Below are 55,419 nucleotides of genomic sequence, written 5' to 3'. Positions count from 1 at the left end.
GTGTCGTAGACCTTGCGCACGGGGACCACGCCGGCCCAGTGCGGGAGGGACAGGTCCTCCGGCTCGTCGTTGACGCCGCCGGTGCGCAGCTTGGCGGAGACCTCGTTCAGGTCGAGGCGGATCACGGCGGTGGCGGCCAGTTCCTTCTTGTTGGCCGGCCGGGAGTCGGCGGCGCGGCCCGGCACGACGTGGTCGACCAGCGCGTCGAGGGCGAGCCGCTTCTCCTCCGGGTCGGTGACGTGGTGGGCGACGCCGTGCACCACGACGGAGCGGTAGTTGATCGAGTGGTGGAAGGCGGAGCGGGCCAGCACCAGCCCGTCGACGTGGGTGACGGTCAGGCACACCGCGAGCCCCGGGTCGGCCTGGCCGGCCATCCGCAGCGGGCGCGAGCCGGTCGAGCCGTGCACGTAGAGCCGGTCGCCGACCCGGCCGTAGAGGGTGGGCAGGACCACGGGCGCGCCGTCGCGGACGAAGCCGAGGTGGCAGACGTAGCCCTCGTCAAGTATCGCGTGCACCAGTTCCGCGTCGTAGCGGGCGCGTTCGGCGGAGCGGGTGGGGACGGTGCGGTCGGTCGGGGTGTAGGCGGTGGCCGGTGTGGCGGGGGTCCCCTGCATGGCGCTCTCCCTGAGGTGGCGTCGTCGTACTGGCGATTTGTATTGCACTAGTGCATAATCTTGTTTGTGCTAGGAGAATATCGGATCAGAGGGCGGCGTGCAGCAGAGATCGCCGCCGATGTCGAGCGCGCGGTGGCCGCCGGGGCGCTGACGCCGGGCGAACTCCTGCCTCCCATGCGGGAGTTGGCGGTACGGCTCGGCGTGAACCCGAACACGGTCGCGGCCGCCTACCGCACCCTGCGCGAGCGCGGAGTCATCGAGACCGCCGGTCGGCGCGGCAGCCGGGTGCGGCCCCGGCCGGCCACGACCGGGCGCGAGTACATCGGCGTGGACATCCCCGAGGGGGTGCGGGACCTGACCAACGGCAACCCGGATCCGGCGCTGCTGCCTCCGCTCGGCCCCGCCTTCGCCGCGGCCGCCACCCAGGGCGACCGGGAGCCGGTGCTCTACGGCGCCGCGCCCGTCGAGCCGGAGCTGGAGTCGCCGGCGCGGGACGCGCTGCGCGCCGACGGGGTCCCGGACGGGCCGCTGGCCGTCTGCTCCGGCTCGCTGGACGCCGTCGAGCGGGTGCTCGCGGCCCATCTCAAGCCCGGGGACACCGTCGCCGTCGAGGACCCCGGGTGGGGCAGCCTCCTGGACCTCGTCCCGGCGCTGGGACTGCGCACCGCGCCGGTCCGCGTCGACGACGAGGGGCCGCTGCCCGACGACGTGTGCGGTGCCCTGGCGTCCGGCGCCCGCGCGGTGATCGTCACCGACCGCGCGCAGAACCCCACGGGCGCCGCGGTGAGCGCCGCACGCGCGCGTGCCCTGCGGGTGGTGCTGCGCGAACATCCCCAGACGCTGCTCATCGAGGACGACCACGGGCACGCGATCGTCGACCTGCCCCTGCATCCGCTCGCCGGGATCACCCGGCACTGGGCCTTCGTCCGCTCGGCCGCCAAGGCCTACGGCCCCGACCTGCGACTCGCCGTGCTCACCGGCGACGACATCACCCTCGGCCGGGTGCGCGGGCGGCAGCGGCTGGGGCCCGGCTGGGTCAGCCGGATCACGCAGCGGGCGGTGGCCCGGCTGTGGGCCGAGGGCGCGGTGGACGTGCCGGCCGTGGCGCGCGCGTACGGCCGCCGCCGGGACGCGCTGATCGGCGCGCTCGCCGAGCGGGGCGTGCGCGCACACGGGCGCAGCGGGCTGAACGTGTGGATCCCCGTCCCCGACGAGACCGGCGCCGTCGCCCGGCTCCTTCAGGACGGCTGGGCGGTCGCACCCGGCGCGCGGTTCCGGATGGGCGCGGCGCCGGGCATCCGCGTCACGGTCTCCACCCTGCCCGAAGGGGAGGCCGCCGCACTGGCGACGGCGATCGCCACGGCTCTGGGGGCGGGCGGAGTGGGGCGGCCGGTGTAGGGCGGACGGGAACTGTCAGGGGCGCTGTGATTGCGCTTCAGCGCTTCGAGCGTGCCTGCGTCAGCGCCGCTCCCGCCAGCACGATCGCCGCACCCACCGGGGTGGACCAGTGCAGGGACTCGTCCAGCAGGGCGACGCCCGCCGCCGTGGCGATGACCGGGATGAAGTACGTGACCATCTGGGCGGTCGTCGGGCCGACCTCGGCGACCAGGCCGTACTGGATCAGGACCGCCAAGCCCGTGCCGAGGGCTCCCAGGGCCGCGACCGCGAGCAGGGGGAGCGCGACGACGTGGGTCGGCAGGGTGGTGAACAGCGGGGTGATGACGGCCAGTTGCACCGTGGCCAGCAGCAACTGGGCGCCGGTCAGCGAGAGGTTGGAGTGACTGCTGCCGGCCAGCGTGCGTCGGACGTAGATCCAGCCGACCGGGTAGCTGAAGGACGCCAGCAGGGCCAGCGCCGTGCCCTTGGCGTCCAGGCCGCTGAAGCCCTGCCAGGCGCCGAGGACGGTCAGCACGCCGAGGAAGCCGATGCCGAGACCCGCCACCCGCAGCCGCGTCGGGCGGTCCTCGGACAGCGCGATCAGCGACAGCGCCATGCCCCACAGCGGTGACGTGGCGTTGCAGATGCCGGCCAGTGTGGACGGGATCGTCAGCTCCGCGTAGGCGAAGAGGGAGAAGGGCAGCGCGTTGAGCAGGAACGCGGCGACCGTCAGATGCGCCCAGGTGCGCGGCCCGCGCGGGAGGCGCTCCCGCTTCACCGCCATCGCAACGGCCAGCACCGCCGTACCGAACACCAGCCGGCCCAGGGTGACCTGGAAGGGGGCGTAGCCCTGCGTGCCGACCTTGATGAGCAGAAAGCTGAAGCCCCAGATCAGCGACAGCGCGGCGAAGCGCAGCCGCCAGCCGAGGCGGGGGGAGCGGGGGTCGGGGGTGCCGGTGCGCGACCGGGGGCGGGTGACGGAGGCGGTGCTCATGCAGGTAACCATGCGGCACGGCGATCTCGTAGCACAATCGAGAATTGTCACCCGGTACCTCGTAGCATTGCTAAGCCGTTGTCCGTCGTCGAAGGAGCCCCCTCTTGCTGAACCTCGAGCGCCTGCGCACCCTCGACGCCGTCGCCCGGCACGGCTCCGTCAGCGGCGCCGCCGAGGGCCTGCACATCACCACCTCGGCCGTGTCCCAGCAGCTGGCCAAGCTGGAGCGCGAGGTCGGCCAGCAACTGCTCGCCAAGCACGGGCGCGGCGTCCGGCTCACCGACGCCGGGCGACTGCTCGCGGAGCACGCCGCGCGCATCCTCTCCCAGGTGCAGCTCGCCCAGTCCGACCTGGAGGCGCAGCGCGGCCAGGTCGCCGGCGAGCTGCGGCTGTCGGCGTTCCCGACGGCCGCGCGCGGTCTGTTCCCCGCCGCCCTCGCCGCGCTGCGCACCGAGCATCCCGCGCTGCGGATCCGCTCCTGCGAGCTGGAACCCGAGGCCGGCATCCGGGCCGTGGTGCGCGGCGACCTCGACCTCGCCGTCGTCCTCGACTGGTACAACAAGCCGATGCCGCTGCCCGACGGGCTGGTCAAGGCGTCCATCCTGGACGACCCCGCCGACGTGGCCATGCCCGCCGGGCATCCGCTGGCCGACCGCGCCGAGGTCGACCTCGCCGAGTTCGCCGAGGACGAGTGGATCACCTGGGCCGAGGGCGAGTTCTGCCACGAGTGGCTGATGTACACGCTGCGCTCGCGCGGCGTCGAGCCGATCGTCGGCCACCGCGCCGGCGAGACGCACACCCAGCTCGGCCTGGTCGCCGCCGGCCTCGGCGTGTGCATCGCGCCGCTGCTCGGACGGCACCCCGTGCCCGAGGGCGTCGTGACGGTGCCGCTCAAGCAACGCGTCCGCCGCCATGTGTACGTCGTCTGGCGCGCGGACGCCGACCGCCGCCCCTCGATCCGCGCGGCGGTCGCGGCCCTGCGGGCGGCGGCCGAGCACATGGAGGGCGGGGCGACGGGCGGCTGAGAGACGGGGCGGCTACTGCGGGCCGAGCTTGCGGAAATCCCAGGAGACGACCTTCTCCGGGAGGAGCCTGAGCCAGGCGTGGCGGCCGTCGTGCGGCAGCGTGTCCAGGTCGAAGTACTTGCGTGCGAACCGCGTCTCCACGGCGTCCAGTTCGGCGCACAGCTCCCCGCTGCGCGGCACCTCGCCCACCGTCTCCACGGCGCCGGACAGCTCGACGCCGCGCAGCTCGCCGTACTCCTCACCGGTGTCGACCGCGACCGCCACGCGCGGATCGCGGCGCAGGTCGGCCCAGCGTCTGCTGCGCACCACCGAGTACAGCCACAGTGCCGTGCCGTCCCACAGGAACCACAGGGCGCTCACATGCGGGGCGCCGTCGGCAGACACCGTGCCGACCCGGCAGGTGCGCTGCCCGGCGAGGAACGCGTCCAGCTCTCCGGGCGTCATCATGATCTTCCGGCCCCGGCGCTGTGCGGCGGTCATCCGGCCCCCTCCGCTGTCCGACGTGACGTCGGGAATCATGGGTCGTCCCCCCGCGCCGCGCAATGGCTCCCTCCACCGAGGCCGAGCGTCACGCGAGGGTGATGTCGGTGCCGCTGACGGCGATCCGCACCTCCGGCAGCGGCCGGGTCGCCGGGGACTTCTTCACACTGCCGTCGGCGATGGAGAACTCGCTGTGGTGGCAGGGGCAGCTGATGACGCCGTCCCGCACACCGCTCACCGCGCAGCCCTGGTGGGTGCACTTCGACGAGAACGCCTTGAACGAGCCCGCCGTCGGCTGGGTCACCACCACCTGGTGCTCGGGAAGGATCTTCCCGCCGCCCTCGGGAATGTCCGAGGTCTTCGCCAGCACGGTCCCCGACGCGGCGGCCTTGGTGCCGCCGTCGCCCGAGCCGCACGCGCTCAGCGCGACCGAGGCCCCGGTCACGCCCACCGCGGCGACGACGGTACGGCGGGTGGGGCCCGAGGGGGCCTGGAGCGATTCGCTGGTCATGCCGACATCCCTTCGCCGAAAGCCTGAAGATCTGCCACCCAGTACGGCGCCGGGGGACCGGCGGTTCACCGCGGGGCCCCAAGTAACCTGGGGCGATGCTCAAGGAAGTCACCGCGACCCGCTACATCACGCCCCTGCGGGAGGGCGGCTCGCTGCCGGGACTCGTCGAGGCCGACGACTTCGGGACGTACGTCCTGAAGTTCACCGGGGCCGGGCAGGGGCGCAAGACGCTCGTCGCCGAGGTCGTGTGCGGGGAACTGGCCCGCCGGCTGGGCTTCCGCGTGCCGCGCCTGGTCGCCCTCCACCTCGATCCGGTGCTGGGCCTCGGCGAACCGGACGCCGAGGTGCAGGGGCTGCTGCGCTCCAGCGGCGGCACCAACCTCGGCATGGACTTCCTCTCCGGCGCGCTCGGCTTCGACCCCCTCGCCTTCGCGGTCACGCCCGAGGAGGCGGGGCGGATCGTCTGGTTCGACGCGCTGATCAACAACGTCGACCGGTCCTGGCGCAACCCCAACCTGCTCGTGCGGCGGGGCGAACTGTGGCTCATCGACCACGGCGCCACCATGATCTGGCACCACAACTGGCCCGGCGCCGAGACCTCCGTCGCGCGCCCCTACGACGCCGGCGACCACGCCCTGCGCAGCTTCGCCCCCGATCTCGCGGGCGCCGCCGCCGAGCTGGCACCGCTCATCACCGAGGACCTGCTCGCCGAGGTCACCGCCGAGGTGCCCGACGCCTGGCTGACCGGCGAGCCCGGCTTCGACCACCCCGACGACCTGCGCCGGGCCTACGTCCGCCCGCTGCTGGCCCGGGCCGCCGTCATCCACGAGCGCATCACAGGGATCGAGGGGGAGAAGTGAGCGAGCAGCACATCCAGGTGGCCGGCGGGCTCGCCGAGCGCCACATCACCCGGGCCGGACAGGGCGGCGGGCGGGACGTCTACGAGTACGCCCTGCTGCGGGTCGTGCCGCGGATCGAGCGCGGGGAGTGCATCAACGCCGGCGTCCTGGTCTACTGCCGCGCCCGGGGCTACGTCGGTGCCCGTACCCACCTCGACGAGGCGCGGCTGCTCGCCCTGGACCCCGAGGCGGACGTGACCGGCGTGCGGGCGGCGCTGCGGGCCGTGGAGGAGGTCTGCGGGGGCGGAACCGGCGCGGGCCAGGCCGCCGGTGACGACGCCGGGCGCCGCTTCCGCTGGCTGATCGCGCCGCGCTCCACGGTGGTCCAGCCGGGCCCGGTGCACACCGGCCTCACCATGGACCCGGCGGCGGAGCCGGAACGACTGCTGGACCTGCTGGTGCGCTGACCCGGCGGGGTGTCCCCGGGCCGGCGGGCCGGGCTCTGCCCGCCCGGTACGAGGCAGTCGCGCGCTACCGCCGGTGACCTGAGCGCCGCCCTGGCCGTACCGGCTTGGACGACCGCGCGTCCGCCCACGCCACCGGGTCCTGCGCGCCGCCTCAGCCGCGGCGCCGCTTCACCACGTACCCGGTGGCCAGGACAGCGCCGGTGACGAAGGTCAGGCCGATCGCGATGTCCCACTCCGTGGGCCCGGCGGTGGAGCCACCGCCCACGCCGCCCTGCACGCCCCGCGTCGGGACGAGGGGAGCAGGTGTGACCGGCGCGGGTGTGACCGGCCGCGAGGTGGAGGATGTGAAGCCATCGGACCGCCGCGGCAGCGCCTCGCAGGCGATGCCGTCGTCCGGGCCCTGGTCCTCGTCGAGCCGGTTCGGATCGCTGCGGTCGGCGTCGAAGACGGCCTGGGCGTCCTCCTGGAAGCTGAAGTCGCGGCAGTCCAGGTCCTGCGCATGAGCGGGGTCGGCCAGCGGCACGAGCGCGGCTATCGCGATCAGGGTACCGACGGCTCCGGTGCTGCGGCGCATGAAGCGCCTCCTTTCCGGGCACGGTTGGCTCGCGCTTCGACGCTAGGGGCGCGGCGCGCCGACGGCGCGCGGCCGTCGGCCGATCGGGTGTTCCGGCGCGCGGGCACAGGCAGCGGATCAGGTAATGGATCACACACCGCCGGTGTGCCGTTGACACCGGGTGCCAACACTTCTAGCGTCAGGCCCTGAGAAGGTACTAAGCGGTCGCTCACCTGACGGGCGTACCGTAGGAGCAACACTGAGCCTGCAGGCGTTCAGGTTTTCTCGAGGGCGAGGAGAAACAGCAATGTCCACCACTGACCAGCGGGTCGCCGTAGTCACCGGTGCCGCGCGCGGCATCGGCGCCGCCACCGCCGTACGACTGGCTGCCGAAGGCCGTGCCGTCGCGGTGATCGACCTCGACGAGGCCGCCTGCAAGGACACCGTCGAGAAGATCACCGCGGCGGGCGGCAAGGCCATCGCCGTCGGCGCGGACGTCTCGGACGAGGCGCAGGTCGAGGCGGCGATCGCGCGCGTCGTCGAGGAGCTCGGCGCGCCGACGATCCTGGTCAACAACGCGGGCGTGCTGCGCGACAACCTGCTGTTCAAGATGAGCGTCGCCGACTGGGACACCGTCATGAACGTGCACCTGCGCGGCTCCTTCCTGATGTCCCGCGCGGTGCAGAAGCACATGGTCGACGCCGGCTTCGGCCGGATCGTGAACCTGTCGTCGTCCTCCGCGCTCGGCAACCGCGGCCAGGTCAACTACTCCGCCGCCAAGGCCGGCCTGCAGGGCTTCACCAAGACCCTCGCCAAGGAGCTCGGCAAGTTCGGCATCACCGCCAACGCCGTCGCCCCCGGCTTCATCGCCACCGAGATGACCAAGGCCACCGCCGACCGCGTCGGCATGGGCTTCGAGGACTTCAAGGCCGCCGCCGCCACCCAGATCCCGGTGGCGCGCGTCGGCGAGCCCGAGGACATCGCCAACGCCGTCGCCTTCTTCACGGGCGACGCGGCCGGCTTCGTCTCCGGCCAGGTTCTGTACGTCGCCGGCGGACCGCTCAACTAAGGGGCAGTGCACATGACTTCCGTGGAACTCCCCGAGCCCTCGGGCAAGGTCGCCCTTGTCACCGGCGCCAGCCGCGGCATCGGCTACGGCATCGCCGAGGCGCTCGTCGCCCGCGGTGACCGGGTCTGCATCACCGGCCGCAACGAGGAGGCCCTGAAGGAGGCCGTCGAGCGACTCGGCGCCGACCGGGCCATCGGCGTCGCCGGCAAGGCCCACGACGAGGCCCACCAGGCCGAGGCCGTCGAGCGCACGATGGAGGCCTTCGGCCGCGTCGACCACCTGATCAACAACGCCGGCACCAACCCGGTCTTCGGCCCGATCGCCGACCTCGACCTGAACGTGGCCCGCAAGGTCTTCGAGACCAACGTGGTCTCGGCGCTCGGCTTCGCCCAGCGCACCTGGCACGCCTGGCAGAAGGACAACGGCGGCGCGATCGTCAACATCGCCTCCGTCGCGGGCCTCGCCCCCTCACCGTTCATCGGCGCGTACGGCATCAGCAAGGCCGCGATGGTCAACCTGACCATCCAGCTTGCGCACGAGTTCGCGCCGAAGGTACGGGTCAACGCGATCGCCCCGGCCGTGGTGAAGACCAAGTTCGCCGAGGCCCTGTACGAGGGCCGCGAGGAGGAGGCCGCGGCCGCCTACCCGCTCAAGCGGCTGGGCGTGCCCTCCGACATCGGCGGGGCGGCCGAGTTCCTCACCTCGGCGCAGTCCGACTGGATCACCGGCCAGACCCTCGTGGTCGACGGCGGTCTGTTCCTGAACGCCGGCGTCGCCTGACGCCCGGCACGCCCGTATGACGATTCGGGCGCCGTTACCGCCGCACTCTTGACGGAAACGGCGCCCGTGTACGCAAAGGGGCGTGTTCCGGGGCCTTTGACAACGCTGTCATCAACAGTGTGTTCACATGACGAACGAACCAGGCTCAACACCCGTCGCACTGCGGTATGGTCTGCCGACCCTTGGCATGGCAGATCGAGGAGCGTGCGCGTGTTCAACCGGAACCGATGCCTGCGGCAAGTGGCGGCGATCGCTTCCATAACGTCCCTGATGTCCGGCTGCGGCCTGCTGTCCGGGGACGATTCCAAGGACGCGGGACCCATCGTCGTAGGCACCACGAGCGCCCCCAGCACCCTCGACCCGGCCGCGTCCTGGGACGGCTCGTGGGAGCTGTTCCGGAACATCTACCAGACGCTGCTCGCTTACCCGAACGGCGCGACCACGCCCCAGCCGGACGCCGCCGAGCAGTGCTCGTTCACCGACAGCTCCAACCGCACCTACCGGTGCCGGCTGCGGTCAGGGATGAAGTTCGCCGACGGCGACACCCTGGACGCCAAGGCGGTCGCCTACTCCATCGAGCGCATCCGCCGGATCAACGTGCCCGGCGGACCCGCAGGACTCCTCGGCAGTCTGCAGAGCGTCGAGGCCACCGGCGCGGACGAGGTGGTCTTCCACCTCAACAAGTCCGACGCCACCTTCCCGTTCGTGCTGGCCACCCCGGCGATGTCGATCGTCGACCCGGACGACTACCCGGCCGACAAGCTGCGCGAGGACGGCAAGGTCTTCGGTTCCGGCCCCTACACCCTCGCCTCCTACGAGGAGGACAAGGAGGCCCGGCTCGAGCGCAACGAGAACTACCAGGGGTACGCCCAGCGCAAGAACAACGCGGTGACGATCCGTTACTTCCAGGACTCCGCCGTCATGGTCAAGGCGCTGCGCGACAAGCAGATCGACGTCACCTACCGCGGTCTCGCCGCCGACGACATCGTCGCCCTGCAGCGCAAGGAGAGCGCGCCGGGCCTGCAGCTGGTCGAGAGCACCGGCGCGGACATCAACTACCTGGTGTTCAACCCCAAGGACAAGTGGGCCGGCAAGGCCGCCGTGCGCCGGGCCGTCGCCCAGGTCGTCGACCGCGGGGCCATCGCGCACAAGATCTACAAGGACACCGTCGACCCGCTCTACTCCATGGTCCCCAAGGGCCTCACCGGTCACACCACCGGTTTCTTCGACGACTTCGGCGAGCCCGACACCGCCAAGGCCCGCAAGATCCTGTCCGAGGCGAACATCTCCACGCCCATCCCGCTCACCCTCTGGTACACCACCGACCGCTACGGCTCCGAGACCGCCCTGGAGTTCCAGGAGCTCAAGCGGCAGCTCGACGAGTCCGGCCTGTTCACCATCACGCTGAAGAGCCGGCCCTGGAAGACCTACGTCGAGGGCTACCAGAAGGGCGAGTACCCGGTCTTCGGGCGCGGCTGGTTCCCGGACTTCCCGGACCCGGAGAACTTCATCGCCCCGTTCGTCGGCGACCAGAACGCCCTCGGTACGCCTTACCCGCAGCCCGAGATCACCGGCATCCTGCTGCCCCGCTCCCGCCGCGAGAGCGACCGGGCCAACGTGGTGAAGGACTTCGAGGAGGCCCAGCGGATCATGGTCGAGGACGCCCGGCTGCTGCCGCTGTGGCAGGGCAAGCAGTACCTGGCCGCCAGCGAGGACATCGCCGGCCCGGAACGGGCGCTGGACCCGTCGACGATCATGATGATGTGGGAGCTGTCCCGCAAGACCAGCTGGTAGGGACCGTCCGGGCGGTGTTGTCAGTGGGTGCCGGTAGGTTCTGAAGTCAGGAAGCGACCGCACGAACCTTGAGGACGTTGACGTGACCGACACCGCCATGCTGCCCGAGTCCTGGCGCGGGGTTCTGGGTGAGGAACTGCAGCAGCCCTACTTCAAGGAGCTGATGGAGTTCGTCGAGGAGGAGCGGGCGAACGGTCCCGTGTACCCGCCGCGCGAGCAGGTCTTCGCCGCGCTGGAGGCCACGCCGTACGACCAGGTGAAGGTCCTGATCCTGGGTCAGGACCCCTACCACGGCGAGGGCCAGGGACACGGCCTGTGCTTCTCGGTGCGGCCGGGGGTGAAGATCCCGCCCTCCCTGCGCAACATCTACAAGGAGATGAACGCCGAACTGGGCACGCCCGTCCCGGACAACGGCTATCTGATGCCCTGGGCCCGGCAGGGTGTGCTGTTGCTCAACGCGGTGCTGACGGTGCGCGGCGGCGAGGCCAACTCCCACAAGGGGCGCGGCTGGGAGAAGTTCACCGACGCGGTGATCCGCGCGGTGGCCGACCGCCCCGACCCGGCGGTGTTCGTCCTGTGGGGCAACTACGCGCAGAAGAAGCTCCCGCTGATCGACGAGAGCCGGCACGCGGTGGTCAAGGGCGCGCACCCCTCCCCGCTGTCGGCGAAGAAGTTCTTCGGCTCCCGCCCGTTCACCCAGATCAACGAAGCGGTGGCCCGCCAGGGCCACACGCCGATCGACTGGACCGTGCCGAACCTGGGCTGAGCCACCCGCCGGGCCGGTTCCCCGAGGGCCGGCCGGCCCGGCGCCCCGCCGGCAGGCAGGGTCTGGGTGACGCGCTGGCAGGCAGGGCCCGGGTGCCGCGCGAGTGCGATCGTTCCGGTACCGCCCGGGAGTGATCGTCCGGTGCCGCCGGAGCGTGCTCGTCCCGGTGCCGCCTGAGCGGGATTGTCAGTGTCTGCCGTTAGCGTCGGGGCATAGCAGCAGGACGGGCCGACGGAGGGCGACGCGGTGGCGGAGCGACAGGAGCAGACGGCGTCGGACGCCGTACTGACGCGGATCGGGCAGGTGGTGATGCTGCTCCACGGCGGAGACCGCGAGGAGGCACGGCACCGTTTCCTCGGCCTGTGGGCGGAGCTCGGGGAGGACGGCGACCCGCTGCACCGCTGCACCCTCGCCCACTACCTGGCCGACACCCAGGACGACCCCTTCGACGAACTCGCCTGGGACCTCAGGGCGCTGACGGCCGCCGAGGAACTGACCAGCGACCGGCTCGACCGGCTCGAGGGGGCGCCCGCGGCCCGGGCGCTGTATCCCTCGCTCCATCTGAACCTCGCGGCCGACTACGTCCGCCTCGGCCGGCCCGACGACGCCCGCAGCCACCTCGCCCGTGCCCGTCTCGCCTCCGACGCCCTCGCCGACGACGGCTACGGCGACGGAGTGCGGGCAGCGATCCGGCGGATGGAGCTGCGGCTGGGGGAGTGAGACGGGCGCCGGCGGTCTCCTGCGGGCGGGGCCCGGGCTCAGCGGCCGTACGTCTGCTTGCAGATCCGTGCCTCCGGGCTGTCCGGGCGCCAGCCCCCGTACTGCGCGCCCAGGGCGCACACCTCGGCGTTCCGGCGTGCGACATCGGCGGGAACGTCGGGGACCTTCGCGCGACGGTCCTGCGGCCGCCGGTGTTCGGGCGGGGAGGCGTGGAGCGGCGTCTGCTGGTGGCGGTCTTGGGGCCCCGGCGCCGGGGGTTCAGCGTGCGCCGGGCGGCGGGGCTGCGGTGGCTTCACCGGCTCCGAGTGGCGGGACGGCCCGACCCTCTCCAGCGCCTCGCGGGCCGGCGCCCGCACGATCCGCTGCTCCGTGGCGCCGTCCTGCCGTGGGACGGACGGCGACGGGGAGCGAGTCGAGGAGACCGGCGGCCCCGACGCGGGTGGACGCTGGACCGTCACACAGCCGGAGAGGGCCGAGATGGCCACGGTGACCAGGAGCGTTGCGGTGGTCGTCGTTCGATGCACCCGCGTCACTCTGCTGGCTTCGCGCCGCGGAAGGGCGGCGGACAAGCGCAGGATGCCCCGCACGGGTGATCTCCCGCCCCGTACGGGGGTTCCGCCCGCGTCCCGGCTGACGTCAGTGGCCCGTGGCGCCGTCGATCCGCTCCCGGATCAGGTCGGCGTGGCCGTTGTGGCGGGCGTACTCCTCGATCATGTGCGTGTAGATCCAGCGCAGGCTGACGGACCCCCCGCCGCCGTGTTTGGTGGTGCCCTTCGACAGGTCGTCCAGGGCGAAACCCGCTGCGTGGCGCCGGGCGGCCTCGATCTCCGACTGCCAGGTGGCGTACGCCTCCTGCCAGGTGTCGGCCTCGGTCAGATGGAACTCGCCGTCCGGGTCCTCGTCGCTGAACCAGATCGGTCCGGCGCCGTCGTCGGCGAGCACCTTGCGGAACCAGATCCGCTCGACCTCCGCCATGTGCCGCACCAGCCCCATGAGGGAGAGCTCGGACGGCTCCACGGCCGCGGTCCTGAGCTGGGCGTCCGTCAGGTCCTCGCACTTCACTGCGAGCGTGCGGCGGTGGTACTCCAGCCAGCCCTCCAGCATGGTGCGTTCGTCGGCGTCGGCTGCGGGGATGTGGCGCTGCGTTGTCATGCCCGCATCCTCGTGCAGGCGGGCGGGGGCGGGCCAGCGGATTTTCAGCTGCCGAGCATGCCCGCCAGCAGCTCCCGCAGGCTTTGCCGTACCGCCGCGAGGGGTGGGGTCTCGTAGGCGCCGGCCACGCAGGAGAACATCAGCCCGTCCGCCCAGGCCACCAGCGACAGCGCATGACGGTCCGGGTCCGGCGAGCCCAGGGCGGTGACCAAGGCGGTCAGCTGGTCGCGGAAGCGGGCGCCGGTGGTGTCGTAGGACGTGCGCAGCTCGGGGCGGCGGGTGGCCTCCAGGGCCAGTTCGTAGCGGGCGAGCGTCAGGTCGCGGTTGCGGGTCAGGGCGCGGTGCAGGGCCAGGGCCAGGGCGTCCACGACCGGGTCGGTGCCCCCGCTCGGCTCGGGCATCTCGTGCAGCGCCAGCACCCGGGCCTCGCGCTCGGCCAGGCGTCGCACCGCCAGCTCCAGCAGTGCCTGCCGGGTCCGCGCCACGTTGGACGTCGACCCCTGCGGCAGGCCGGCCGTCTCGTCGACCGCCCGGTGGGTCAGCCCGCGCATCCCCCGCTCGGCGAGCAGGGCCAGGGCGGTGTCGGCGACAAGGTCGGCGCGGGAGGCGCCGGAGGTGACGGACATGGAGGTCACGCTACCCGGGCCACTACGGCTGTAGTATCGTCGACGCATACTACAGATGTAGTTGCGTCAGGAGGAGCCATGAGCCACGCACCACGCGCAGTCGTCATCGGCGGCGGCATCGGCGGGCTGACCGCGGCCGTCGGCCTGCACCAGCGGGGCGTCCGCGTCACCGTCCTGGAGCGGGCTCGCACCCTGGAACCGGTCGGTGCGGCCATCTCGCTGGCACCCAACTCCCTGCGCGCGCTGGACGTCATCGGCCTCGGCGACGAGATCCGTGACCTCGCCGCCTGGCAGGGGGACGGCGGGCTGCGCACCCCGAGCGGCCGCTGGCTGTCACGCTCCGACGCGGACGCCACCGCCGCGCGCTTCGGCGGCCCTCTGGTGCTGCTGCACCGCGCCACCCTCGTCGACCGCCTTGCCGCGCTGCTCCCGCCCGGCACCGTGCGCACCGCCGCCGAGGCCGCCGTCACCGACCCCGGCGACGCGCACCGCCCGGCCGTCGTGCGCACCGCCGCCGGCGACCTGGAGGCCGACCTGGTGGTGGCCGCCGACGGCATCCGCTCCGCCGTACGCCGCACGCTCTTCCCCGACCACCCCGGAACCGTCTACTCCGGGTTCACCACCTGGCGGGTCGTCATCCCGCTGCCCGGCGTCGCCTTCGCCTCGCACGAGACCTGGGGCCGGGGCAGTATCTGGGGCACCCACCCGCTCAAGGACGGCCGCGTCTACGCCTACGCCGCCGCCACGACCCCGGCCGGCGGACGCGCCCCCGACGACGAGCGGGCCGAACTCCTGCGCCGCTTCGGCGACTGGCACGACCCGATCCCCGCCGTCCTCGCCGCCGTCCGCCCCGAGGACGTGCTGCGCCACGACGTCCACCACATCGCCGAACCCCTCCCGGCCTACCACCACGGCCGCGTCGCCCTCCTCGGCGACGCCGCGCACGCCATGCCGCCCACCCTCGGCCAGGGCGGCAACCAGGCCGTCGAGGACGCCGTCGTGCTCGCCCACCACTGTGACGACCTTGCCGCCTACACCGCCGCCCGGCTGCCGCGTACGACGGCGATCGCCCGGCAGGCGGTGAAGGTCGCGCGCCTCAACCTCACCACCGGCAGGGCCCTGATCGCCGTACGGAACACGGTGATCGCCTCCCTTTCGAAGGCGGGACCCGCGCTGCTCCTGCGGAGTTTCGACGGGATCGCCGACTGGCGGCCACCGCAGGACCCGTATGCTGCCGTGAAGTCAGCACCGGACGCGAGGTGAGGGAGCCCTAAGTGAAGGTCGGCGTCATCGGACTCGGCGACATCGCGCAGAAGGCGTACCTGCCGGTGCTCGCCTTCCAGCCCGGTGTGGAGCTGCACCTGCAGACCCGCACCCCGGCGACGCTGGACCGGGTCGCCGGCAGCCTGCACCTGCCCGCGGCGCAGCGCCACCGCGACCTGGACGCGCTGCTCGCCCAGGACCTGGACGCCGCGTTCGTGCACGCACCCACCTCCGCGCACCCCGAGATCGTCACCCGGCTGCTCCAGGCGGGCGTCCCGACGTACGTCGACAAGCCGCTCGCCTATGAACTCGCCGACTCCACACGGCTGGTGGAGCTGGCCGAGCAGCGCGGCGTGTCGCTCACCGTCGGCTTCAACCGGCGTTTCGCACCCGGGTACGCGCAGTGCCTGGAGCACCCGCGCGAGCTGATCCTGATGCAGAAGAACCGGATCGGGCTGCCGGAGGAGCCGCGCAGCATGGTCCTGGACGACTTCATCCACGTCGTGGACACCCTGCGCTTCCTGGTGCCCGGGCAGGTCGACGACGTCACCGTGCGGGCCCGCGTCGAGGACGGGCTGCTGCACCACGTCGTGCTCCAGCTCGCCGGCGACGGCTTCACCGCGCTCGGTGTGATGAACCGGCTCAGCGGTTCCAACGAGGAGATCCTGGAGGTGTCCGGGCAGGACACCAAGCGCCAGGTCGTCAACCTCGCCGAGACGATCGACCACAAGGGCCAGCCCACCGTGCGCCGGCGCGGCGACTGGGTGCCGGTGGCCCGGCAGCGCGGCATCGAACAGGCCGTGCTCGCCTTCCTCGACGCCGTGCGCGCGGGCCGGCCGCTCACCGCCCGTGACGCACTGGAGACTCACGAACTGTGCGAGCGGGTGGTACGTGCGGTGCGGGAGCGCTCCGGCGCAGCCTGACCGCGCGCACGCCCTCCGCCAGACCCAGCGCCGCCAGCACCAGCACCGCCACGTCCACCGGCCAGTCGCCGTAGCGGACGTACGGCGTGACCCCGTCGGCGAGCGGCACCTCGTACACCGCGGCCCCGCTCGCGCTCGTGCCCAGCCAGGAGCCCACGCGCCGGCCGCCCGGGCCGTACACCGCCGACACACCGGTGAGCGTGGCGTGCACCATCGGCCGGCCCGTCTCCGCGGAGCGCAGCGCGGCGAGCGAGGCGTGCTGCTCCGGCGCCCAGCTGTGCTGGAACGACGACGTCGACGACTGGCCGACCAGCACGTCCACGCCGTCCTGGGCGAGCCGTCGGCTCATGTCCGGGAATGCCGTCTCGAAGCACACCAGCGGGCCGACGCGCAGCCCGTGCCCGGCGTTCATCACGACCTGCTCGCTGCCGCGCCGACGGTCCTCGCCGGCCGCCTTGCCGACGGAGGTCGCCCAGCCGAGCAGCGAGCGCGCGGGGATGTACTCGCCGAACGGCACGAGCCGCATCTTGTCGTAGCGGTCCCCGGTGAGCCCGTTCGGTCCCACCAGCACCGAACTCTTGTATATCCCGGGCTGGTCGGAGCGCCGCGCGTCCACGTTGACCAGGATGTCGGCGCCCGTCTCCCGCGACAGCGCCGCGATGCGCCGGGCGAGGTCGGGCCGCGCGGCCAGGTCGACGCCGACGCTGCTCTCGCCCCACACGACCAGGTCGACGCCCTGCCCGGCCAGCTGCCGGGTCAGCCGCTCCTCGACGGCGAACCGCCGGTCGCCGCTGTCGGTGCCGTCCACGACCCCTGGCTGGACGACGGCGATGCGCGCCTGTCCGTCCACGTGCGGGCGCGGCGACCACACCCAGGCCGCCGAGGTCGCCGCCGCCGTGGCGACCAGCCCGGCCACGGCGGGCACCCGCGACTCCCGCACCGCCAGCAGTACGGCCGCCGCCACGTTGACGGCCACCACCAGGAAGCTGAGCAGCCACACCCCGCCCACCGAAGCGAGCCGCAGCGCCGGCCCCACCTGCCACTGACTGGCGCCGAGCATGCCCCACGGCCCGCCGAGCCCCTGCCAGGACCGCACCAGTTCCACCATCAGCCACGCCGACGGCAGCACCAGCAGCGCCGCCGCGACCCGGCCGCGGGAGGGCACACCGGCCAGGAAGCGGTGCACCAGCCACGCCCAGGGCGCCCACAGCGCGCCCAGCAGGGCGGCCAGGACCAGTGTGAACACATGCAGGTCCGGCAGCAGCCAGTGGTGCATGCCCAGCATGAAGCCGAACCCGCCGCACCAGCCGTCGTACGCCGCCCGCCGCTGGGTCGGGGCGCCGCGCGCGAGCAGGATCCACGGGACGAGGGCGACATACGCGAACCACCAGGCGGCGGGCGCCGGGAACGCGAGCACGGGCAGGGCGCCGGCCAGCGCACCGAGGGCCGCGCGCCGCCAGGGGGAGGCGAGCCAACTGCTGAACGTCTTCATATGCCGCCCTCCTACCCGGTGGGGGCTCCAGTGTGCGCGCCCCGGGCGATCCGGTGACAGAGGACCACGGATCAGCCGTCGGTGCGCCGCCATTTCTCCTGGACGGCCACCCGGTGCAACCGCCAGCCGTCGTCCGTGCGGAGCACGCCGAACACATACCGGCCGCCGCACACGAAGTCCGGCGCGCTGGGCGCATCCTGGGTTCCGGCCCGGCGCATCGGATTGATGTAGTCGGCCCGCATCTCGGCGGTGTCACCGGCCGCCTGGTCCAGGACGCCGAAGCGCAGCCGGCGGTTGACGATGAGGTGCTGCCGCATCGCGAACGGCCGCGTGCTCTCGGCGAACCACGCGGCGACCTGTTCCACGTCCCCCTCGACACCGCCGGCCGAGCGGTGGTCGGCCCGCCCGTCCGGCGTGAACAGCGCGCGATACGCCGCCCAGTCGCCGTCGTCGACCGCCGCCGCGTAGTCCGTGATCAGGGCGTCGACGGCGAGGCGGTCTCTTACCGTGGCGAATTCCACACGCTGCGTCATCGACCCAGTGTTGGTCATTGGCGCGGACCCCGCCAAGGGGTGCGCGGCACTCTTGGCCCACGGCGCGGATATTTCGGTGGCCGTCCGGCCCGGGGAGGGAGAGCCTTGCGTCCGTGAATGATCAGAACACCTCAGCCGAACCCCGATTCCGCATCCGCGCCCGGTACACGGACACCACGGTCACCGTCTACCAGGCCTACCGCCCGCAGATCGGCCTCCCGGCGGCCCGTGCCGGGCGCTTTCCGTCCAGTTGGAAGCGGGAGCGCATGACGTGGATCAAGCCGTCGTTCCTGTGGATGATGTACCGCTGCGGCTGGGGGACGAAGGAGGACCAGGAGACCGTCCTCGCCGTCGAGATCACCCGCGAGGGATTCGAGTGGGCGCTGCGCCACGCGTGCCTGTCGCACCATGTGCCCGAACTGCACGGTGACCGGGACGCCTGGAAGCGGGAGTTGAGGCAGGCGCCGACGCGGGTGCAGTGGGATCCGGAACGCGACCTGCACTTCACGGCGCTGCCGCATCGCTCGCTGCAACTGGGACTCGGCGGGCAGGCCGCGGCCCGGTACGCCGACGAGTGGATCGTCGGCATCGAGGACGTGACGCCGCTGGCCACCGAGATCCACGCGCACGTGTCGGCGGGGGAGCTCGACGCCGCGTCCGCGAAGCTGCCGGTGGAGCGGCCGTACCCGGTCGACGGGGACGTGGTGGGGCACCTGTGCGCCTAGAGTGATCGATGATCGATCACATGTCCTTCAGGGGTAGTCATGGCGCATCCGCTCACCGTTGTCACCGGCGGCAGCCGCGGTATCGGCGCCGCGACCTGCCTCAGGCTCGCCTCCGACGGGCACGACGTGGCGGTGGGGTACGTACGGGACGCGGGGGCCGCCGAGCGGGTCGTGGAGGGCATCCGCGCCCTCGGGCGGCGCGGTGTCGCGGTGCGGGTGGACACGTCCGTGGAGACGGACGTCGATCACCTCTTCGCCACCGTGGAAGCGGAGTTGGGCCAGGTGACGGGGCTGGTGAACAACGCCGGGGTCACCGGGCCGCTCGGCCGGCTCGCCGACACCGGCACCGCGGATCTGCGGCGGGTGGTCGAGGTGAACCTGCTGGGCGTGCTGTTGTGCGCGCGCCGCGCCGCCCAGCTGATGACGGAGCGGGGAAGCGGGGCGATCGTGAACGTGTCGTCGGCCGCCGCGACGCTCGGCAGCCCCGGTGACTATGTCCACTACGCCGCCACCAAGGCGGCCGTGGACGCCCTCACCCTGGGGCTGGCCAAGGAACTGGGCCCGGACGGCATCCGGGTCAACGCCGTCGCGCCCGGCATGATCGACACCGAGATGCACGCCGCGATGGGCGACCCGGGGCGGGCGCACCGCGCGGCCGCCGCGATTCCGCTGCGCCGCCCCGGCCGGGCGGAGGAGATCGCCGCGGCCATCGCCTGGCTGCTGTCCCCGGACGCCGCGTACACCTCGGGCGCTGTGCTGCGGGTGTCGGGCGGGCGGTGAGGCGGGCGTGCTGTGGGTGTCGGGCGGGCGGTGAGGCGGGCGTGCTGTGGGTGTCGGGCGGGCGGTGAGGCGGGGGCGGGCGGTCCGGATCAGGCGTGGGGGGTGGTCTGACGCGCCCTCGGCGGGCGCGGCGGTCCCTTACGCCGCCTCGACGACCTCGGCTCGCATCGCCGCGGCCCACTGCACCACCAGCGACTCGTACTCCTCGCGCTCCTGCACCGACAGGGTGCCGCCCGCGCGCAGCCACAGCGCGCGGATCTCCTCGTTCACGTCGGCGGCGGAGCGCACGGAACCAGACGTCATGGAATCGGGGGACATGTGCCTCAGCCTAGGGGCAAGAACTGACACTGCGCTACCGATTGGCTACGCAACCCGTAGGGAGTCGGTCACGAACCGGCCCACGACGGGCGGGCCCCGCCGTCAGTCGATCCAGACCACGACACACAGCCCCCGGCGCGCGGCACCGTCGTAGAACTCCCGCAGCGCGGCGAACTGTTCGCCGAGGTGAGCGCCCACGTCACCGCTGAAGCTCTCCAGATGACCGCACAGCGCCGCGGCCTCGGCGGCGTCGCCCGGCAGGCCGGCGAGCACCGCGTCCACGTCCACGTCCCGCAGATCCCGGGCGATCTTCTCGACCTCGGCCGGGTCGAGCACGCGTGGCGGGTCGGTGAAGCCGTCGTAGACCTCGTCGTGGTCCAGGTAGCCGGCGGTCTGGCCGAAGGTGGCCGATACCGCGCGGTCGAGCAGGTCGGCCACGGACGGATCGGCGCCGGTGGCACGGCAGTACGCGGCCAGGCCCCAGTTCGCCCAGCCGGTGTCCAGCAGGTCCGAAGCCGGCGGGTCCCAGCCGGGGGCGGCACCCGGGGAGTCGAGCGCCGACTGCCGGCAGTGTTCCAGGTACTCGGGGGTCACACGGGCGAACTGCTGGGTGAGAGCCATGGGTTCATTCCTCCCCGGTCCGCCGCTCGGCGATTCAGTCCGCCGACTCCGCCGCGTGCGGACTGAGCACGCCCGCCGTGACCAGGGCGATGATCACGACACCGAGGATCACGCGGTACCAGACGAACGGCATGAAGGACTTGCTGGAAATGTATTTCATGAACCAGGCGATGACGGCATATCCGGACCCGAACGCGATCACCGTCGCGAAGATCGTCGGGCCCCAGGAGACGTGATCGCTCTCCAGCGCGTCCTTCAGCTCGAACAGCCCGGACGCGAGCACCGCGGGGATGGCGAGGAGGAAGGAGTAGCGGGCGGCGGCCTCGCGCCTGTAGCCCATGAACAGCCCGCCGCTGATGGTCGCGCCGGAGCGGGAGACACCCGGGATGAGCGCGCAGGCCTGGCAGAGGCCGAAGATCAGACCGTCCTTCACGCCGAGGTCCTGGAGCGTCTTGCGCTGCTTCGGCGCCCGGTGCCGGCCGCCCGTCTCGTCGCGGGCCGCCAGCCGGTCGGCTATGCCTATGACGACACCGACGACGATGAGCATCGTCGCGGTGATCCGCAGATCGCGGAACGGCCCCTCGATCTGGTCCTTGAACGTGACGCCCAGCACGCCGATCGGAACGGAGCCGACGATGACCAGCCAGCCCATCTGGGCGTCGTGGTGGTGCCGCATGGTCTTGTCGAACAGCGAGCGGAACCACGCGGACAGGATGCCCGCGATGTCCTTGCGGAAGTAGATCAGCACCGCCGCCTCCGTGCCGATCTGGGTGATCGCGGTGAAGGCCGCACCCGGGTCGTGCCAGCCGGAGAAGGCCGCGGTCAGCCGCAGATGCGCGCTGGAGGAGACGGGAAGGAACTCGGTCAGCCCCTGGACGAGTCCGAGGACGAGCGATTCAAACCAAGACATGAAGTTACGTCAGTCCAAGTGCCGGTCGTGGAAGGGGCGACGGGGCACCGGGCCGCCGTACGCGATGATCACGTGTGTCGGGGGCAGCGTAGCGTCCCCGTATGACGGCCTCTTGGCTGGGGCGGCGGCTCCGGTCCGGTCAGGCGCGGCGCAGATGGTGCCGTTTGCGCCAGGCCACCACCGCCCCGGCCACCGCCGGCAGTCCGATGCCGGCCATCGCGACCAGGAAGGCCGGGGAGGTCGGCGAGCCGGCACGGGCGCCGGCGAGGGCGTACGCGGCGGTGTTCGGGATCGAGCCGATCCCCGTCGCGACCAGGAAGGGCCAACAGCGCATCCGGGAGACGGCGGCGCAGTAGTTCGCGGCCCAGAACGGCACTCCGGGAAACAGGCGGGCCATCAGCATGGAGCGGAAACCGTGCCGGCTGAGCTGGCCGTCCGCCGCCTTCAGCACCCGGCCCCGCAGCAGCGGGCGCAGCGCGTCCTGCCCGAGCGCCCGGCCCAGACCGAAGGCGATCCCGGCGCCGAGCACGGTGCCGGCCAGCGACGTGGCGAGCCCGAGCGATGTGCCGAACAGCGCACCACCCGCCAGGTTCAGCAGCGGCCGCGGCACGAACGCCACCGTGCACAGCCCGTACGCCACGGTGAACACCGCGGCCGCCGTCGCACCGCCGAGCTGGGGTGGCCAGCCGTGCGCCAGCAGCCGCTGCGGCTCGAACAGCAGCACCGAGCAGCCCGCCGCCGCGAGCAGCGCGACCAGCAGGGAGAAACGGGGCCAGGGTGAGCGCAGGACACGGGTGCAGCGCGCGCTGAGCGTGCCGGGTACGGGCAGGGGCGGCGCGCTGATCGCGAGCTCCATGGCGGGGGCCGGGGGAGAGGCCACTGCGGTGCCCCCAGAGCGGGTGGGTGCATCGGGCATCCGGCGACAGTAACCGACACGGGTGTCTGATCGCCGTATGGTCTGTCTCATGACCGTCACAGGTAGGCGTTGGTCCGTCTCATGACCTTCATGGGTGCGGGCTCACGACCGGTCACAGGTACGAGCTCATGACCGTCACAGGGAAGGCGGCGACCGCCGTGCCGCACAGCGCGCTCGCCGACACCGTCCTGCCGCGGCTGACCGAGGTGTACGGCGCCGCCGCCGACCCCGAGCGGGCCGGGGCCATGCGCGCGTACATGAAGGACGTCGCCCCCTTCCTCGGCATCGCCACCCCCGAGCGCCGCGGTCTGTCACGCACGGTCCTGTCGGGCACGGCGCGCCCCGGCGAGGCCGACTGCGCGGCGATCGCCCTGCGCTGCTGGGCGCTGCCCGAGCGCGAGTACCACTACTTCGCCGTCGACTACCTGCGTCGCCACGTCGGCCGCTGCTCCTCCGCCTTCCTGCCGGTGGTCCGGCACCTGATCACCACCGTCCCCTGGTGGGACACCGTCGACCTGCTCGCCGCCCACGTCGTCGGCCCGCTCGTCGCGGCAGATCCGGGCCTCGCCACCGCCATGGACGCCTGGATCGCCGACGACGACCTGTGGCCGGCCCGCACCGCCCTGCTGCACCAGCTGCGGTTCAAGGAGGACACCGACACCGAGCGGCTGTTCGGCTACTGCCTCCGTCGTAGCGGCCACCCCGACTTCTTCATCCGCAAGGCCATCGGCTGGGCCCTGCGCGAGTACGCCAAGACCGACCCGGACGCCGTGCGCGCCTTCCTCGCGCGCGAGCGGGGCCGGTTCGCGGCGCTGACGGTGCGCGAGGCGCTGAAGAACATCGGCGCCTGACAGGCCGTAAGGACCGTGCGGCACCGGCCGTACAGCGATAAATCATTCGACGGCGTGCCGGGGCTCGGCGATGATCGACGGCATGTTCCGGTACGCCTTCCTCCTCGCAGCATCCGCGGTCGCGGATGCCCCGAAGGCTGCCGTTCCCGTCATCCTGGCCGCTGTCGACGGCGCCCGAAGCTGACCCTCCCCGGATCGTCCCGCGGACCCCGCAGGGGGAGGGTCGGCGGTTCCTTGGGGTCCCTTTCCCTCCCACGAGGCTTCGAGGTACAGCCATGCCCAAGACGGCGTACACGCGCACCAAACCGCATCTGAACATCGGCACCATGGGTCACGTCGACCACGGCAAGACGACGCTGACCGCCGCCATCACCAAGGTGCTGGCCGAGCGCGGCACCGGCACGTTCGTGCCGTTCGACCGCATCGACCGCGCCCCGGAGGAGGCCGCCCGCGGCATCACCATCAACATCGCGCACGTCGAGTACGAGACCGACACCCGGCACTACGCCCACGTCGACATGCCGGGCCACGCCGACTACGTCAAGAACATGGTCACCGGCGCCGCCCAGCTCGACGGGGCGATCCTCGTCGTCTCCGCGATCGACGGGATCATGCCGCAGACCGCCGAACACGTGCTGCTGGCCCGTCAGGTCGGTGTGAACCACGTCGTCGTCGCGCTGAACAAGGCCGACGCCGGTGACGAGGAGCTGACCGACCTGGTCGAGCTGGAGGTCCGCGACCTGCTCACCGCGCACGGTTACGGCGGCGACGCCGCACCCGTCGTACGGGTCTCCGGGCTGAAGGCGCTGCAGGGCGACCCGCGCTGGACGGCGTCCGTCGAGGCGCTGCTCGACGCGGTGGACACCTATGTGCCGATGCCGGAGCGGTACCTGGACGCGCCGTTCCTGCTGCCGGTGGAGAACGTGCTCACCATCACCGGGCGCGGGACCGTCGTCACCGGCGCCGTCGAGCGCGGCACCGTGCGGGTCGGCGACCCGGTCGAGGTGCTCGGCGCGGACGTCGACACGGTCGTGACCGGTCTCGAGACCTTCGGCAAGCCGATGGAGGAGGCGCAGGCCGGGGACAACGTGGCGCTGCTGCTGCGGGGAGTGCCCCGGGACGCGGTGCGGCGCGGGCACGTGGTCGCCGCGCCGGGCAGCGTCGCGCCGAGCCGGCGGTTCACGGCACGGCTGTACGTGCTCTCCGCGCGTGAGGGCGGCCGTACGACGCCGGTCGCCACCGGCTACCGGCCGCAGTTCTACGTCCGTACCGCCGACGTCGTCGGCTGCCTCGACTTCGGCGAGGCGGCCCTCGCGCGGCCCGGTCAGACGGTCGAGGTGACCGTCGACCTGGGACGCGAGGTGCCGCTGGAGCCGGGGCTCGGGTTCGCCGTCCGCGAGGGCGGGCGGACGGTGGGCGCGGGGACGGTGACCTCGGTCGGCTGAGGTGACAATGGTGTCGTGAGCGATGCCATACCCGTCACCCGGACCACCGACCACGGGACCGCCAAGCTGATGCCCGACGTCGACCGTGAGCGGGCCTGGCTGCTCACGGTCGACGGTGCGCCCCAGTCGTACGTGGACCTCGACGAGCCGGCGTACCTGGAGTTCGAGTACGCGCGGCGGCTCGGGCATGTGCTGGACACCGTCGCGGAACCGGGGCGCCCGCTGGACATGCTGCACCTCGGCGGGGGCGCGCTCACCCTGCCGCGGTACGTGGCCGCGACCCGCCCCGGTTCCCGGCAGGACGTCGTCGAGGCCGACCGGGGGCTGCTGGAGCTGGTCGTGGAACAGCTGCCGCTGCCCGCCGGTTCGGGCGTCGCGCTGCACACGGCGGACGCGCGGGCCTGGCTGGAGGCGGCGCCGGCGGACAGCGCCGACGTGCTCGTCGCCGACGTGTTCGGCGGCTCGCGCGTCCCGGCGCATCTGACGACCCTCGCTTACGCCCGCGAGGCCGGCCGGGTGCTGCGGGCGGACGGCGTCTACGTCGCCAATCTGGCGGACGCGGCGCCGTTCGCGTTCCTGCGCTCCCAACTGGCCACCTTCGGCGCGCTCTTCGAGGAGCTGGCGCTGATCGCTGAGCCGGGCGTGCTGCGCGGGCGCCGCTTCGGCAACGCGATCCTCGTCGCCGCGCACCGCCCCGTGGACACCGCCGCGCTGGCCCGGCTGACCGCCGGGGACGCCTTCCCGGCACGGGTGGAGCACGGGCGGGCGCTGCGCGACTTCACCGGCGACGCCCGCCCGGTCACGGACGAGGACGCGGTGCCCTCACCCGTGCCGCCCGACGGGGCTTTCGGCATCGGCTGAGGCACTCTCGCCGATGTGCCCCGCCACGGGCCCGGTACGGCGGCGCAGCCGGCGCACGTCCGGCACGCACAGCACGGCCGCGGTGACCGCCACGACGAGGGCCGCGCACCCCCACAGGGACGCGGTCCGTCCGAAGGCGCTCTGCGCGGGGCCCGCCAGAGCCATGGCGAGGGGGACCAGGGCGATGGACCCGAACCAGTCGTAGGCCGACACCCGCGACAGCTTCTCCTCCGGGATCTCCTGGTGCAGCGCCGTCATCCAGGACACCCCGAACACCTCCAGCGTGACCCCGGTGGCGAACATCACCGCGCACAGCACGCCCAGCGGCACCGGTACGGCGAGAACGGCCGACGGCAGGGCCAGCGGGAAGACGCACAAGGTCCCCGCGAGCAGCAGCCGGCGGGGCTTCCACCGGGTCATCAGCAGGGCGCCGCCGACCGTACCCGCGCCGAAGAAGCCGAGCGCCAGGCCCCACGGGCCCGCCCCGCCGAGGTGGTCGCGGGCGACGAGGGGGCCGTAAACGGCGTCGGCGGCGCCGACGACCGCGTTGGCGACGGAGAACTGCGCGACGACACCCCACAGCCAGGGCCGGCCGGTGAACTCCCGCCACCCCTCCCTCAGGTCGGCCAGCAGGCCGCCGCCCGCAGCGCGCGGAGGGATGTGCCGCACGTCGAGGAAGGAGCGCAGGGCGCCGGCGAGTGCGAAGGCGGCCGCGTCCACGGCGAGCACCCAGCCCGGCCCGACCGCGGCGACCAGCGCACCGCCCGCGGCGGCCCCGCCGAGCGCCGCACCCTGCATCGCCATCCGGAACACGGCGAACGCCCGCCCCGCGTGCTCGCCCTCCACGGACGACAGCAGCATGCCCTCGGCGGCCGGGCTGAAGAACGCCTGCCCGGCGCCGCCGAGCGCGCTCAGCAGCATCATCTGCCACACCTGCGGGTCGCCGGCCAGTACGAGAGTGGCGAAGGCGCACTGGGAGAGGCAGTTGACGGCGTTGGCGGCGACCATCACCCGGTGACGCTGCAGCCGGTCCGCCACCGCACCGCCGATCAGCAGGAACAGCACCAGCGGCACCGTCCGCGCCGCCGCCACCAGACCCACGTCGCCGGCGTCCCCGCCCGCGCCGAGCACGGCGAACGCGGAGGCGATGAGGGCGGCCTGGCCGCCGCCGTTGGTGAGGAAGGCGGCAGCGGTGAGAAGACGGTAGTTGCGCCCGGCCCACGCGGGCCGGCGCGGAGAGCGGGGGCGGTCGGAGGCGGTGGTCACCGGGTGACTATGACCGACCGGTTCCGCGCACGCCACTTCGCATCGGCCGGTGCCCGCCCGCCGTGCGGCGGGCGGGGAACGCGCCGGTCAGCTCGCGATCGGATCGCCGTGCAGGCGCACCGTGCTGAGGATCTGCTGGATGGTCGCCTCGGGCAGCTCGTCCTTGACGCCCTTGGCGGCGTACATGCTCCAGGAGACGAAGTTGCCCGTGGAGTTCTTGAACGCGAACGTGATCGCCTTGCCGTCACTGTCGCAGGTGCCGTGCTTGGGCACGCCCTGCGTGTAGGAGACGGCCACGCTGCCCTGCACGCCGGACTTCGTCTTGTACGGCTTGGCCTGGCCGATCTTCAGGTACTTGCGGGAGGTCTTCTCGTTCTGGTCGGTGTAGCCGCCGAAGGCGAACGCGGCCGCGTCCCCGCGGGCGATGCTCGCGGTGTCCTTGCCGCCGTTCTCGCCCTTGGTACCGGCGGCCGCCATCTTCGTCGAATCCTTGCGGCCGTCCTTGTCGTCGTCGGACACGCACCAGTCCTTCTTGAACACGGCCGGCGCGGAGAACCCGATGTAGGGCGAGCCGTCGCCCTTCTGCGTGTCCTCGAAGCCGATGAAGGTGCCGGGGTCCTCCACGTACCAGTCGGCGGGTACGTCGAAGGCAGTGCCGTACTTGGGGTTCACGACGACCTTCCAGCCCGGGACGGTCGCCTTCTCTGCCTCGCCGCCCCGCGGGTTGTCGCCGCCCCCGGACGTCGTCGGCTGCGGCGACGGCGTCGGCGACGACGACACCGACTGCGCGGTCGTCGGCTTGTCCGAGCCGCCCTTCGCGGTGTCGTCCTCGTCACCGCCGAGCACGAGGAACCCGGTGACGGCGGCGGTCAGCACCACCGCGCCGGCCGCGATGATCGCCACGAGCTTGGTCCGGTTCCCGCCACCGCCGTTGCCGCTGCCGAGGTTCCCGGGCGGCGGCGTCGCCGGCTGCGGAACACCGGCCGGCGTGGGCGTCCCCCACTGCTGCTGCTGCGCATAGGGGTTGGGCTGCTGGTAACCGGTCTGCTGGTACGGATTCGGCTGCTGGTACCCCGGCTGACTCGGCTGCTGATACGGGTTGTTCTGCGCGTTCGGGTTCGGCTCGCCCCCGGGCGGCTGCTGCTGTCCTGGCCACATGGCGCCCCACCCTAGTGCCGCCCGGGACACGAATCGGTCACCGGTCCTTGTCAGGGACGTACCGAAAACCGGGCGGTGGGGGCGACCGGTCGATTCCGGGTTCCCGGGCCGGATGCCTGGCCCCCGCAGGCTACTCATGGGTAACATGCCGCCATGAGCGCAGATCAGATGTCGATCGGCGAGATGCTCGCCGCCACCGTGCCGATGGCCCGGACCTTGAAGCTCGAGTTCGTCGAGGCCACGCCGGAGCGGGCGGTGGTGGCCCTGCCGGATCAGGGGGAGTTCCACAACCATGTGGGCGGGCCGCACGCCGGTGCGATGTTCACGCTCGGGGAGTCGGCCAGCGGGGCCATCGTGCTCGCCGCGTTCGGGGACCAGCTCGCGCGGGCCGTGCCGCTGGCCGTGCGGGCCGAGATCGCCTACAAGAAGCTGGCCATGGGGGCCGTCACCGCGACCGCGACCCTGGGCCGGCCGGCCGCCGAGGTCGTGGCGGAGCTGGACGCGGGGCAGCGGCCCGAGTTCCCGGTCGCCATCGAGATCCGGCGCGAGGACGGAGCCGTCACCGGGGAGATGAAGGTGGTGTGGACTCTGCGGCCCAACGGCTGAGCAGACGTCCGGTGGAGTGGGGCCGAGGGTCCGCGCCCGTGCGGGGCCTCGGCCTTTGTCGTGCCGCCGGGCCGCCCGGCGCGCCCCGGGGTGAGGCGCCTCGTCGCCGGTGCCGTCACGCCGGACGCCCGGATCGCGGTTGCGGGATGCCGTACGTCAACGGGCCCCGCGTGCCTGCCGTTTAAGCCGTCCGGCGCCCATTGCAGGCGAATTCGGAAAGTGATACCGGCGGTAACCAATAGGAAATCGCCTTCTTCTGAGGGGACGTCACCGAACTCCTTGTTTCCTGTGAGTCGTATGTGCGAAAGTGAGTCCCCCGCGGGAACGCAGTGCCACCCTTCGGCTCGGAAGGAAATGGTTCCGTGCAGTCCCCACACCCCCCACGCCCCCCATATCCGCCCCGCCCGGGGGGGACGCCCGGAGAGTCGGACCGCGACCTCGTCGCCCAGCTGGCCACCCCGGACGGGCGTGGCCGCGCCGTCGCCCTGCTGCTCGCCCGGCACTGGTCCGCCGCGCGTGACTACGCCGCCGTCTGCCTCGCCTCGCCCGGCGAAACCGCCCAGCTCGTGGCCACCGCGGCGGTCCACCAGGTGCTCGACCGGCTCGCCGCCGGCCGGGTCGGCGGCGCCCTGCGTCCGCAGATCCTCGTCGCCGTCCGTGACACCGTCCGCGACTGGGCCGCAGACCGCGGTCTTTCCGTACTCCTGCCGGAATTGCGCAAAACCACCGGCGGCCGCGGACTGCGCGCGACCGGAGGCGGCATCCCGGAAAAGCGGCAACTCGCCGAACGCGCATTCCGTGCCCTTCCCGGCGCAGCCCAATGCCTCTTGTGGCACACCGAGGTCGAGGCCGAACCGATATCCATACCCGCCGGTCTGCTGGCCGTGCACCCCGGCACCGCAGCGGCCGCTCTGGAACAGGCCAGGGAACAATTCCGCGCCGGTTGCGTCCGCGCCCACCGCGAACTCGCCCCCACCGACGAGTGCCGCTTCCACACCCGCCTCCTCGACGCCCCGCTGCGCCGCGGCGGACATCTGCTGCCCGACGTGCGCCGGCATCTCGCGGAGTGCCGTTACTGCCGTCAAGCCGCCGAACAGCTCAGCCACTTCGACGGCGCGCTCGACGTCCTGCTCGCCGAGACCGTGCTCGGCTGGGGCGCCCGGCGCTACCTCGACTCCCGGCCCGGGCGCGGCGCGAGCCCCGGCGTCGCGCAGGCACGTCGCGGCGGACGCCACCGCGGGGCCCCGTCGCCGGGCCGTCCCACAGCCTCCGCACGGCACACCAAGGCCGCCGTACTGGCCGGTGTCGGGCTGGCCGCTCTCGCCCTGCTCGCCACGGTGCTCGCCACTCAGAGTCGCTCCGCCGACAACGCTGTCCCCGGTGCCGGCCCCGGGCGCCGGTCCGCGCGCACATGGGGTCCGCCCGCCGCCGGGACGGGGGCCTCGACCCGTCCGGCCGGACCCGTCGCCACTCCGCCGTCGCCCGGCTCGCCCACCGCCGCGTCCGCCGTGCGCCCGGCCCCGCTCCTGAAGGGCCGGCTGCGCAACGCCGCCACCGGCCGCTGCCTCGACGCCGATGCCGGCCGGGTACGGTCCGGAGCCGCCGCCGAGCTCGCCGACTGCTCGCCGGCCGCCTCCCAGCGCTGGACGTTCGGCGCCGACGGCCGGTTGCGCAGCGCCGCCGATCCCGCCCTCTGCCTCCTCGCCGACCCGTTCGACCGCCGCGTCGCACTCGCCGACTGTGCCGACGCGGCCGCGTACGACCTCACCGTCCGCGGCGAGTTGCTCCTGCGCGGGCGGGCCGGCCTCGGCCTCGCTCCCGCGCAGGGCTCCGCCACCACGGTCACTGTCGCGCCGCGGGACGCATCGGCGCGCGGGCGTTGGGTGTTCGACACCGGAACCGCGCAGGGCGGCTTGCCGCGGCCGCGATCGGACGGCGCCGACCCGACCGACGCACCCGGTGAGCCGAGCAGGCCGAGTGAGCCGACCGGACGACCCCGCTCCTTCCACGCCCCCGGCGACCAACCCGCCACGCCGAGATTCGTCCCGGTCGTCTGCTGCGCCGAGCAGCCACCGGCCGTGCCGCGACGGCCGTCCGCCGCCGTCGCCGCGTCGGCCTCCGTCCTCTCCGGCGCGACCACCGTCGTATCCGGCACAGTCCCGCGCATCGCGTCGGCTGCCGTACCGGCCGCCCCGCTCCCTCTCGTATCGGCACCCTGACCCGACCACCCCTCGCGGGGGCCACCCGTCCGGCGGCCCCCGCCTCTTCTTCCGACCGCCCTCCGGTCGGCATCCGGCGGATCCCCGCCTCGCCTCGTTGACGCGGGTCACCCCGAGTCGTACGTTGCCGACGCGCACGGCGTTTCTGACGGGTCGTCAATCTCCGGACGCCCTCGTCGTGCCGCGTGCACCGAAGGAGCGACGGCCCATGTCCGACACGGTCTCCCGGCGATCCGCGCTGACCCTGCTGAGCGGCACGATCGCGGTCGTCGCGGCGGCCGCCGGTTCCCTCTCCCTCGCCCCCCGCGCCACCGCGCGGAGCAGAACCGGCGCCCGCATCCGCGGCCGCCGCGTCGACCACCTCCTGGGCGCGCTCACCCTCGACGAGAAGGTCAGCCTGCTGCACGGCGCCACCGACCCGGACACGCTCGGCGAGGCCGGCTACGTCCCCGGCGTCCCCCGCCGCGGCATCCCGCCGCTGCGCCTGGCCGACGGCCCCGCCGGGGTCCGGGTCACCCGGCACGCCACCGCCCTGCCCGCCCCCGTCCTCCTGGCCTCCGCCTTCGATCCCGAGCTGGCCCGCCGCTACGGCCAGGTCATCGGCCGCGAGGGCCGCGCCCTCGGCCAGGACGTCCTGCTCTCCCCGATGGTCAACCTCATCCGCACCCCCTACGCCGGGCGCAACTTCGAGACCTTCAGCGAGGACCCGCTGCTCGCCGCCGACCTGGTCGCCGCCGAGATCGAGGGGATCCAGCGCGAGGGACTCATCGCGACCGTCAAGCACCTCGCGCTGAACAACCAGGAGAAGGACCGCATGTCCGTCGACGTGCACGTCGACGAACGCACCCTGCACGAGGTCGAGCTGCGCGGCTTCGAGGCCGCCGTCCGGGCCGGCGCCGGAGCCGTGATGGGCGCCTACAACAAGGTCGACGGGACCTACGCCTGCGAGAACGAGGCCCTGCTCACCGGCATCCTGCGCGACCGGTGGGGCTTCGACGGCTGGGTGATGACGGACTGGTACGCCGCCCACAGCACCGAGAAGGCCCTCACCGCGGGGCTCGACATGGAGATGCCGAACGGCGCGTACTTCGGTACGGCGCTGGCGGCAGCGGTGCGCGACGGCCGCGTCGCCGAGGCCCACGTCGACCGTGCCGTACGCCGGGTCCTGGCCGTCATGGACCGCTTCGGGCTGCTCGACGGCAGCGCGCCGCCCCGTCCCGAGCGGGACGCGCCGGCGGGCGCCGCCGTCGCCCTGGAGGTCGCCAAGGCCGGGGCCACCCTGCTGCACAACGCGCACGGCACCCTCCCGCTCACCGCCGGCAGCGTCGCGGTGATCGGCCCGACCGGCGCCCTGCCCTTCGTCAGCGGCGGCGGCAGCGCGCACGTCGTCCCCGACCACGCCGACAGCCCGCTGGACGCCCTGCGCTCACGGGCCTCCGGCGAGGTCACGTACGCCCTCGGCGAGGACGTCTTCGGCAAGCCGATCCCGGCGGACGCGCTCAGCCCCGGCTTCCCGAGCGAGGGCACACGGGTCGACGCCGGGACGGCCTGGTCGTACGACGGGACCCTCACCGTGGGCGAGGCCGACGAGTGGACCCTCGTGCTCCATTTCTCCGGGATCGCGACCGGCCGCCCCAAAGTGCAACTCGACGGCACCGAGCTGTTCCCGATCGCGTCCGGCTGGGGCGAGGCCTTCGTGGGTGGCCTGCTCGGCACCGCCCCGGACGGCCTCGCCGTACGCCGCGCCACCCTCCGGCTCACCCCCGGCGCCCACCGGCTGCGCATCAGCGCGCAAGGCGGAACCGCGGGCCTGGAGTTCCGGCTCCGGTACGGCACCGGCGCCACCCGGGACGCGGACGTCGCCGAAGCCGTACGGGCCGCGCGCGCCGCCCACCAGGTCGTGCTGTTCGCCTACGAGGACGCCACGGAGGGCCAGGACCGGACCACCATCGGCCTGCCCGGCCACCAGAACCGGCTGATCGAGGCCGTGACGGCGGCCAACCAGCGCACCACCGTCGTCCTCAACACCTCCTCCGCTACCGCGATGCCGTGGCTGGAGCGCACCGGCGCGGTGCTCCAGATGTACTACCCGGGTCAGGAGGGCGCGGCCGCCACCGCCGCGGTCCTCTTCGGCGACTGCGACCCCGGTGGCCGGCTCACCCAGTCCTTCCCGGTCGACGACGACCACCACCCCGTCGCCGGCGACCCGCGCCGCTACCCGGGCAAGGGCGGCGTCGAGGAGTACTCCGAGGGTGTCCATGCCGGCTACCGCTGGTACGACGCCGAGGGCGTGCGCCCGCTCTTCCCCTTCGGCCACGGACTGTCGTACACCTCCTTCGCCTACGGCGATCCCTCCGCGCGCTGGACCCGGGACGGTCTTGAGGTGGACTTCACCGTCCGCAACACCGGCCGGCGCACCGGCGTCGACGTGCCGCAGGTGTACGTCGGGCCCTCCCCGGACGTGCCCCTCGACCAGCCGGTGCGGCTGCTCGGCGGCTATCGCAGGCTCACCCTGGAGCCGGGGGAGCGGCGCCGGGTCACCGTGAGGGTGGCCCCGCTCACTCTGTCCTGCTGGGACACCGCCCGGCACGACTGGGTGCTCGGCACCGGCCGCCGCACGGTGTGGATCGGGGCGTCCTCCCGTGACCTGCGGCTGCGCACGAGCGCGGACGTCGGCGGATGAGCCGTGCGGGGCGCCGGCGGCGGCCGTCGGCCCGTTCCGCGGCCCGACGCCGTCGCCCGCCGACCCGGTAGGCTTCCGGCGTGCGCCTTCGCGGCGCGTACGGGGACAGGCAGGGCAGCGAAAACGGGAGGGACCGGCAGTGCACGTCCAGGAATGGCTCGACACGGTACCGGCCGGCGCCGTCTACGCGTTGGTGGCCCTCGTCATCGGGCTCGAGAGTCTGGGCATCCCGCTGCCCGGTGAGATCGTCCTGGTCTCGGCGGCGCTGCTGTCCTCCCAGAGCGGCGGCATCAACCCCGTCGTGCTCGGCGTGTGCGCCAGCGCCGGCGCCGTGATCGGCGACTCCATCGGCTACGCGATCGGCCGCAAGGGCGGACGGCCGCTGCTGGCCTGGCTCGGAAAGAAGTTCCCGAGCCACTTCAGCGAGGGTCACATCGCGACCGCCGAGCGGTCCTTCGAGAAGTGGGGCATGTGGGCGGTCTTCTTCGGCCGCTTCGTCGCCCTGCTGCGCATCTTCGCCGGGCCGCTCGCGGGCGTGCTGCACATGCCGTACTGGAAGTTCCTCACCGCGAACCTCCTCGGCGGTGTCGTCTGGGCGGGCGGCACGACCGCCGTCATCTACTACGTCGGAGTCGTCGCCGAGTCCTGGCTGAAGAAGTTCTCCTGGCTGGGCCTGGTCCTGGCGGTGCTGATCGGCCTGGGCTCGATGCTGGTCCTCAAGCGCAAGGCCAGGAAGGCACAGCCGGCCCAGCAGGAGCCGGAACCCGTGGGCGCCGGCGAGTAGTCCCACCTCAGGGGCGCGGAGTACTGCGCGACCGGCCCCCCATGGCCCGCGGACCGCGGGCGACCGTCACGACCCCAGTGCGTCCCGGTGTGCCCGCCCGAGCTCCGCGTACATCGTGCCGTTCAGCGTCACGCCCTGCCGTTCCTCCTCGCTCAACTCCCGCCGTACCTTCGCCGGGACGCCCGCCACCAGGGAACCCGGCGGTACGACCATCCCCTGCGGCACGAGGGCCTGCGCCGCGACCAGTGAGCCCGCGCCGATCACCGCGCCGTTCAGGACCGTCGCGCCCATGCCGATCAGGCAGTCGTCCTCGACGGTCGCCCCGTGCACGACGGCGTTGTGGCCCACCGAGACGCGCTCGCCGATCGTGACCGGGAAACCTGGGTCGGCGTGCAAGGTGCAGTTGTCCTGGATGTTGCTCTGCGCGCCGACGCCGATCCGCTCGACATCGCCGCGCAGCACCGCGCCGTACCAGACGCTCGCGCCCGCCCGCAGCGTCACGTCACCGATCACGGACGCCGTCGGCGCCACGAACGCCTCGTCGTCGACCTTCGGTTCCTTGCCGCCGATGCCGGTGATCAGCGCCTGGTGCGCCATGGGTGCCTCCTCGATCGTCGTTCGGGAGCACCGTACGCCACCCGGTGGGGTGAAGATCACAGGGTTCGGAGCTGATGGGGGCCCGGTGCGAGGTTTACGGTGAGCGGGTGCTTACGCGCAAGAACACGTTCTCGTCCTGGCGGCGCCGCCTCGCGCAGCGCGCCGTCCACGCCGGCTGGGCCTGGGTGCAGCGCACGGGCTCGGTGACGGCGGAGCAGCCCGGGCGGTTCCGCTTCGGCGCGATGGGAACAGGTACCCGGCTCGCCTTCCCGCTCGGCACGGTCTTCGGCGAACCGTGGATCCAGCTGGGCGCGCACTGCATCGTCGGCGAGCAGGTCACCCTCACCGCCGGTCTGATGCCCGACCTCGACCTCGGCTCCGAGCCGATCCTGCGCATCGGGGACGGCGTGGTGCTGGGCCGCGGCAGTCATGTCATCGCCGACACCACGGTCACGATCGGCAGCGACTGCTACTTCGGGCCGTATGTCTACGTCACCTCGACGAACCACTCCTACGACGACCCGCACGAGCCCATCGGACGGCAGTGGCCGCGGATGGAGCCGGTGGAGATCGGGCCGGGCTGCTGGATCGGCACCGGCGCGGTGATCCTGCCGGGTGCGCGGATCGGCCGGAACGTCGTGGTCGCGGCCGGCGCCGTGGTCCGCGGCGCGGTGCCCGACCACGCGGTGGTCGCGGGGGCGCCCGCCCGGGTCGTACGGCGCTGGACGCCCGAGGACGGCTGGCAGCCGCCGCTGCGCACCCCGGCTCCGGTGCCGATACCGGCAGGGGTCACGCCGGAGCAGTTGCTGGCGCTGTCCGGGCTGGACGAGGAGACGGCGGCGCGCCTCGCCGAGCTGGACGAGGAAGAGGCGGCGGGGCTGGCCCGCCTGGAGACGGACGCCTGAGGTCACGCAGCCCGGCTCACCCCGTCGCCAGCAGCAGCGTCCCCAGCAGCGCCAGGCCCGCTCCCGCCGCCTGCACGCCCCGCAGGCGTTCGCGCAGGAAACCGCGAGCGGCGAGCGCGGTCACCACCGGGTAGAGCGAGGCGAGCACCGCGGCCACGGTGACCGGTCCGTGCTGGGCGGCGACCGAGTACGTGCCGTTGGCGGAGACGTCCGCCAGCCCCACGAAGGCCAGCGCGGGCAGGGCGTCCCACGGGAAGCGGCCCTCGGGCACCGCGGGCGCGCCCCGCTTGACCGAGACGTACAGGGCGGCGCCGCCCGCGGCCACGTTGGTCAGCCGCTGGACGAACAGCGCGAGGAACAGTCCGGTGACGGTGGTCGACGCCTCCGCGATCAGCGCGAACACCGCGCCGAAGCCGAGCGCCGCGACCAGTGTCAGCACGATGGTCTGCCGCTGCACGGGTGCCCCCTTGCGCTGCGGTCCGCCCGCCAGGACGACGCCGCCGACGGCGACGGCGGCACCCGCGACCTGCATCAGCCCGGGCCGCTCGCCGAGCACCAGCCCGACGCCGATCGGCACGGCGACGCTCAGCGACGCGAGCGGGGAGACGACGCCCATCGGGCCGCGGGCGAGCGCCTGGTAGAAGCAGATCATCGCCACCGGGCCCACCAGCCCGGCCGCGACGGCGAACCACAGCCGCGGTCCCGCCTCGCTCCAGCCGCCCGTGGCGACCACGATCGCGCCGAGTACGGCAGCCGCGATGGTCTGCGAGACGACCACCACGGTCAGGGCCGGGGCGCGTCGCGTGAGCACCCCGCCGCCGAAGTCCGCCAGGCCCCACAGCAGGCTGGTGGCCAGGGCGAAGAATGCTGTCACGGTTCGCCTCGCAGTACAGTTCGGTGGACGATCGGGTGCAGCCCACCGTAGTTCAGTTCAGTGAACTCTGTCATCCAGAATATTTGACTTCCCGGATATTGGACGGAATGTGTCAGACCTCGACCTGCTGACCCAGTCCCTGGCGCGCAATGTCAAGCGCTGGCGTACCGAGCGCGGCTTCACCCTGGACGCGCTCGCCGCCCGGGCCGGCGTCAGCCGCGGCATGCTCATCCAGATCGAGCAGGCCCGCACCAACCCGAGCATCGGCACGGTCGTCAAGATCGGTGACGCGCTGGGCATCAGCATCACCACCCTGCTCGACTACGAGCAGGGCCCGAAGGTGCGCATCGTCCCCGAGGAGCAGGCCGTACGGCTGTGGCACACCGACGCGGGCAGCTACAACCGCCTCCTCGCCGGCACCGAGGCTCCCGGCCCGCTGGAGATGTGGGACTGGCGGCTGATGCCGGGCGAGTCCAGCCCGTCCGACCCGCACCCGGCCGGCACGGTCGAGCTGGTCCATGTCACCGCCGGCGAGCTGACCCTCACCGTCGACGGCGCCGCCCATCGGATCCCGGCCGGAGCGAGCGCCTCCTTCGAGGCCAACACCCCGCACACCTACGGCAACGAGGGCGAGAAGCCGATGGAGATGATCATGGCCGTGTCGGTGCCTCTCGTGCGCTGAGACGCCCCCACGCCCGGTGCGCCGCACTTGCTAGCGTGCGGTCATGCAGGCACCCATCGGACACTTCGACCAGGCCACTCCCGCCCCCGACTGCCTCGACGCGCTGACCCGCCCCGTCGCCGACGCCGTACGGCACTGGCGCGGCAGCGTCCCCGCCGAGCAGATCGTCTACGTCGACACCGACCCGCAGTGGGCCGACACCGCCGTCTTCGTCGAGCACTACGGCCGTGAACTGCTGGAACAGAGCGCGAACTGCGTCGTCGTGGCCGGCAAGCGCGGCGGTGACACCACCCTCGCCGCCTGCGTGGTCCTCTCCACCACCCGGGTCGACGTCAACGGCGTGGTCCGCCGCCACCTCGGCGTGCGCAAGGCCTCCTTCGCGTCCATGGACACGGCGACCGGGGAGACCGGTATGGAGTACGGCGGCATCACACCGGTCGGACTTCCCGCCGACTGGCCCCTGCTGGTGGACGCGGCCGTCGTCGACCTGCCCTACGTGCTGGTCGGCAGCGGACGGCGGCGCGGCAAGCTGCTGGTACCGGGCAAGGCGTTCGCCGAACTGCCCGGGGCGGTCGTGCTGGAGGGGCTGGGCGTCGCCTGAGGCGTCCTTGGTCCGGTCTCAGGAGACCCGTGCGTGGTGGGCCAGCGCCAGGTGCGGGTCCGTCTCGCCCGGCACCGGCGCCGGGTCCGCGTGCACCAGGGCCGCCGTCAGCCGCGGCACCGCGTGCAGCAGGGCGTGTTCGGCGTCCACGGCGATCGCGTGCGCCCGGCGCACCGACACCTCGCCGTCCACGACGACCGCGACCTCGGCCCGCAGCCGGTGCCCGATCCAGCGCAGCCGCAGCTCACCCACCCCGCGCACGCCGGGCACCGTGCGCAGCGCCGCCTCCGCCCGGTCCACCAGGGCCGGGTCGACGGCGTCCATCACCCGCCGGAACACCTCGCGGCCCGCGTCCCGCAGCACCAGCGCGATCGCCGCGGTGATCGCCACACCCACGAGCGGGTCGGCCAGGTCCCAGCCCAGCGCCGAGCCGCCCGCGCCCACCAGCACGGCGAGCGACGTGAACCCGTCGGTGCGGGCGTGCAGCCCGTCGGCGACCAGTGCGGCCGAGCCGATCTCGCGGCCCACCCGGATCCGGTACCGGGCCACCCACTCGTTGCCCGCGAACCCGACGAGCGCGGCCACCGCCACCGCGCCGACGTGCTCCACCGGCCGCGGATCGAGCAGCCGCCCGAGCGCCGTCCACCCGGCGAACGCCGCCGACGCCGCGATCGTCAGCACGATCACCAGCCCGGCCAGATCCTCGGCGCGCCCGAAGCCGTAGGTGAAGCGCCGGGTCGCCGCGCGGCGGCCCAGCACGAACGCGATCCCGAGGGGCACGGCCGTCAGCGCGTCCGCCGCGTTGTGCACCGTGTCGCCGAGCAGCGCCACCGAACCGGACACGGCCACCACCAGCGCCTGCGCGAGCGCCGTCACACCGAGCACTGCCAGCGAGACCCACAGTGCGCGCATACCGCGGGCGGAGGACTCCAGGGCGGCGTCCACCTTGTCGGCGCTCTCGTGGGAATGGGGGGTGAGCAGGTGGGCGAGGCGGTGACGGAAGGCCGCGCGCTGGTGCGAGTGGGGCGCGTGCCCGTCGTGCGCGTGGGGTGCGTGCCCGTCGTGCGCGTGGGGTGCGTGCCCGTCGTGCGCGTGGGGTGCGTGCCCGTCGTGCGCGTGGGGTGCGTGCCCGCCGTGGGCGTGGGGTGCGTGCCCGTCCCGCGGGTGCTCGCCGTGCCGCTCGTGCCGGTGCTCGTGGTGGTGCCGTTCGCTCACGCCTGACCTCTTCCGGTGTACGGAGGTGGACGTACCCCGCCCACGGCGCCATTATGTGCGTATGAGCGCACGCATGCACCTCTCACCTGCGGACGATGCGCACCCGCGCACCCCCGGCGAGGAACAGTTCGCGCTCGCGGCCGAACTGCTCGCCCTGCTCGGCGACCGCACCCGGCTGGCCCTCCTGCACGCCCTGGCCGACGAGGAGGCCGACGTCACCACGCTCACCGAGGCGTGCGGCGCGGCCCGCCCGGCGGTCAGCCAGCACCTGGCCCGGCTGCGCCTGGCGGGACTGGTCACCACCCGCAAGGAGGGGCGGCGGGTGATCTACGCCCTGCGCGACGGCCATCTGCGCCGCCTGGTCGACGAGGCGCTCAGCGTCGCCGACCACCGGCTCACTGACCGGCCCCCGCACGACTGAACGCCGGGTGTCAGTAGCGCTCCGCGCTGCCCATGTACTGCTCCGCGAACGCGGCGGCCGCCACCGGCGAGCTGAACAGCCGCCGCAGCCGGGCCAGTGCGGTGCCCGCGCGGAACGCGTCTCCCGCGGCCGCCCCGTGGTACACCTCCGACAGCCACTGCGAGAACTCCTGGTAGTCCCACACCCGGCGCAGACAGGCCTCGGAGTAGCCCGCGAGCCCGCTGTCGTCGCCCCGCGTCAGCCGCGCGAGAAGCGCGTCGCCGAGCAGGAAGGCGTCGTGCAGCGCCAGGTTCATGCCCTTCGCGGCGATCGGCGCGACGAGATGGGCGGCGTCCCCGGCCAGGAACAGCCGGCCGGACGCCATCGGCTCCACGACATAGTCGTGCATGTCCAGCACGCGCTTCTCGATCAGCGGCCCCTCGACCGGCTCCGGCGCGCCCTCGGCCGAGAGCCGCAGCCGCAACGCGTCCCACACGCGCGCGTGCGACCAGTTCTCCGGGTCGTCGCCCGGCGGGCACTGCAGGTAGTAGCGGGTCATCTGGGGGCTGCGGGGCATCTGCCCGGCGAAGCCCTGCGGATGCACGCCGAACAGCACACAGTCCGTGGACGGCGGCGCCTCGGCGAGCAGCGCCAGCCAGCCGATGCCGTAATCGTGCCGGGCGACCCGGGCCCGGCCGCCCGCCAGCGCGGCCCGCGTCACCCCGCGCGCCCCGTCGCACCCGGCGACGAACTCACAGCGCAGCAGCCGCCGTTCACCCGTGTCGGGACAGGTGTACGACACCGACGGCCGGTCGGAGTCGACGTCGTGGACGGCTACGTCCCGTACCGCGAACCGGACGTCCCCGCCGCGCTCGTCGGCGTAGGCGCGCAGCAGGTCGCTCACCAGCAACGGCTGCGGGTACACCCAGTGGTGAAGCCCGGTCAGCTCCTCGTAGGCGAAGCGGTACCGGCCGCCGTCGAAGCGGAACTCGCACGCCGTGTGCCGCCGGGCGCCGGCCAGCAGCCTCTCGCCGAGGCCCCGCTTGTCCAGCTCGCGGACCGCCCACTCCTCCAGGACGCCCGCTCTGGGGCGCCGTTCGACGAACTGCCGGGTCTCGGTCTCCAGCACCACGCACCGCACGCCGGCGGCGGAGAGGAGGTTGGCGACCGTCAGGCCGGCGGGTCCGGCGCCCACGACGACGACGGGAACGTGCTCCAGGGCAGGGGAGTTGGGTGTCACCCCGTCATTATGGCGGTGGCCCCGCCGGTCAGCGCAGCCTGGGGATCTCGATGGCGGGGCAGCGGTCCATCACCATCTCCAGGCCCGCGTCGCGCACGCGCGCGTAGGCGTCCTCGTCGATCACCCCCAGCTGGAACCAGACGGCCCGGGCGCCCTTGGCGACGGCCTCGTCCGCGACGCCCCCGGCCAGTTCGCTGTTGACGAAGACGTCGACGACGTCCACGTCGAAGGGGATGTCCGCGAGCGTGGCGTACCCCTGCTCGCCGTGCACCGTCTCCGCCTTCGGGTGCACCGGAACGATCCGCTTGCCGAACCGCTGGAGCACCTGCGCCACGCCGTACGCGGCGCGGTCGCGGTTCGCGGACAGGCCGACCACGGCCCAGGTGTCCCCCAGCTCCGTGAGGATCTTGCGGATGGTTGCCTCGTCGCCGTACACCGGCGGCCTCCCTCGGCCTCGGAAGTGGAAGTGAAACGCCTCTGTGGAGCACAACGGACGAGGGGCGGCCGGGATTCCACCTGCGCGCGGACGGTGACGGGCCTAGGCTCGCTGCGTGCTGCGCATCACCGACGCCCGAACCGGCGAGTCCCTCGAGGCCGCCCCCGTACGCCGCGGCCTGACCCGCATCGAGGCACACGCGCCCGGGGACGACACCGCGTCCCTGCGGGTCCTGCTCGTCACCGACCTGCTCATGCGCGCCCTCGAACTGGGGGGTACACCCGTATGGGCGCTGCTGGCAGGCCGCAGCGGCCAGGCGGAGCTGCGCGCGAGCGCGGCGGCCCTCGGCATCCGGCCGCTGGAGGACAGCCATGACGTGGGGGCCGGCCTGGGCGAGGCCCAGGTCATCCATGTGGTGGCGGAGGGCGGTGGCGCCCCCGACGGCGTCCGGCTCGCCGTCGGGCCCGTGACACCGGCGGACGGCCTCCCCGCGGACTGGCTGCGGGCGGACGCCGACCCCGCCGCCGTACGCCTCGCGCTGCTGTCGGAGCCGCGCACCGGGCCGGCCCGGCTGGACCCGGACACCCTGGCCGCCGCCCGCGGCACCCTCACCCGGTGGCGCCGCGCCGTCGCCGACTGGGCGCGCCACCCCTCCCGGCCCATCCCCGAAGACGTGCGCGGCGACCTGCGCACCGCCTGGGAGGACGACCTGGACATGCCCGCCGTGCTGGACGTGCTGCGCCGGGTCGAGGCGGCCGGGCCCGACCTGCCCGAGGGCGCCCGCTTCGAGACGTACGCCTACGCCGACCGGCTGCTCGGTCTGGACCTCGTCCGTGATCTGGGGGCGGCGTGAGAGAGAGGTGGCCGTGGTGAGCGCCGCTCGCTCCGGTGCCGGGCCGCTGCGCCGGCTGGTCGCCCTGCGGCACGCCAAGTCGGCTCGGCCGGAGGGCGTCCCCGATCACGACCGCCCGCTGGGCCCGCGCGGCCGCCGCGACGCGCCGGCCGCCGGACTGGCGCTCGCCGGGGCGGACCTCATGCCGGACCTCGCCGTGTGCTCCACCGCGCTGCGCGCCCGGCAGACCTGGGAGCTGGCGGCCGCACAGTGGGGCACCCCGCCGCCGGTGCGCTACGAGCGGCGCCTGTACGCGGCCGGCGCGGACGACCTGCTCGGTGTCGCCCGCGAAACCCCGCCCGCGGTGCAGACCCTGCTGCTCGTCGGGCACAACCCCGGCCTGGAGGACCTCGTCCTGACACTGGCCGGGGACGGGGTCGACGACACCCTGGAGCGGGTCCGGGTGAAGTTCCCCACCTCGGCGATCGCGGTCCTGACCTGGTACGGCCGCCACTGGTCCGGCCTCGCCGCAGGCGCGGCGCTGCTGACCTCGGTGATCGTGCCGCGGGGGAGGAAGTAGCGCGGGTCAGGGCGTCCCGCGGTGCGCATAGGCTGGCCGGATGCAGGACGAGTACCGCACGATCGGCCGCGCCGGGGTGCACGAGACCGAGGTCAACCGCTCCCGTTTTCTGTGTGCGCTGGCCCCGGCGGCCACCGAGCGGGAGGCGCAGGCCTTCATCGGCGCGGTCCGCAAGGAGCACGCCGGCGCCACGCACAACTGCTGGGCGTACGTCATCGGAGCCGACGCCTCGACCCAGAAGGCGAGCGACGACGGGGAACCCGGCGGCACGGCGGGCGTGCCGATGCTGCAGATGCTGCTGCGCCGCGACATGCGCTACGTCGTCGCCGTCGTCACCCGGTACTACGGCGGCGTCAAGCTGGGCGCGGGCGGACTGATCCGCGCCTACGGCGGCGCGGTCGGCGAGGCCCTGGATGCGCTGGGGACGATCACCCGCCGGCGGTTCCGCCTGGCCACCGTGACCGTCGACCACCAGCGGGCCGGCAAGGTGCAGAACGACCTGAGGGCCACCGGTCGCGAGGTGCGGGACGTGCGCTACGGCGAGGAGGTCACCATCGAGATCGGCCTGCCGGACGCGGACGTGGACGCCTTCCGTGCCTGGCTTGCGGACGTGACGGCGGGCACAGCCGGTTTCGAACTGGGCGGAGAGGCCTACGGGGACGCATGACAATTCGGGCAAAGGCCCTGTAACTGGCCTGTTGGGGAACGGGCGTGGCGGGCCGTTACGGGAGTAACCGCCCGTGATGTCAGACCCGGCCGTTAGTCTCGGGGATCATGAGGCTGCTGCACACTTCCGACTGGCATCTCGGCCGGGCGTTCCACCGGGCGAACATGCTCGACGCCCAGGCCGGGTTCGTCGGTCATCTCGTCGCCACCGTGCGTGAGCGCGGCGTCGACGCGGTGGTCGTGTCGGGAGACGTGTACGACCGCGCGGTGCCGCCGCTCGCCGCCGTCGAGCTGTTCGACGACGCCCTGCACCGGCTCGCCGACCTCGGCGTGCCCACGGTCATGATCTCCGGCAACCACGACTCCGCCCGCCGCCTCGGCGTCGGCGCCGGGCTCATCGACCGCGCCGGCATACACCTGCGCACCGACCCCGCGGGCTGCGCCACCCCGGTGGTGCTGCGCGACGCGTTCGGCGACGTCGCCCTCTACGGGCTGCCCTACCTCGAACCCGCCCTGGTCAAGGACGAGTTCGGAGTCGAGAAGGCCGGCCACGAGACGGTGCTCGCCGCCGCCATGGACCGCGTCCGCGCCGACCTCGCCCACCGCGCGCCCGGCACCCGCTCCGTCGTCCTCGCCCACGCCTTCGTCACCGGCGGGCAGGCCAGCGACAGCGAGCGGGACATCACCGTCGGCGGCGTGGCCGCGGTGCCCGCCGCCGTCTTCGACGGGGTGGACTACGTGGCCCTCGGCCATCTGCACGGCTGCCAGACCATCACCGAGCGCGTGCGCTACTCCGGCTCCCCGCTGGCGTACTCCTTCTCCGAGGCCGACCACCGCAAGAGCATGTGGCTGATCGACCTCGGCGAGAGCGGCGTGCTCACCGCCGAGCGGATCGACTGCCCGGTGCCGCGCCCGCTGGCCCGGCTGCGCGGCACCCTGGAGGAACTGCTCGCCGATCCCTCCCTCGACCGGCACCAGGAGGCCTGGGTCGAGGCCACCCTGACCGACGCCGTCCGCCCCGCCGACCCCATGGCCCGGCTCGCCGAGCGCTTCCCGCACACCCTCAGCCTGGTCTTCGCACCCGAGAGGGCGCCCGAGGACCCCCAGGTGACCTACGCCCGCCGGCTCGCCGGACGCAGCGACCAGCAGATCGCGGAGGACTTCGTCGCCCATGTGCGCGGCGCGGGACCGGACGCCGACGAACAGGCCGTCCTGCGCGAGGCGTTCGACACCGTGCGCGCCGACGCGGCGGTGCGGGAGGTCACGCGGTGAACGGGCGTGCGGTGACGGTGGGGTCGCGTGAGGCGACGGTGGGGGAGGTGGCCCGGTGAGGCTGCACCGGCTGGACATCACGGCCTTCGGGCCGTTCGGCGGCGAGCAGAGCGTCGACTTCGACGCCCTCTCCGCCGCCGGTCTCTTCCTGCTGCACGGGCCGACGGGCGCCGGCAAGACGTCGGTGCTCGACGCCGTCTGCTACGCCCTGTACGGCTCCGTACCGGGCGCCCGACAGGGCATGACCCTGCGCAGCGACCACGCCGACCCGCGCACCCGCACCCAGGTCACCCTCGATCTGACCGTCGCAGGACGACGGCTGGAGATCACCCGGCAGCCGCCCTGGGAGCGCCCCAAGCTGCGCGGCAAGGGCACCACCGTCGACAAGGCGCAGACCTGGCTGCGCGAGTACGACCCCGTGGCCGCCACCTGGAAGGACCGCAGCCGCTCCCACCAGGAGATCGGCGAGGAGGTCACCCAGCTGCTCGGCATGAGCCGCGAGCAGTTCTGCCAGGTCGTCCTGCTGCCCCAGGGCGACTTCGCCCGCTTCCTGCGCGCCGACGCCGAGGCCCGCGGCCGTCTGCTCGGCCGCCTCTTCGACACCCAGCGCTTCGCCGACGTCGAGAAGCGGCTCGCCGAGCGCCGCCGCACCACCGAGGCGCGGGTGCGCGAGGGCGACGCGGCGCTGCTCGCCGACGCCCACCGCATGCAGCAGGCCGCCGGCGACGCCATGGAGCTGCCCGAGCTGACGCCGGGCGAGCCCGGCCTGGCCGACGCCGTGCTGAGCGCCGCCGCCGTCGCCCGCTCCACCGCGCGCGAGCAGCTCGCCGTCGCCCGCTGCCGCCTGGCGGCCGCCGAGTCCGCGCAGGCCGCCGCCGACCGCGCGCTGGCGGACACACGGGAACTGGCCCGGCTCCAGGCCCGGTTCACGCAGGCCCGGGAGCGGGCCCGACTGCTGGAGGAGCGAGCCGAGGCGTACCACGCGGCACAGGCGCGCATGCAGCGGTCCCGCAAGGCGGAGGCCGTGGCCCCCGCGCTGCACCTGCGGGACGACGCCGAGGCCGAGCACGACCGCGCCGCGCGCCAGGAGACCCGCACCCGTGCCCTGCTGCCCGGGACGTACGCGGACGCCGGGGCGGCCGGGCTCGCCGCCGCCGCGCGCCGGGCCGCCGAGGAACTGGGCGGCCTCGAGTCCGCCCGCCGCGCCGAACAGCGCCTCGCCGCCCTCCTCGCCGAACGCGCCGGCCTGGACCGTCAGGAGCGCGCCGACGACGACGTCCTCGCCGACGCCGAGCAGTGGCTCGCCGGGTGGGAGGAGACCCGCGCCGGCCTGCAGAGCCGTATCGACGCCGCGCAGGAGGCCGCGACCCGCGCCGAGCAGCTCGCCGAGCGCCGCGAGCCCGCCCGGCGACGGCTGCGCGCCGCCCGCGAACGCGACCGGCTGGCCGAGGAGACCGAGGCGGCCGCCGGACAGATCCGCGAGGCCGAACAGGCCGTGCTCGCGGCCAAGGCGCGCTGGCTGCACGTCAAGGAACAGCGGCTCGACGGCATCGCCGCCGAACTCGCCGCCCGCCTCACCGACGGCGAACCCTGCGCGGTGTGCGGGGCGACCGAGCACCCCGCGCCCGCCCGCAAGGACGCCGGGCACGTCGACCGGGAGGCCGAGGAAGCGGCCCTGGCCGCCTACCAGCAGGCGCAGCAGGCGCAGGGCGACGCCGAGCGGCGCCACGCCGCCGTACGCGAGGCGCTGGCCGCCGCCACCGCCGAGGCCGGCGACGAACCGGCCGACCGGCTCGCCCGGGAGGCCGACGAGGTGGAGCGTCTCTTCGTCACGGCCCGGCGGGACGCCTCCGCGCTGCACGCCGCCCAGGAGGAACTGCGCCGGGCGGAGCAGGAACGCGAGCGCCGCAGCGCCGACCGGCAGGAGGCGGCCGTGCGCGCCGCCGCCCGCGTCGGCCACCGCGAGCGCCTCGAGGGTGAACGGGTACTGCTGGAAGAGGAGTTGGCGCAGGCCCGCGGCAGTGCGGACAGCGTCGCCGCGCGCGCCGGGCAGCTGGAGCGCCGGGCGGCCCTGCTCACCGACGCCGCCGAGGCCGTACGCGCCGCCGCGGACGCCGCCCAGCGGCTCAAGGACGCCGACGCGCGGCTCGCGGATGCCGCGTTCCGCGCCGGGTTCGACACCCCGCAGGCCGCCGCCGAGGCGCTGCTCACCGACGCCGAGCACCGTGAGCTGCAACGGCGGCTGGACGCCTGGCAGGCCGAGGAGGCCGCCGTCCGCGCGGTGCTCGCCGAGACCGACACCGCGGCCGCCGACCGGCAGCCGCCCGCCGACCTCGCCACCGCCGAGCGGGCCGCCGCCGCGGCCGCCGAGCGGCTGCGTGCCGCCGCCTCCGCGTGCGACGCCGCCGCCCGCCGCTGCACCGAACTGGACCGCCTCTCCGCGCGCGCCGCGCAGGGCGTGCGCCGGCTCGCCCCGCTGCGCGAGGAGTACGACCGGGTGGCCCGGCTGGCCGTCCTCGCGGCCGGCACCTCCGCCGACAACGAACGCCGGATGCGCCTGGAGTCCTATGTGCTCGCTGCCCGGCTGGAACAGGCCGCCGCCGCGGCGACGGCACGGCTGCAGCGCATGTCGTCCGGCCGCTACACCCTCGTCCACTCCGACGACCGCACCGGGCGCGGCCGCAGCGGTCTCGGCCTGCACGTCGTCGACGCCTGGACCGGCCGCGAGCGCGACACCGCGACCCTGTCCGGCGGCGAGACCTTCTTCGCCTCCCTCGCGCTCGCGCTCGGCCTCGCGGACGTCGTCACCGACGAGGCGGGCGGGGTGCGGCTGGACACCCTCTTCATCGACGAGGGCTTCGGCAGCCTCGACGACCAGACCCTCGACGAGGTCCTGGACGTGCTCGACTCACTGCGCGAGCGGGACCGCAGCGTCGGCATCGTCAGCCATGTACCCGACCTGCGCCGCCGCATCCACGCCCAGCTCGAGGTGGTCAAGGACAGAACCGGGTCGGTGCTGCGGCGGCGCGGTCACTGACCGAGCGCGCGGCGGGCGAGCGGCGAGGAATAGACCACGCTCGTCGTCACCGAACCGAGCGCGCCGATCCGGCCCGACACCTCCTCCAGATGCCGCATGGACCGGGCGGCGACCTTGATGACGAAACAGTCGTCGCCCGTCACGTGATGTGCCTCCAGGACCTCCGGGGTCACGGCGACCAGATCGTGGAACGGCTTGTAGTTGCCGTTGGGGTAGCGCAGGCGCACGAACGCCAGGATCCCGAGCCCCAGCCGCTCGGGGTCCACCACCGCGGCGTACCCCCTGATCACCCCGGCCTCCTCCAGCCGGCGCACCCGCTCGGTGACCGCGCTCGCGGACATGGAGACGGCGCGGGCCAGCTCGGCGAAGCTGGCGCGCCCGTCGCGCTGGAGGACGTCGAGGATGCGCCAGTCGGTGGCGTCCGGGGAAAACGCGGTCATCCCCGAGGGATAGCAGGGGAATCGACGGTCGCACAAGGCTCACGCCGGGGAAGGTCCCTTCAGGAAGATGATCAAGCGGCCGTAGATTTCAGGACATCGACGACAGTCTCCGTCGCATCGACGACCTCCAGCGAAGGGCCGGCCCATGACCACCACGACCGCCGCCAACCCCGTCCTGCGCGTCGCGCCCGCCGCTCCCGCCGAGGCGGCCGCCTACTTCCGCGCCTCGCTCACCTTCCACGCCGACGTCTCCGACGTCGCCGCCGCGCTCGAAGCCGGCGCCGACCCCGGCTTCGTCGTCCTGGACTCCCGCTCCACCGCATCCTGGGACCAGGGCCACATCCCCGGCGCGGTCCACCTGCCCACGGCGCTGATCCCCGAGCAGGCCGAGCAGCTCCTCGACAGGAACACGCCGGTCGTGACCTACTGCTGGGGCCCCGGCTGCAACGGCGCCACCCGCGCCGCGCTCGCCCTCGCCGAACTCGGCTACCAGGTCAAGGAGATGCTCGGCGGCTTCGAGTACTGGGTGCGCGAGGGATTCGCCTACGAGACCTGGCAGGGCCACGACCAGCGCGCCGCCGACTCCTTGACCGCGCCGGTGGACGCGGAGGACTGCGGCTGCTGACCTTGTGACGCTCGCCGGGCCGGGGTCACGGTGAACACCGTCGACCCCGCCCGCACGTCCACGCCGTCACAGGCCACCGGCGCGGACCAGGCCGCCGTCGCGGCCGCTTGCCCGCCGGGCAGGTCACCGCCCGCGAAGGCGGGCCGGCGGAGACCCGCCGCGTCACAGCCGGGACAGCTCCTCCACCAGGTCGTCCAGGCCCAGCGAGCCCTGGGAGAGGGCGGCCATGTGCCACGCCTTGAGGTCGAAGGCGTCACCGTGCCGCGCGCGGGCGTTCTCCCGGCCGGTGAGCCATGCCCGCTCACCCAGCTTGTAGCCGATGGCCTGGCCCGGCATCGTCAGATAGCGGGTCAGCTCGCTCTCCACGAAGTCCGCCGGCCGGCTGCTGTGCGAGCCGAAGAACTCCTGCGCCAGCTCCGGAGTCCAGCGCTCACCCGGGTGGAACGGCGAGTCCGCCGGGATGTCCAGCTCCAGGTGCATGCCGATGTCGACGATGACCCGCAGGGCCCGCATCATCTGCGCGTCCAGGTAGCCGATGCGCTCCTCGGCGTCCTTGAGGAAGCCCAGCTCGTCCATCAGGCGCTCCGCGTACAGCGCCCAGCCCTCGGCGTTGGCGCTCACCATGCCCACGGAGGACTGGTAGCGGGACAGGTCCCCGGCCACGTGCGTCCACTGGGCGAGCTGCAGATGGTGGCCGGGGACGCCCTCGTGGTACCAGGTCGACACGAGGTCGTACACAGGGAAGCGGGTCTGGCCCATCGTCGGCAGCCAGGTGCGCCCGGGGCGGGAGAAGTCCTCCGACGGGGACGTGTAGTACGGCGCCGCCGCACCGCCGGGCGGCGCGATGTGGGACTCCACCCGCCGCACCCGCTCGGCGAGTTCGAAGTGGGTGCCGTCCAGCGCGTCGATGGCCTCGTCCATCAGGCCCTGCAGCCATGCGCGGACCTCTTCGACGCCCTCGATGTGCCGGCCGTGCTCGTCGAGGTGCGCGAGCGCCACCCACGGGGTCGCGGCGCCGGGCAGGATCTTCTCCGCCTCCTGCCGCATCTCGCCGAGCAGGCGGTGGTACTCGGCCCAGCCGTAGGCGTACGCCTCGTCCAGGTCGATGTCGGTGCCGTTGAAGTAGCGCGACGACAGCGCGTAGCGCTCGCGGCCCACCGTGTCCGGGGCGCCTTCGACGGCGGGCGCGTACGTGTTGCGCATCCAGTCGCGCAGTTCGGCCACCGCCGCGGTCGCGGCGTGCGCGGCCCCGTCCAGTTCGCCGCGCAGCGACTCGGGACCGGCAGCGGCGAAGTCCTCGAACCAGCCGCGGCCCTGCCCGATGCCCGCCCACTCGGTGAGCTGCCCGACGAACGTGGCGGTCGGGCGGGGCGCCGCGTACAGCTTGCGCTCCAGGCCGAGCGCCAGGGACTCGCGGTACCCGGCCAGCGCCCGCGGCACCGCGCGCAGCCGCTCGGCGATCGCCGCCCAGTCCTCCTCGGTCTCCTGCGGGGTCACCGTGAACACCTCGCGCACCTGGTGCGGCATGGTGTGCAGGTTGCCCACCGCGCGCAGGTGCTCGTCGGCCTCATGGACGGCGAGTTCCGCGGTGAGCCGTTCGCGCAGCAGCCGCGCGCAGCGCCGCTCGATGTCGCTGTCGGCGCCGGGCCGGCGCTCCGCCTCGTCCAGCTTCGCCAGGGTGGCCCGCGCCAGCCCGGCTCGCGCGTCGGCGCCCGCCGGCGAGGTGTCGGGCATCCGGCGCGAACTGTCCGGTACGCCGAGGTAGGTACCGGTGATCGGGTCGAGGGCGATGAGCTCGTCGACGTAGGCGTCGGCGACCTCGCGGGGCAGCGGGCTCTTGATCTCTGACATGCCGACATCCTCGTACGCGTGCCGCCACCGCGTCTGCCGGGTTTCCCCTACGGATACCGGCGGCGGCCGGATTCCGCCCAGGGCCGCACGGCGGGTCCGCTCGCCTGCCCGGCGGTGCGTCAGGGCGTCCCCGGGCGCTCCGGTGGCAACAGGGGCCCGCAGTCCCACTGCTGGAAGATCAGCCGGGTCTCCACCCGGGCCACCTCGCGGTGGGCCGTGAACTCGTCGAGGACCAGGCGTTGCAGATCCGTCATGTCCGCGACCGCGACGTGCACGAGGTAGTCGTCGGGACCGGTGAGGTGGAAGACGGTCCGGGATTCCGGCAAAGCACGGATGCGCTCCACGAACGGTCCCACCAGCTCCCGCCGGTGCGGTCTGACCTGCACCGACAGCAGCGCTTCCAGGCCGCGGCCCAGCTTGGCCGGGTTGAGCCGCAGCTGATGGCCGAGGATCACGCCGGAGCGGCGCAGCCGCGTCACCCGGTCCAGGCAGGTCGACGGTGCGACCCCGACCTGCGCGGCGAGGTCCCGATAGGTGGTCCGGGCGTCGTTCTGCAGCAGCCGCAGCAGATGCAGATCGACCGGATCCAGTACGACAGATTCGGCCATGTGCCGAACGTAGCACGGCTTTCAGCCATGCTGGCCCGGTCGCTGTTCACCCTTACCCCCCAGGGCCGAGCTGACCGAGCCGTCCCGCCCGGGGGACCCCTGGACACCCAGGGGTGCCCGCGTGGACCCCGAGGAGACCCCTGTGGAGGCGCCCGTGGACACCGCCCGTACGACCCGCAGAGCACTGGCCACGGAGGCCGTGCACGCCGGCCGCGACGACCTCGCCCGCCAGGGCCTGCACGCCCCGCCCATCGATCTGTCGACCACGTACCCGTCGTACGACAGCCGTGGTGAGGCCGCCCGGATCGACGCCTTCGCCACGACCGGCGCCGACCTGGACGGCCCCCCGGTCTACGCCCGGCTGGGCAACCCGACCGTCGCCCGCTTCGAGACCGCGCTGGCCAAGCTGGAGGGCACGGAGTCCGCGGTCGCGTTCGCCAGTGGCATGGCCGCGCTGAGCGCCGTCCTGCTGGTACGCGCCTCGATGGGCCTGCGGCACGTCGTCGCCGTACGGCCGCTGTACGGCTGCAGCGACCACCTGCTCACTGCCGGACTGCTCGGCACCGAGGTGACCTGGACCGACCCGGCCGGCATCGCCGACGCGCTGCGCCCGGACACCGGCCTGGTCATGGTGGAGACTCCGGCGAACCCCACCCTCGCCGAGGTCGACCTGCGCGCCGTCGCGCACGCCTGCGGCTCGGTGCCGCTGCTCGCCGACAACACCTTCGCCACGCCGGTGCTCCAGCGGCCCGCCGAGCAGGGCGCGCGGCTCGTGCTGCACAGCGCCACCAAGTACCTCGGCGGCCACGGTGACGTGATGGCGGGTGTGGTGGCCTGCGACGAGGAGTTCGCCGGGCGCCTGCGCCAGGTGCGGTTCGCCACGGGAGGCGTCCTGCATCCGCTGGCCGGCTATCTGCTGCTGCGCGGCCTGTCCACCCTGCCGGTCCGGGTGCGCGCCGCCTCCGCGAACGCCGCCGAACTCACCCGCCGGCTCGCCGCCGACCCGCGCGTGGCCCGCGTCCACTATCCGCGCATCGGCGGCGCGATGGTCGCCTTCGAGGTGCACGGCGACCCGCACGAGGTCATCGCCGGGGTACGGCTGATCACCCCCGCGGTGAGCCTCGGCAGCGTCGACACGCTCATCCAGCACCCCGCGTCCATCAGCCACCGCATCGTCGACGCCGACGACCGTCGCGGCGCCGGCGTGAGCGACCGCCTGCTGCGGATGTCGGTGGGCCTGGAGGACGTGGACGACCTGTGGGCGGACCTGGACGGGGCGCTCGACGGGGCGGCGGACCGGGCCGGGAGGAGCACGGTCGCCGCGCACTGAACCCGAGGCACAGAGCGCGGCCGTGCGGTGAACCGAGGCACAGAGCGCCGCCGCGCGCTACCCCACGGCCGACGCAGAGGTGGCCCGGCGGAACACCGCCGGGCCACCTCGCCGATCGTCCCCCACGCCGCTTCGCCGGGGGCGTCTCAGCCCGTGCCCACGCCGCCCCGCCGGGGCGTCTCAGTCCCGGGCGACGCTCTCGTCGTACCGCTCGACGCCCAGCCGCTGCCGGTCGTACGGCAGCCGGGAGCCGACCGGGGTCGCGTGCAGGCGGGCGGTGATGACCAGGGTGCCCTCCTCGATCTGGTAGTCGAGGGGCAGCCCGAGGCCGCGCATCGCGGCGACCATCCCGGTGTTGGAGGCCTGGGTGACCGCGTAGACGCTCTCGCAGCCCGCATCGACGGCCATGGTCACCAGCCGGCCGAGCAGTTCGCCGCCGATGCCGCGCCGCTGCCACTCGTCCTCGACGAGCAGGGCGACCTCGGTCTCGTCGCCGTCCCACAGCAGATGGCCGAGGCCGACGATGCGGCCGGAGGCGGTCTGCACGGCGAGCGTGCGCCCGAAGCGCGGGCTGAGCAGATGGTTCAGATAGCGGTCCGCGTCCCTGACCGGCCCGTGGTACCGCAGGGACAGCGTCCGCGCCGAGCACCGCTCGTGCATCGCCTTCGCGGCCCTGACGTCACCGGTGTCGGCCCGCCGCACGGTGATCGGGTTGCCCTCCGGCAGCGTCAGCACGTCCGAGCCGACCGGGACCCGCGGCCCGAGCCGCGCGTCCAGCTCCACCAGGGCGCGGGCCCGCGCGAACTCGGTCGGGGTGAACGGCAGATACGGCCGCTCCACGGTGAGGACGCCGCCCTCGGGCGCCCGCAGCCGCAGCACGGTGTCCTCCAGCACGCCCTCTTCGGGCACGGCGTCGGCGCCGCCGGCCGAGGCCGCCGGCAGCGACCGGATGGTGCAGCGGCCGAGCAGCTGGCGCAGCGCCAGCGGCAGTTCCGCGGTGTCCAGGGCGGTGCGGGTGGCCAGGCCCAGGACCCGGGTGGGGGCGTCCACCAGATCGTGGGCGTCCGCGCGCTCGATCCAGGTGCCGGTGCCGCCGGCCAGGGCCACCACCCGGGTGAGCTCGGCCGCCGTCAGCGTGCCGGGGGAGCGCAGCAGGAACTCGTCCACCGCCGTGTCGCCCAGCGGGTGCGCCTGCAGGCTCAGGATGTCGACCCGGTGCCCGGCCAGGGCCGTGCACAGCGCGGCCAGCGAGCCCGGCTCGTCCCGCACGGTGGTGCGCATGCGCCACAGGGCGCTCTCGCCGCCCACCGCGTCCGCGGACCGCGGCGCCGGGGAGTGCTGCCCGGCCGGCGGCTCTGCCGAGCCCGGCCGGGCGCCGGTATCACCGGTCGGCGGGGCGTGTCCGTGCCTGCGTGACCACCATGTGTGGAAACCGGCCGTGGCCGTCAGCACCACCGCCGACGCCATCAGCAGCACCGGTCCGTCGGGGCCGTGCCCGATCAGATTCGCCACGCCGTCGGCGGCCGCCACGGCCGTGAACATCGCGGCCAGCTCGACCACGTCGCGTCGCCAGTGGTGGACGGGCCGGCCGTGCCGGGCACGCTTCACATCGGGAATCTCTCTCCTCATGCACCCACTGTGAAGGAACGGTGTTGCGTGATCACGAACGCCTTGTGACCGATGGGTAAAGCGTGCTTCTAAAGTTTTTGTCCGTTGTGTCACAGTTGCGTTGCCGGGGCGCCGAGGGCCGCCCCCCGGTGGGAAGTTGACCGGGGCCGCGCTCCGGGGGACGACGCCGGGGCGCGGCACGGACACCGAGGGTACGTGACCCCTCACAACGCCCTCACTGGCCGACGCGGCCCGGCTGGAGCACCTGGGTGAACAGCACGGTGCCGTCCTGTTCGCGCAGCCGGACCGTCAGCTCGCCGCTGTCGCCGTCGATGTCGACCTCGCCGAAGAACTGGTAGCCCTCGGCCGGGGACACGTTCCCCCTGGCCGGGGCCTTCACGAACACCCGGTCGGGGCCGAAGGTGCCGTCGAGCGCGCTGGCCGGGAAGGCGCCCGCGTTGAGCGGTCCGGACACGAACTCCCAGAACGGCTCGAAGTCCTTGAACGCGGCCCGCGACGGGTCGTAGTGCTGGGCCGAGGTGTGGTGCACATCCGCCGTCAGCCACACCGTGCCCGTGATCCGCCGGTGCTTGACGAACCGCAGCAGCTCGGCGATCTGCAGCTCACGGCCGAGCGGGACGCCCGGATCACCCTGCGCCACGGCCTCGAAGTTCGGCCTGCCCTCCACCCCGTCGGGCACGACCAGCCCGAGCGGCATGTCCGCGGCGATCACCTTCCACACCGCGCGGGAACGGGCCAGCTCCCGCTTGAGCCACTCCAGCTGCTCACGGCCGAGGATGCCCTGCGGGTCGGTGGTCTGGTCGTCGGGGGAGTTGGCGTCGCGGTAGGTGCGCATGTCCAGCACGAACACGTCCAGCAGCGGGCCGTGGTGGGCGACCCGGTAGATGCGGCCGTCGCCGCGGGCGCCCAGGGTGGAGACCGGGAAGTACTCGGCGAAGGCGCGCCGGGCGCGCGACGCCAGGTCGTCCAGCCGGGTGCCGGCCGGGTACGGCGTGCCGGGGGCGATGACCTCGCCCGGGTACCAGTTGTTGCGGACCTCGTGGTCGTCCCACTGGATGATGTTCGGTACCTGCGCGTTGAAGCGGCGCAGCGCCGGATCGAGCAGGTTGTAGCGGAAGTTGCCGCGGTAGTCGGCCAGGGTCACGGCGACGTGGGACTTCTCCTCGCTGGTCACCGACCGGTACACCGAGCCGTCCGGCAGCGCCGCGGTGGCCGAAATGGGGCCGTCGGCGTAGATGTTGTCGCCGCTGCACAGGAAGAAGTCCGGGTCCAGTTTCGCCATGGCGTCGAAGATGCGGTAGCCGCCGATGGACTCGTTGATGCCCCAGCCCTGGCCGGCGAGGTCGCCGGACCACACGAACCGCACGCCCTGCCGGCGCCGCACGGGTGCCGTACGGAAGGTTCCGGCCACCGCTTCCCCGGTACGGCGGGGGTCGTCGGGGTCGGCGAGCCGCACCCGGTAGTGGATCTGCTCGCCC

Annotated in this window: 57 protein-coding genes (2 of these 57 running past the window's edge); 31 read left to right on the top strand and 26 right to left on the bottom strand. The window is 73.5% G+C overall.

What is annotated here, in order from left to right:
- Window positions 1-614 carry the 5' portion of a pyridoxamine 5'-phosphate oxidase family protein gene (locus AB0J12_RS20140; protein ID WP_363265676.1) on the bottom strand. The gene continues 64 nt to the left of window position 1, outside the view, so 614 of the gene's 678 nt are visible here — the first part of the coding sequence; its start codon is at window positions 612-614; its stop codon lies off the left edge, out of view.
- Window positions 615-680: 66 nt separating this feature from the next.
- Between AB0J12_RS20140 and AB0J12_RS20135 the strand changes: the two genes are divergently transcribed.
- Complete coding sequence (locus AB0J12_RS20135; protein WP_363265675.1) at window positions 681-2,012, top strand: aminotransferase class I/II-fold pyridoxal phosphate-dependent enzyme; 1,332 nt, start codon at window positions 681-683, stop codon at window positions 2,010-2,012.
- Window positions 2,013-2,049: 37 nt separating this feature from the next.
- On the opposite strand, the gene AB0J12_RS20130 is transcribed toward AB0J12_RS20135, so the two are convergent.
- Entirely contained in the window at window positions 2,050-2,985 is a 936-nt protein-coding gene (locus AB0J12_RS20130) for a DMT family transporter (protein WP_363265674.1), read from the bottom strand.
- 104 nt (window positions 2,986-3,089) lie between these two features.
- On the opposite strand from AB0J12_RS20130, the gene AB0J12_RS20125 reads away from it, so the two are divergent.
- Window positions 3,090-4,010, top strand: coding sequence for a LysR family transcriptional regulator (locus AB0J12_RS20125; protein ID WP_363265673.1), 921 nt, complete (start codon window positions 3,090-3,092; stop codon window positions 4,008-4,010).
- 12 nt (window positions 4,011-4,022) lie between these two features.
- On the opposite strand, the gene AB0J12_RS20120 is transcribed toward AB0J12_RS20125, so the two are convergent.
- Together AB0J12_RS20120 and AB0J12_RS20115 are read right to left on the bottom strand one after the other, a co-directional pair.
- Complete coding sequence (locus AB0J12_RS20120; RefSeq protein WP_363265672.1) at window positions 4,023-4,490, bottom strand: pyridoxamine 5'-phosphate oxidase family protein; 468 nt, start codon at window positions 4,488-4,490, stop codon at window positions 4,023-4,025.
- Between the two features lie 88 nt (window positions 4,491-4,578).
- Window positions 4,579-5,001, bottom strand: a complete 423-nt coding sequence (locus AB0J12_RS20115; protein ID WP_363265671.1) for a Rieske (2Fe-2S) protein — start codon at window positions 4,999-5,001, stop codon at window positions 4,579-4,581.
- Between the two features lie 95 nt (window positions 5,002-5,096).
- Here AB0J12_RS20115 and AB0J12_RS20110 point away from each other — a divergent pair, with 95 nt between their 5' ends.
- Both AB0J12_RS20110 and AB0J12_RS20105 read left to right on the top strand, forming a co-directional pair.
- The gene (locus AB0J12_RS20110; RefSeq protein WP_363265669.1) at window positions 5,097-5,861 is read left to right on the top strand and encodes a HipA family kinase; all 765 of its coding nucleotides are present in this window, start codon (window positions 5,097-5,099) and stop codon (window positions 5,859-5,861) included.
- Window positions 5,858-6,307 (top strand): DUF3037 domain-containing protein, encoded by a 450-nt coding sequence (locus AB0J12_RS20105; RefSeq protein WP_363265667.1) that lies wholly within the window; start codon window positions 5,858-5,860, stop codon window positions 6,305-6,307. The genes AB0J12_RS20110 and AB0J12_RS20105 overlap by 4 nt, the downstream gene beginning before the upstream one ends.
- Window positions 6,308-6,458: 151 nt before the next feature.
- On the opposite strand, the gene AB0J12_RS20100 is transcribed toward AB0J12_RS20105, so the two are convergent.
- Window positions 6,459-6,881: an excalibur calcium-binding protein gene (locus AB0J12_RS20100; RefSeq protein ID WP_363265666.1), complete on the bottom strand. Its 423-nt coding sequence runs from the start codon at window positions 6,879-6,881 to the stop codon at window positions 6,459-6,461.
- A gap of 286 nt (window positions 6,882-7,167) precedes the next feature.
- On the opposite strand from AB0J12_RS20100, the gene fabG reads away from it, so the two are divergent.
- The 5 genes from fabG (at window position 7,168) to AB0J12_RS20075 (ending at window position 11,989) form a co-directional block, all read left to right on the top strand.
- Complete coding sequence (fabG, locus tag AB0J12_RS20095) at window positions 7,168-7,929, top strand: 3-oxoacyl-ACP reductase FabG (RefSeq protein ID WP_363265665.1); 762 nt, start codon at window positions 7,168-7,170, stop codon at window positions 7,927-7,929.
- 12 nt (window positions 7,930-7,941) lie between these two features.
- Window positions 7,942-8,709 (top strand): SDR family oxidoreductase, encoded by a 768-nt coding sequence (locus tag AB0J12_RS20090; protein ID WP_363265663.1) that lies wholly within the window; start codon window positions 7,942-7,944, stop codon window positions 8,707-8,709.
- 210 nt (window positions 8,710-8,919) lie between these two features.
- The gene (locus AB0J12_RS20085) at window positions 8,920-10,503 is read left to right on the top strand and encodes an ABC transporter substrate-binding protein (protein ID WP_363265662.1); all 1,584 of its coding nucleotides are present in this window, start codon (window positions 8,920-8,922) and stop codon (window positions 10,501-10,503) included.
- Between the two features lie 82 nt (window positions 10,504-10,585).
- A complete protein-coding gene (gene ung / locus AB0J12_RS20080; protein WP_363265661.1) occupies window positions 10,586-11,269 on the top strand; it encodes a uracil-DNA glycosylase in 684 nt (227 codons plus the stop codon).
- Window positions 11,270-11,515: 246 nt separating this feature from the next.
- Complete coding sequence (locus AB0J12_RS20075; RefSeq protein WP_363265660.1) at window positions 11,516-11,989, top strand: hypothetical protein; 474 nt, start codon at window positions 11,516-11,518, stop codon at window positions 11,987-11,989.
- A 38-nt stretch (window positions 11,990-12,027) separates the two neighbouring features.
- On the opposite strand, the gene AB0J12_RS20070 is transcribed toward AB0J12_RS20075, so the two are convergent.
- The 3 genes from AB0J12_RS20070 to AB0J12_RS20060 all read right to left on the bottom strand — a co-directional run bounded on the left by AB0J12_RS20070 (window position 12,028) and on the right by AB0J12_RS20060 (window position 13,767).
- On the bottom strand, window positions 12,028-12,513 hold the full coding sequence (locus AB0J12_RS20070; protein ID WP_363265659.1) for a hypothetical protein: 486 nt from the start codon (window positions 12,511-12,513) through the stop codon (window positions 12,028-12,030).
- 112 nt (window positions 12,514-12,625) lie between these two features.
- Entirely contained in the window at window positions 12,626-13,141 is a 516-nt protein-coding gene (locus tag AB0J12_RS20065) for a DinB family protein (RefSeq protein WP_363265658.1), read from the bottom strand.
- Between the two features lie 44 nt (window positions 13,142-13,185).
- The gene (locus tag AB0J12_RS20060; protein ID WP_363265657.1) at window positions 13,186-13,767 is read right to left on the bottom strand and encodes a TetR family transcriptional regulator C-terminal domain-containing protein; all 582 of its coding nucleotides are present in this window, start codon (window positions 13,765-13,767) and stop codon (window positions 13,186-13,188) included.
- 78 nt (window positions 13,768-13,845) lie between these two features.
- Between AB0J12_RS20060 and AB0J12_RS20055 the strand changes: the two genes are divergently transcribed.
- Together AB0J12_RS20055 and AB0J12_RS20050 are read left to right on the top strand one after the other, a co-directional pair.
- Window positions 13,846-15,030: an FAD-dependent monooxygenase gene (locus AB0J12_RS20055; RefSeq protein ID WP_363265656.1), complete on the top strand. Its 1,185-nt coding sequence runs from the start codon at window positions 13,846-13,848 to the stop codon at window positions 15,028-15,030.
- An 11-nt stretch (window positions 15,031-15,041) separates the two neighbouring features.
- Entirely contained in the window at window positions 15,042-15,953 is a 912-nt protein-coding gene (locus tag AB0J12_RS20050) for a Gfo/Idh/MocA family oxidoreductase (RefSeq protein ID WP_363265655.1), read from the top strand.
- Here AB0J12_RS20050 and lnt read toward each other — a convergent pair.
- Window positions 15,871-17,445 (bottom strand): apolipoprotein N-acyltransferase, encoded by a 1,575-nt coding sequence (gene lnt / locus AB0J12_RS20045; protein WP_363265654.1) that lies wholly within the window; start codon window positions 17,443-17,445, stop codon window positions 15,871-15,873. The two genes, AB0J12_RS20050 and lnt, sit on opposite strands and share 83 nt — an antisense overlap.
- 71 nt (window positions 17,446-17,516) lie before the next feature.
- Window positions 17,517-17,978: a nuclear transport factor 2 family protein gene (locus AB0J12_RS20040; RefSeq protein WP_363265653.1), complete on the bottom strand. Its 462-nt coding sequence runs from the start codon at window positions 17,976-17,978 to the stop codon at window positions 17,517-17,519.
- A gap of 113 nt (window positions 17,979-18,091) precedes the next feature.
- Between AB0J12_RS20040 and AB0J12_RS20035 the strand changes: the two genes are divergently transcribed.
- Window positions 18,092-18,703, top strand: coding sequence for a DUF4291 domain-containing protein (locus tag AB0J12_RS20035; RefSeq protein WP_363265652.1), 612 nt, complete (start codon window positions 18,092-18,094; stop codon window positions 18,701-18,703).
- A gap of 39 nt (window positions 18,704-18,742) precedes the next feature.
- Entirely contained in the window at window positions 18,743-19,483 is a 741-nt protein-coding gene (locus AB0J12_RS20030) for an SDR family oxidoreductase (RefSeq protein WP_363265651.1), read from the top strand.
- A gap of 138 nt (window positions 19,484-19,621) precedes the next feature.
- Here AB0J12_RS20030 and AB0J12_RS20025 read toward each other — a convergent pair whose 3' ends face one another.
- From AB0J12_RS20025 to AB0J12_RS20010, 4 genes are all read right to left on the bottom strand, one after another.
- Complete coding sequence (locus AB0J12_RS20025; RefSeq protein WP_363265650.1) at window positions 19,622-19,801, bottom strand: hypothetical protein; 180 nt, start codon at window positions 19,799-19,801, stop codon at window positions 19,622-19,624.
- Between the two features lie 102 nt (window positions 19,802-19,903).
- Window positions 19,904-20,422, bottom strand: a complete 519-nt coding sequence (locus tag AB0J12_RS20020) for a DUF1877 family protein (protein ID WP_363265649.1) — start codon at window positions 20,420-20,422, stop codon at window positions 19,904-19,906.
- 34 nt (window positions 20,423-20,456) lie between these two features.
- Window positions 20,457-21,332, bottom strand: a complete 876-nt coding sequence (locus tag AB0J12_RS20015; RefSeq protein ID WP_363265648.1) for an undecaprenyl-diphosphate phosphatase — start codon at window positions 21,330-21,332, stop codon at window positions 20,457-20,459.
- Window positions 21,333-21,471: 139 nt separating this feature from the next.
- Entirely contained in the window at window positions 21,472-22,248 is a 777-nt protein-coding gene (locus tag AB0J12_RS20010) for a TVP38/TMEM64 family protein (protein ID WP_363265647.1), read from the bottom strand.
- A gap of 128 nt (window positions 22,249-22,376) precedes the next feature.
- Here AB0J12_RS20010 and AB0J12_RS20005 point away from each other — a divergent pair, with 128 nt between their 5' ends.
- The 3 genes from AB0J12_RS20005 (at window position 22,377) to AB0J12_RS19995 (ending at window position 25,405) form a co-directional block, all read left to right on the top strand.
- Window positions 22,377-23,099 (top strand): DNA alkylation repair protein, encoded by a 723-nt coding sequence (locus tag AB0J12_RS20005; protein ID WP_363265646.1) that lies wholly within the window; start codon window positions 22,377-22,379, stop codon window positions 23,097-23,099.
- A 275-nt stretch (window positions 23,100-23,374) separates the two neighbouring features.
- On the top strand, window positions 23,375-24,544 hold the full coding sequence (tuf, locus tag AB0J12_RS20000; RefSeq protein WP_363265645.1) for an elongation factor Tu: 1,170 nt from the start codon (window positions 23,375-23,377) through the stop codon (window positions 24,542-24,544).
- A 15-nt stretch (window positions 24,545-24,559) separates the two neighbouring features.
- Complete coding sequence (locus AB0J12_RS19995) at window positions 24,560-25,405, top strand: fused MFS/spermidine synthase (RefSeq protein ID WP_363265644.1); 846 nt, start codon at window positions 24,560-24,562, stop codon at window positions 25,403-25,405.
- Here the strand turns inward: AB0J12_RS19995 and AB0J12_RS19990 are convergent.
- Both AB0J12_RS19990 and AB0J12_RS19985 read right to left on the bottom strand, forming a co-directional pair.
- Window positions 25,367-26,671 (bottom strand): MFS transporter, encoded by a 1,305-nt coding sequence (locus tag AB0J12_RS19990; RefSeq protein WP_363265643.1) that lies wholly within the window; start codon window positions 26,669-26,671, stop codon window positions 25,367-25,369. The genes AB0J12_RS19995 and AB0J12_RS19990 overlap by 39 nt on opposite strands.
- Window positions 26,672-26,758: 87 nt before the next feature.
- A complete protein-coding gene (locus tag AB0J12_RS19985) occupies window positions 26,759-27,829 on the bottom strand; it encodes a hypothetical protein (RefSeq protein WP_363265642.1) in 1,071 nt (356 codons plus the stop codon).
- Between the two features lie 153 nt (window positions 27,830-27,982).
- On the opposite strand from AB0J12_RS19985, the gene AB0J12_RS19980 reads away from it, so the two are divergent.
- The 4 genes from AB0J12_RS19980 (at window position 27,983) to AB0J12_RS19965 (ending at window position 34,121) form a co-directional block, all read left to right on the top strand.
- Window positions 27,983-28,435, top strand: coding sequence for a DUF4442 domain-containing protein (locus tag AB0J12_RS19980; protein WP_363265641.1), 453 nt, complete (start codon window positions 27,983-27,985; stop codon window positions 28,433-28,435).
- A gap of 362 nt (window positions 28,436-28,797) precedes the next feature.
- Window positions 28,798-30,654: a ricin-type beta-trefoil lectin domain protein gene (locus AB0J12_RS19975; protein WP_363265640.1), complete on the top strand. Its 1,857-nt coding sequence runs from the start codon at window positions 28,798-28,800 to the stop codon at window positions 30,652-30,654.
- A gap of 208 nt (window positions 30,655-30,862) precedes the next feature.
- Window positions 30,863-33,337 (top strand): beta-glucosidase, encoded by a 2,475-nt coding sequence (locus tag AB0J12_RS19970; protein ID WP_363265638.1) that lies wholly within the window; start codon window positions 30,863-30,865, stop codon window positions 33,335-33,337.
- A 139-nt stretch (window positions 33,338-33,476) separates the two neighbouring features.
- Window positions 33,477-34,121, top strand: a complete 645-nt coding sequence (locus tag AB0J12_RS19965) for a DedA family protein (protein ID WP_363265637.1) — start codon at window positions 33,477-33,479, stop codon at window positions 34,119-34,121.
- Window positions 34,122-34,187: 66 nt separating this feature from the next.
- Here AB0J12_RS19965 and AB0J12_RS19960 read toward each other — a convergent pair whose 3' ends face one another.
- Window positions 34,188-34,718: a gamma carbonic anhydrase family protein gene (locus AB0J12_RS19960; RefSeq protein WP_363265636.1), complete on the bottom strand. Its 531-nt coding sequence runs from the start codon at window positions 34,716-34,718 to the stop codon at window positions 34,188-34,190.
- 107 nt (window positions 34,719-34,825) lie between these two features.
- On the opposite strand from AB0J12_RS19960, the gene AB0J12_RS19955 reads away from it, so the two are divergent.
- Window positions 34,826-35,623, top strand: a complete 798-nt coding sequence (locus AB0J12_RS19955; RefSeq protein ID WP_363265635.1) for an acyltransferase — start codon at window positions 34,826-34,828, stop codon at window positions 35,621-35,623.
- A gap of 16 nt (window positions 35,624-35,639) precedes the next feature.
- Here the strand turns inward: AB0J12_RS19955 and AB0J12_RS19950 are convergent, their stop codons facing one another.
- A complete protein-coding gene (locus tag AB0J12_RS19950; RefSeq protein ID WP_363265634.1) occupies window positions 35,640-36,497 on the bottom strand; it encodes an EamA family transporter in 858 nt (285 codons plus the stop codon).
- A 109-nt stretch (window positions 36,498-36,606) separates the two neighbouring features.
- On the opposite strand from AB0J12_RS19950, the gene AB0J12_RS19945 reads away from it, so the two are divergent.
- Window positions 36,607-37,179 carry an XRE family transcriptional regulator gene (locus AB0J12_RS19945; protein ID WP_363265633.1) on the top strand — a complete coding sequence of 191 codons (573 nt, stop codon included), beginning with the start codon at window positions 36,607-36,609 and terminating at the stop codon, window positions 37,177-37,179.
- A 43-nt stretch (window positions 37,180-37,222) separates the two neighbouring features.
- Window positions 37,223-37,780 carry a YbaK/EbsC family protein gene (locus AB0J12_RS19940; protein WP_363265632.1) on the top strand — a complete coding sequence of 186 codons (558 nt, stop codon included), beginning with the start codon at window positions 37,223-37,225 and terminating at the stop codon, window positions 37,778-37,780.
- 18 nt (window positions 37,781-37,798) lie between these two features.
- Here the strand turns inward: AB0J12_RS19940 and AB0J12_RS19935 are convergent, their stop codons facing one another.
- A complete protein-coding gene (locus AB0J12_RS19935) occupies window positions 37,799-38,995 on the bottom strand; it encodes a cation diffusion facilitator family transporter (RefSeq protein WP_363265631.1) in 1,197 nt (398 codons plus the stop codon).
- 61 nt (window positions 38,996-39,056) lie between these two features.
- Between AB0J12_RS19935 and AB0J12_RS19930 the strand changes: the two genes are divergently transcribed.
- Window positions 39,057-39,416, top strand: a complete 360-nt coding sequence (locus tag AB0J12_RS19930; protein ID WP_363265630.1) for a metalloregulator ArsR/SmtB family transcription factor — start codon at window positions 39,057-39,059, stop codon at window positions 39,414-39,416.
- A 10-nt stretch (window positions 39,417-39,426) separates the two neighbouring features.
- Here the strand turns inward: AB0J12_RS19930 and AB0J12_RS19925 are convergent, their stop codons facing one another.
- Both AB0J12_RS19925 and AB0J12_RS19920 read right to left on the bottom strand, forming a co-directional pair.
- Window positions 39,427-40,635, bottom strand: coding sequence for a 4-hydroxybenzoate 3-monooxygenase (locus AB0J12_RS19925; protein WP_363265629.1), 1,209 nt, complete (start codon window positions 40,633-40,635; stop codon window positions 39,427-39,429).
- Window positions 40,636-40,663: 28 nt separating this feature from the next.
- Complete coding sequence (locus AB0J12_RS19920; protein WP_363265628.1) at window positions 40,664-41,071, bottom strand: CoA-binding protein; 408 nt, start codon at window positions 41,069-41,071, stop codon at window positions 40,664-40,666.
- 115 nt (window positions 41,072-41,186) lie between these two features.
- On the opposite strand from AB0J12_RS19920, the gene AB0J12_RS19915 reads away from it, so the two are divergent.
- The 5 genes from AB0J12_RS19915 to AB0J12_RS19895 all read left to right on the top strand — a co-directional run bounded on the left by AB0J12_RS19915 (window position 41,187) and on the right by AB0J12_RS19895 (window position 47,458).
- Entirely contained in the window at window positions 41,187-41,924 is a 738-nt protein-coding gene (locus AB0J12_RS19915; RefSeq protein WP_363265627.1) for a hypothetical protein, read from the top strand.
- Window positions 41,925-41,940: 16 nt separating this feature from the next.
- Window positions 41,941-42,483, top strand: a complete 543-nt coding sequence (locus tag AB0J12_RS19910) for a histidine phosphatase family protein (RefSeq protein WP_363265626.1) — start codon at window positions 41,941-41,943, stop codon at window positions 42,481-42,483.
- A 40-nt stretch (window positions 42,484-42,523) separates the two neighbouring features.
- A complete protein-coding gene (locus AB0J12_RS19905; RefSeq protein WP_363265625.1) occupies window positions 42,524-43,150 on the top strand; it encodes a YigZ family protein in 627 nt (208 codons plus the stop codon).
- Between the two features lie 107 nt (window positions 43,151-43,257).
- Complete coding sequence (locus AB0J12_RS19900) at window positions 43,258-44,421, top strand: exonuclease SbcCD subunit D (RefSeq protein ID WP_363265624.1); 1,164 nt, start codon at window positions 43,258-43,260, stop codon at window positions 44,419-44,421.
- A gap of 55 nt (window positions 44,422-44,476) precedes the next feature.
- A complete protein-coding gene (locus AB0J12_RS19895; RefSeq protein WP_363265623.1) occupies window positions 44,477-47,458 on the top strand; it encodes an SMC family ATPase in 2,982 nt (993 codons plus the stop codon).
- Here AB0J12_RS19895 and AB0J12_RS19890 read toward each other — a convergent pair.
- On the bottom strand, window positions 47,452-47,898 hold the full coding sequence (locus tag AB0J12_RS19890; protein ID WP_363265622.1) for an Lrp/AsnC family transcriptional regulator: 447 nt from the start codon (window positions 47,896-47,898) through the stop codon (window positions 47,452-47,454). The genes AB0J12_RS19895 and AB0J12_RS19890 overlap by 7 nt on opposite strands.
- Before the next feature lie 145 nt (window positions 47,899-48,043).
- On the opposite strand from AB0J12_RS19890, the gene AB0J12_RS19885 reads away from it, so the two are divergent.
- Entirely contained in the window at window positions 48,044-48,523 is a 480-nt protein-coding gene (locus AB0J12_RS19885; protein ID WP_363265621.1) for a rhodanese-like domain-containing protein, read from the top strand.
- A gap of 162 nt (window positions 48,524-48,685) precedes the next feature.
- On the opposite strand, the gene AB0J12_RS19880 is transcribed toward AB0J12_RS19885, so the two are convergent.
- A complete protein-coding gene (locus AB0J12_RS19880) occupies window positions 48,686-50,374 on the bottom strand; it encodes a DUF885 domain-containing protein (protein WP_363265620.1) in 1,689 nt (562 codons plus the stop codon).
- 119 nt (window positions 50,375-50,493) lie between these two features.
- Window positions 50,494-50,982, bottom strand: a complete 489-nt coding sequence (locus tag AB0J12_RS19875) for an Lrp/AsnC family transcriptional regulator (protein WP_363265619.1) — start codon at window positions 50,980-50,982, stop codon at window positions 50,494-50,496.
- Between the two features lie 121 nt (window positions 50,983-51,103).
- Here AB0J12_RS19875 and AB0J12_RS19870 point away from each other — a divergent pair, with 121 nt between their 5' ends.
- Window positions 51,104-52,312, top strand: a complete 1,209-nt coding sequence (locus tag AB0J12_RS19870) for a PLP-dependent transferase (protein ID WP_363265617.1) — start codon at window positions 51,104-51,106, stop codon at window positions 52,310-52,312.
- A 180-nt stretch (window positions 52,313-52,492) separates the two neighbouring features.
- On the opposite strand, the gene AB0J12_RS19865 is transcribed toward AB0J12_RS19870, so the two are convergent.
- Together AB0J12_RS19865 and AB0J12_RS19860 are read right to left on the bottom strand one after the other, a co-directional pair.
- Window positions 52,493-53,941 (bottom strand): GNAT family N-acetyltransferase, encoded by a 1,449-nt coding sequence (locus AB0J12_RS19865; protein WP_363265616.1) that lies wholly within the window; start codon window positions 53,939-53,941, stop codon window positions 52,493-52,495.
- Window positions 53,942-54,155: 214 nt separating this feature from the next.
- A protein-coding gene (locus tag AB0J12_RS19860; protein WP_363265615.1) for an alkaline phosphatase D family protein crosses the window boundary here: on the bottom strand, window positions 54,156-55,419 show its 3' portion. 320 nt of this gene lie beyond the right edge of the window; the window shows 1,264 of its 1,584 coding nt (coding positions 321-1,584); its start codon lies beyond the right edge, outside the window; its stop codon occupies window positions 54,156-54,158.

The organism is Streptomyces sp. NPDC049915, from assembly GCF_040656475.1.
Lineage (GTDB): Bacteria > Actinomycetota > Actinomycetes > Streptomycetales > Streptomycetaceae > Streptomyces.
Note: the sequence above shows the minus strand (reverse complement) of the source record. Positions and strands in the feature narration are given on the sequence as shown.

Bases quoted from the DNA above. Each gene is read 5' to 3' on its own strand.
- fabG (WP_363265665.1), top strand. From the start codon at position 7,168: ATGTCCACCACTGACCAGCGGGTCGCCGTAGTCACCGGTGCCGCGCGC.
- AB0J12_RS20110 (WP_363265669.1), top strand. From the start codon at position 5,097: ATGCTCAAGGAAGTCACCGCGACCCGCTACATCACGCCCCTGCGGGAG.
- AB0J12_RS20100 (WP_363265666.1), bottom strand. From the start codon at position 6,881: ATGCGCCGCAGCACCGGAGCCGTCGGTACCCTGATCGCGATAGCCGCG.
- AB0J12_RS20065 (WP_363265658.1), bottom strand. From the start codon at position 13,141: ATGACAACGCAGCGCCACATCCCCGCAGCCGACGCCGACGAACGCACC.
- AB0J12_RS19890 (WP_363265622.1), bottom strand. From the start codon at position 47,898: ATGACCGCGTTTTCCCCGGACGCCACCGACTGGCGCATCCTCGACGTC.
- AB0J12_RS20115 (WP_363265671.1), bottom strand. From the start codon at position 5,001: ATGACCAGCGAATCGCTCCAGGCCCCCTCGGGCCCCACCCGCCGTACC.
- tuf (WP_363265645.1), top strand. From the start codon at position 23,375: ATGCCCAAGACGGCGTACACGCGCACCAAACCGCATCTGAACATCGGC.
- AB0J12_RS20040 (WP_363265653.1), bottom strand. From the start codon at position 17,978: ATGACGCAGCGTGTGGAATTCGCCACGGTAAGAGACCGCCTCGCCGTC.
- lnt (WP_363265654.1), bottom strand. From the start codon at position 17,445: ATGAAGACGTTCAGCAGTTGGCTCGCCTCCCCCTGGCGGCGCGCGGCC.
- AB0J12_RS20015 (WP_363265648.1), bottom strand. From the start codon at position 21,332: ATGTCTTGGTTTGAATCGCTCGTCCTCGGACTCGTCCAGGGGCTGACC.
- AB0J12_RS19865 (WP_363265616.1), bottom strand. From the start codon at position 53,941: ATGAGGAGAGAGATTCCCGATGTGAAGCGTGCCCGGCACGGCCGGCCC.
- AB0J12_RS19970 (WP_363265638.1), top strand. From the start codon at position 30,863: ATGTCCGACACGGTCTCCCGGCGATCCGCGCTGACCCTGCTGAGCGGC.
- AB0J12_RS20060 (WP_363265657.1), bottom strand. From the start codon at position 13,767: ATGTCCGTCACCTCCGGCGCCTCCCGCGCCGACCTTGTCGCCGACACC.
- AB0J12_RS20055 (WP_363265656.1), top strand. From the start codon at position 13,846: ATGAGCCACGCACCACGCGCAGTCGTCATCGGCGGCGGCATCGGCGGG.
- AB0J12_RS20025 (WP_363265650.1), bottom strand. From the start codon at position 19,801: ATGTCCCCCGATTCCATGACGTCTGGTTCCGTGCGCTCCGCCGCCGAC.
- AB0J12_RS20010 (WP_363265647.1), bottom strand. From the start codon at position 22,248: ATGCCCGATGCACCCACCCGCTCTGGGGGCACCGCAGTGGCCTCTCCC.
- AB0J12_RS20030 (WP_363265651.1), top strand. From the start codon at position 18,743: ATGGCGCATCCGCTCACCGTTGTCACCGGCGGCAGCCGCGGTATCGGC.
- AB0J12_RS20005 (WP_363265646.1), top strand. From the start codon at position 22,377: ATGACCGTCACAGGGAAGGCGGCGACCGCCGTGCCGCACAGCGCGCTC.
- AB0J12_RS19905 (WP_363265625.1), top strand. From the start codon at position 42,524: ATGCAGGACGAGTACCGCACGATCGGCCGCGCCGGGGTGCACGAGACC.
- AB0J12_RS20130 (WP_363265674.1), bottom strand. From the start codon at position 2,985: ATGAGCACCGCCTCCGTCACCCGCCCCCGGTCGCGCACCGGCACCCCC.
- AB0J12_RS20020 (WP_363265649.1), bottom strand. From the start codon at position 20,422: ATGGCTCTCACCCAGCAGTTCGCCCGTGTGACCCCCGAGTACCTGGAA.
- AB0J12_RS20090 (WP_363265663.1), top strand. From the start codon at position 7,942: ATGACTTCCGTGGAACTCCCCGAGCCCTCGGGCAAGGTCGCCCTTGTC.
- AB0J12_RS19900 (WP_363265624.1), top strand. From the start codon at position 43,258: ATGAGGCTGCTGCACACTTCCGACTGGCATCTCGGCCGGGCGTTCCAC.
- AB0J12_RS19930 (WP_363265630.1), top strand. From the start codon at position 39,057: ATGAGCGCACGCATGCACCTCTCACCTGCGGACGATGCGCACCCGCGC.
- AB0J12_RS19980 (WP_363265641.1), top strand. From the start codon at position 27,983: ATGAGCGCAGATCAGATGTCGATCGGCGAGATGCTCGCCGCCACCGTG.
- AB0J12_RS19985 (WP_363265642.1), bottom strand. From the start codon at position 27,829: ATGTGGCCAGGACAGCAGCAGCCGCCCGGGGGCGAGCCGAACCCGAAC.
- AB0J12_RS19885 (WP_363265621.1), top strand. From the start codon at position 48,044: ATGACCACCACGACCGCCGCCAACCCCGTCCTGCGCGTCGCGCCCGCC.
- AB0J12_RS19940 (WP_363265632.1), top strand. From the start codon at position 37,223: ATGCAGGCACCCATCGGACACTTCGACCAGGCCACTCCCGCCCCCGAC.
- AB0J12_RS19960 (WP_363265636.1), bottom strand. From the start codon at position 34,718: ATGGCGCACCAGGCGCTGATCACCGGCATCGGCGGCAAGGAACCGAAG.
- AB0J12_RS19880 (WP_363265620.1), bottom strand. From the start codon at position 50,374: ATGTCAGAGATCAAGAGCCCGCTGCCCCGCGAGGTCGCCGACGCCTAC.
- AB0J12_RS20120 (WP_363265672.1), bottom strand. From the start codon at position 4,490: ATGACCGCCGCACAGCGCCGGGGCCGGAAGATCATGATGACGCCCGGA.
- AB0J12_RS19875 (WP_363265619.1), bottom strand. From the start codon at position 50,982: ATGGCCGAATCTGTCGTACTGGATCCGGTCGATCTGCATCTGCTGCGG.